General features: G+C 60.7%; 54 protein-coding genes (2 of these 54 only partly in view). 14 read left to right on the top strand and 40 right to left on the bottom strand.

Annotated features, from left to right (window positions below):
• From rbsK to MOV76_RS03290, 6 genes are all read right to left on the bottom strand, one after another.
• Positions 1–467, bottom strand: the 5' portion of a protein-coding gene (rbsK, locus tag MOV76_RS03265; protein ID WP_018245823.1) for a ribokinase. The gene continues 454 nt to the left of window position 1, outside the view; the window shows 467 of its 921 coding nt (coding positions 1–467); it begins with the start codon at positions 465–467; its stop codon lies off the left edge, out of view.
• Between the two features lie 10 nt (positions 468–477).
• On the bottom strand, positions 478–933 hold the full coding sequence (locus tag MOV76_RS03270) for an RbsD/FucU family protein (protein ID WP_247263811.1): 456 nt from the start codon (positions 931–933) through the stop codon (positions 478–480).
• A 22-nt stretch (positions 934–955) separates the two neighbouring features.
• Positions 956–1,879, bottom strand: a complete 924-nt coding sequence (locus tag MOV76_RS03275) for a carbohydrate ABC transporter permease (RefSeq protein WP_027686456.1) — start codon at positions 1,877–1,879, stop codon at positions 956–958.
• A gap of 10 nt (positions 1,880–1,889) precedes the next feature.
• On the bottom strand, positions 1,890–2,999 hold the full coding sequence (locus MOV76_RS03280; RefSeq protein WP_247263812.1) for a carbohydrate ABC transporter permease: 1,110 nt from the start codon (positions 2,997–2,999) through the stop codon (positions 1,890–1,892).
• Between the two features lie 111 nt (positions 3,000–3,110).
• Positions 3,111–4,772 (bottom strand): sugar ABC transporter substrate-binding protein, encoded by a 1,662-nt coding sequence (locus tag MOV76_RS03285; RefSeq protein ID WP_247263813.1) that lies wholly within the window; start codon positions 4,770–4,772, stop codon positions 3,111–3,113.
• 76 nt (positions 4,773–4,848) lie between these two features.
• Complete coding sequence (locus tag MOV76_RS03290; protein ID WP_283186710.1) at positions 4,849–5,910, bottom strand: ABC transporter ATP-binding protein; 1,062 nt, start codon at positions 5,908–5,910, stop codon at positions 4,849–4,851.
• A 354-nt stretch (positions 5,911–6,264) separates the two neighbouring features.
• Here MOV76_RS03290 and MOV76_RS03295 point away from each other — a divergent pair, with 354 nt between their 5' ends.
• Entirely contained in the window at positions 6,265–6,705 is a 441-nt protein-coding gene (locus MOV76_RS03295; protein ID WP_018245829.1) for an RbsD/FucU family protein, read from the top strand.
• Positions 6,706–6,996: 291 nt separating this feature from the next.
• Here the strand turns inward: MOV76_RS03295 and MOV76_RS03300 are convergent, their stop codons facing one another.
• The 13 genes from MOV76_RS03300 to MOV76_RS03360 all read right to left on the bottom strand — a co-directional run bounded on the left by MOV76_RS03300 (position 6,997) and on the right by MOV76_RS03360 (position 20,162).
• Entirely contained in the window at positions 6,997–8,112 is a 1,116-nt protein-coding gene (locus tag MOV76_RS03300) for a hypothetical protein (protein ID WP_193442843.1), read from the bottom strand.
• A 240-nt stretch (positions 8,113–8,352) separates the two neighbouring features.
• Positions 8,353–9,294, bottom strand: a complete 942-nt coding sequence (locus MOV76_RS03305; protein WP_112907084.1) for an ABC transporter ATP-binding protein — start codon at positions 9,292–9,294, stop codon at positions 8,353–8,355.
• 22 nt (positions 9,295–9,316) lie between these two features.
• Complete coding sequence (locus tag MOV76_RS03310; RefSeq protein ID WP_047620633.1) at positions 9,317–9,952, bottom strand: ABC transporter permease; 636 nt, start codon at positions 9,950–9,952, stop codon at positions 9,317–9,319.
• Positions 9,949–10,581, bottom strand: a complete 633-nt coding sequence (locus MOV76_RS03315; RefSeq protein ID WP_112907086.1) for an ABC transporter permease — start codon at positions 10,579–10,581, stop codon at positions 9,949–9,951. The genes MOV76_RS03310 and MOV76_RS03315 overlap by 4 nt, the downstream gene beginning before the upstream one ends.
• A 37-nt stretch (positions 10,582–10,618) precedes the next feature.
• Positions 10,619–11,437 (bottom strand): phosphate/phosphite/phosphonate ABC transporter substrate-binding protein, encoded by an 819-nt coding sequence (locus MOV76_RS03320; protein ID WP_247263814.1) that lies wholly within the window; start codon positions 11,435–11,437, stop codon positions 10,619–10,621.
• 5 nt (positions 11,438–11,442) lie between these two features.
• Positions 11,443–12,447: an ornithine cyclodeaminase family protein gene (locus tag MOV76_RS03325; RefSeq protein WP_247263815.1), complete on the bottom strand. Its 1,005-nt coding sequence runs from the start codon at positions 12,445–12,447 to the stop codon at positions 11,443–11,445.
• Positions 12,448–12,566: 119 nt separating this feature from the next.
• On the bottom strand, positions 12,567–13,460 hold the full coding sequence (locus MOV76_RS03330) for a glycine betaine ABC transporter substrate-binding protein (protein WP_408987979.1): 894 nt from the start codon (positions 13,458–13,460) through the stop codon (positions 12,567–12,569).
• 109 nt (positions 13,461–13,569) lie between these two features.
• Entirely contained in the window at positions 13,570–15,075 is a 1,506-nt protein-coding gene (gene hutH, locus MOV76_RS03335) for a histidine ammonia-lyase (protein ID WP_247263817.1), read from the bottom strand.
• Positions 15,072–15,839 carry a histidine utilization repressor gene (hutC, locus tag MOV76_RS03340; protein WP_027686468.1) on the bottom strand — a complete coding sequence of 256 codons (768 nt, stop codon included), beginning with the start codon at positions 15,837–15,839 and terminating at the stop codon, positions 15,072–15,074. Before hutC ends, hutH begins: the two co-directional genes overlap by 4 nt.
• The gene (locus MOV76_RS03345; RefSeq protein ID WP_247263818.1) at positions 15,836–16,687 is read right to left on the bottom strand and encodes a MaoC family dehydratase; all 852 of its coding nucleotides are present in this window, start codon (positions 16,685–16,687) and stop codon (positions 15,836–15,838) included. Before MOV76_RS03345 ends, hutC begins: the two co-directional genes overlap by 4 nt.
• Positions 16,684–17,490 (bottom strand): SDR family NAD(P)-dependent oxidoreductase, encoded by an 807-nt coding sequence (locus tag MOV76_RS03350; protein WP_130718988.1) that lies wholly within the window; start codon positions 17,488–17,490, stop codon positions 16,684–16,686. The genes MOV76_RS03345 and MOV76_RS03350 overlap by 4 nt, the downstream gene beginning before the upstream one ends.
• Positions 17,487–19,037: an acyl CoA:acetate/3-ketoacid CoA transferase gene (locus MOV76_RS03355; protein WP_247263819.1), complete on the bottom strand. Its 1,551-nt coding sequence runs from the start codon at positions 19,035–19,037 to the stop codon at positions 17,487–17,489. The genes MOV76_RS03350 and MOV76_RS03355 overlap by 4 nt, the downstream gene beginning before the upstream one ends.
• Positions 19,038–19,136: 99 nt before the next feature.
• A complete protein-coding gene (locus tag MOV76_RS03360) occupies positions 19,137–20,162 on the bottom strand; it encodes a YeiH family protein (protein WP_247263842.1) in 1,026 nt (341 codons plus the stop codon).
• Between the two features lie 100 nt (positions 20,163–20,262).
• Between MOV76_RS03360 and MOV76_RS03365 the strand changes: the two genes are divergently transcribed.
• The 3 genes from MOV76_RS03365 (at position 20,263) to MOV76_RS03380 (ending at position 22,534) form a co-directional block, all read left to right on the top strand.
• On the top strand, positions 20,263–21,186 hold the full coding sequence (locus MOV76_RS03365) for a LysR family transcriptional regulator (RefSeq protein WP_247263820.1): 924 nt from the start codon (positions 20,263–20,265) through the stop codon (positions 21,184–21,186).
• Between the two features lie 519 nt (positions 21,187–21,705).
• Positions 21,706–22,218 carry a hypothetical protein gene (locus MOV76_RS03375; protein WP_247263822.1) on the top strand — a complete coding sequence of 171 codons (513 nt, stop codon included), beginning with the start codon at positions 21,706–21,708 and terminating at the stop codon, positions 22,216–22,218.
• A 112-nt stretch (positions 22,219–22,330) separates the two neighbouring features.
• Entirely contained in the window at positions 22,331–22,534 is a 204-nt protein-coding gene (locus MOV76_RS03380; protein WP_003550088.1) for a cold-shock protein, read from the top strand.
• A 95-nt stretch (positions 22,535–22,629) separates the two neighbouring features.
• On the opposite strand, the gene MOV76_RS03385 is transcribed toward MOV76_RS03380, so the two are convergent.
• The 9 genes from MOV76_RS03385 to MOV76_RS03425 form a co-directional block, all read right to left on the bottom strand.
• Complete coding sequence (locus MOV76_RS03385; protein WP_247263823.1) at positions 22,630–24,255, bottom strand: GMC family oxidoreductase; 1,626 nt, start codon at positions 24,253–24,255, stop codon at positions 22,630–22,632.
• A complete protein-coding gene (locus MOV76_RS03390; protein ID WP_247263824.1) occupies positions 24,252–25,781 on the bottom strand; it encodes an FGGY-family carbohydrate kinase in 1,530 nt (509 codons plus the stop codon). Before MOV76_RS03390 ends, MOV76_RS03385 begins: the two co-directional genes overlap by 4 nt.
• A 31-nt stretch (positions 25,782–25,812) precedes the next feature.
• Positions 25,813–26,655, bottom strand: a complete 843-nt coding sequence (locus MOV76_RS03395; protein WP_047620649.1) for a class I fructose-bisphosphate aldolase — start codon at positions 26,653–26,655, stop codon at positions 25,813–25,815.
• Positions 26,628–28,376, bottom strand: a complete 1,749-nt coding sequence (locus tag MOV76_RS03400) for a glycerol-3-phosphate dehydrogenase/oxidase (RefSeq protein WP_130729618.1) — start codon at positions 28,374–28,376, stop codon at positions 26,628–26,630. The genes MOV76_RS03395 and MOV76_RS03400 overlap by 28 nt, the downstream gene beginning before the upstream one ends.
• Before the next feature lie 12 nt (positions 28,377–28,388).
• Positions 28,389–29,384: an aldo/keto reductase gene (locus tag MOV76_RS03405; protein ID WP_247263825.1), complete on the bottom strand. Its 996-nt coding sequence runs from the start codon at positions 29,382–29,384 to the stop codon at positions 28,389–28,391.
• Positions 29,381–30,385 carry a sugar-binding transcriptional regulator gene (locus tag MOV76_RS03410; RefSeq protein ID WP_247263826.1) on the bottom strand — a complete coding sequence of 335 codons (1,005 nt, stop codon included), beginning with the start codon at positions 30,383–30,385 and terminating at the stop codon, positions 29,381–29,383. The genes MOV76_RS03405 and MOV76_RS03410 overlap by 4 nt, the downstream gene beginning before the upstream one ends.
• 1 nt (position 30,386) lies before the next feature.
• The gene (locus MOV76_RS03415) at positions 30,387–31,379 is read right to left on the bottom strand and encodes an ABC transporter permease (RefSeq protein ID WP_247263827.1); all 993 of its coding nucleotides are present in this window, start codon (positions 31,377–31,379) and stop codon (positions 30,387–30,389) included.
• Between the two features lie 28 nt (positions 31,380–31,407).
• Positions 31,408–32,946 (bottom strand): sugar ABC transporter ATP-binding protein, encoded by a 1,539-nt coding sequence (locus MOV76_RS03420; protein WP_247263843.1) that lies wholly within the window; start codon positions 32,944–32,946, stop codon positions 31,408–31,410.
• Positions 32,947–33,015: 69 nt separating this feature from the next.
• A complete protein-coding gene (locus MOV76_RS03425; protein ID WP_247263828.1) occupies positions 33,016–34,044 on the bottom strand; it encodes a substrate-binding domain-containing protein in 1,029 nt (342 codons plus the stop codon).
• A gap of 178 nt (positions 34,045–34,222) precedes the next feature.
• Here MOV76_RS03425 and MOV76_RS03430 point away from each other — a divergent pair, with 178 nt between their 5' ends.
• Positions 34,223–34,396, top strand: a complete 174-nt coding sequence (locus MOV76_RS03430) for a hypothetical protein (RefSeq protein ID WP_155295843.1) — start codon at positions 34,223–34,225, stop codon at positions 34,394–34,396.
• A 63-nt stretch (positions 34,397–34,459) separates the two neighbouring features.
• Here MOV76_RS03430 and MOV76_RS03435 read toward each other — a convergent pair whose 3' ends face one another.
• Genes MOV76_RS03435 through MOV76_RS03460 form a run of 6 tightly spaced genes read right to left on the bottom strand, consistent with a single transcriptional unit; the run spans position 34,460 to position 39,492 of the window.
• Positions 34,460–34,756: a YciI family protein gene (locus MOV76_RS03435; protein WP_018444973.1), complete on the bottom strand. Its 297-nt coding sequence runs from the start codon at positions 34,754–34,756 to the stop codon at positions 34,460–34,462.
• On the bottom strand, positions 34,753–35,601 hold the full coding sequence (locus tag MOV76_RS03440) for a dioxygenase (RefSeq protein ID WP_247263829.1): 849 nt from the start codon (positions 35,599–35,601) through the stop codon (positions 34,753–34,755). Before MOV76_RS03440 ends, MOV76_RS03435 begins: the two co-directional genes overlap by 4 nt.
• Before the next feature lie 20 nt (positions 35,602–35,621).
• Complete coding sequence (locus tag MOV76_RS03445) at positions 35,622–36,680, bottom strand: maleylacetate reductase (RefSeq protein ID WP_210069398.1); 1,059 nt, start codon at positions 36,678–36,680, stop codon at positions 35,622–35,624.
• A 1-nt stretch (position 36,681) separates the two neighbouring features.
• Positions 36,682–37,662: a gamma-resorcylate decarboxylase gene (tsdA, locus tag MOV76_RS03450; RefSeq protein WP_210069408.1), complete on the bottom strand. Its 981-nt coding sequence runs from the start codon at positions 37,660–37,662 to the stop codon at positions 36,682–36,684.
• 47 nt (positions 37,663–37,709) lie between these two features.
• Complete coding sequence (locus MOV76_RS03455; protein ID WP_210069410.1) at positions 37,710–38,942, bottom strand: flavin-dependent monooxygenase; 1,233 nt, start codon at positions 38,940–38,942, stop codon at positions 37,710–37,712.
• Between the two features lie 10 nt (positions 38,943–38,952).
• On the bottom strand, positions 38,953–39,492 hold the full coding sequence (locus MOV76_RS03460) for a flavin reductase family protein (RefSeq protein WP_210069412.1): 540 nt from the start codon (positions 39,490–39,492) through the stop codon (positions 38,953–38,955).
• A gap of 201 nt (positions 39,493–39,693) precedes the next feature.
• Here MOV76_RS03460 and MOV76_RS03465 point away from each other — a divergent pair, with 201 nt between their 5' ends.
• The 4 genes from MOV76_RS03465 to MOV76_RS03480 all read left to right on the top strand — a co-directional run bounded on the left by MOV76_RS03465 (position 39,694) and on the right by MOV76_RS03480 (position 43,279).
• Complete coding sequence (locus MOV76_RS03465; protein WP_018245861.1) at positions 39,694–40,146, top strand: MarR family winged helix-turn-helix transcriptional regulator; 453 nt, start codon at positions 39,694–39,696, stop codon at positions 40,144–40,146.
• A gap of 182 nt (positions 40,147–40,328) precedes the next feature.
• Positions 40,329–41,630, top strand: a complete 1,302-nt coding sequence (locus MOV76_RS03470) for an aromatic acid/H+ symport family MFS transporter (RefSeq protein ID WP_247263830.1) — start codon at positions 40,329–40,331, stop codon at positions 41,628–41,630.
• A gap of 183 nt (positions 41,631–41,813) precedes the next feature.
• Positions 41,814–42,731, top strand: a complete 918-nt coding sequence (locus tag MOV76_RS03475; RefSeq protein ID WP_047620660.1) for a DMT family transporter — start codon at positions 41,814–41,816, stop codon at positions 42,729–42,731.
• A 98-nt stretch (positions 42,732–42,829) separates the two neighbouring features.
• Positions 42,830–43,279, top strand: a complete 450-nt coding sequence (locus MOV76_RS03480; protein ID WP_210069421.1) for a pyridoxamine 5'-phosphate oxidase family protein — start codon at positions 42,830–42,832, stop codon at positions 43,277–43,279.
• Positions 43,280–43,300: 21 nt separating this feature from the next.
• Here the strand turns inward: MOV76_RS03480 and MOV76_RS03485 are convergent, their stop codons facing one another.
• Positions 43,301–44,545 (bottom strand): DUF763 domain-containing protein, encoded by a 1,245-nt coding sequence (locus MOV76_RS03485; protein WP_247263831.1) that lies wholly within the window; start codon positions 44,543–44,545, stop codon positions 43,301–43,303.
• Between the two features lie 104 nt (positions 44,546–44,649).
• On the opposite strand from MOV76_RS03485, the gene MOV76_RS03490 reads away from it, so the two are divergent.
• A complete protein-coding gene (locus MOV76_RS03490; RefSeq protein WP_130729606.1) occupies positions 44,650–46,176 on the top strand; it encodes a phospholipase D-like domain-containing protein in 1,527 nt (508 codons plus the stop codon).
• On the opposite strand, the gene MOV76_RS03495 is transcribed toward MOV76_RS03490, so the two are convergent.
• Positions 46,123–47,085 carry a lysylphosphatidylglycerol synthase domain-containing protein gene (locus MOV76_RS03495; RefSeq protein WP_247263832.1) on the bottom strand — a complete coding sequence of 321 codons (963 nt, stop codon included), beginning with the start codon at positions 47,083–47,085 and terminating at the stop codon, positions 46,123–46,125. The two genes, MOV76_RS03490 and MOV76_RS03495, sit on opposite strands and share 54 nt — an antisense overlap.
• 122 nt (positions 47,086–47,207) lie before the next feature.
• On the opposite strand from MOV76_RS03495, the gene MOV76_RS03500 reads away from it, so the two are divergent.
• Entirely contained in the window at positions 47,208–47,936 is a 729-nt protein-coding gene (locus MOV76_RS03500; RefSeq protein ID WP_210069431.1) for an endonuclease/exonuclease/phosphatase family protein, read from the top strand.
• 23 nt (positions 47,937–47,959) lie between these two features.
• Here the strand turns inward: MOV76_RS03500 and MOV76_RS03505 are convergent, their stop codons facing one another.
• The gene (locus MOV76_RS03505; RefSeq protein WP_247263833.1) at positions 47,960–48,466 is read right to left on the bottom strand and encodes a hypothetical protein; all 507 of its coding nucleotides are present in this window, start codon (positions 48,464–48,466) and stop codon (positions 47,960–47,962) included.
• Between the two features lie 424 nt (positions 48,467–48,890).
• Between MOV76_RS03505 and MOV76_RS03510 the strand changes: the two genes are divergently transcribed.
• Entirely contained in the window at positions 48,891–51,398 is a 2,508-nt protein-coding gene (locus MOV76_RS03510; RefSeq protein WP_247263834.1) for a methyl-accepting chemotaxis protein, read from the top strand.
• A gap of 47 nt (positions 51,399–51,445) precedes the next feature.
• Here the strand turns inward: MOV76_RS03510 and MOV76_RS03515 are convergent, their stop codons facing one another.
• From MOV76_RS03515 to MOV76_RS03530, 3 genes are all read right to left on the bottom strand, one after another.
• Positions 51,446–52,582 carry an FAD-binding oxidoreductase gene (locus tag MOV76_RS03515; RefSeq protein WP_247263835.1) on the bottom strand — a complete coding sequence of 379 codons (1,137 nt, stop codon included), beginning with the start codon at positions 52,580–52,582 and terminating at the stop codon, positions 51,446–51,448.
• Positions 52,583–52,677: 95 nt separating this feature from the next.
• Positions 52,678–54,216 (bottom strand): amino acid ABC transporter permease/ATP-binding protein, encoded by a 1,539-nt coding sequence (locus MOV76_RS40005; protein WP_130729600.1) that lies wholly within the window; start codon positions 54,214–54,216, stop codon positions 52,678–52,680.
• A gap of 90 nt (positions 54,217–54,306) precedes the next feature.
• The gene (locus MOV76_RS03530) at positions 54,307–55,134 is read right to left on the bottom strand and encodes an ABC transporter substrate-binding protein (RefSeq protein WP_018245873.1); all 828 of its coding nucleotides are present in this window, start codon (positions 55,132–55,134) and stop codon (positions 54,307–54,309) included.
• 182 nt (positions 55,135–55,316) lie between these two features.
• Between MOV76_RS03530 and MOV76_RS03535 the strand changes: the two genes are divergently transcribed.
• Positions 55,317–56,387, top strand: coding sequence for a LacI family DNA-binding transcriptional regulator (locus MOV76_RS03535; RefSeq protein WP_247263836.1), 1,071 nt, complete (start codon positions 55,317–55,319; stop codon positions 56,385–56,387).
• A gap of 176 nt (positions 56,388–56,563) precedes the next feature.
• A protein-coding gene (locus MOV76_RS03540; RefSeq protein WP_047620678.1) for a LuxR C-terminal-related transcriptional regulator crosses the window boundary here: on the top strand, positions 56,564–57,223 show its 5' portion. Its footprint extends 444 nt past the window's final position; 660 of the gene's 1,104 nt are visible here — the first part of the coding sequence; its start codon is at positions 56,564–56,566; the stop codon falls past the right edge of the window.

Genomic DNA, 57,223 nt, shown 5'->3' on the forward strand with positions numbered 1-57,223 from the left:
TTCCTTGCAATATCAAGCGCCCGATGGGCCGCGGGTGCAGGCTGTTCCAGTTGGGTGATGAACACTGCGGATTGCTCGATCGTCTCGCGCGCTCCCTCGACATCCTCGATGCCGATCGTGCCGGCTGCCCCGGCGTAGACGATGATAGCGTTGTCGCCGGTGCGGTCGTTGACATAGATGAAAGCGGCCCCTGTCGGCTTGTCGTCCATGACGATCAGCTTCGCCGTCACGCCGGCCTGCTCATAGGTCTTGAGCGCCAGATCGCCGAATGTGTCGCGACCGATCTTCGAAATGAAGGACACGTCGGCTCCCGCACGCGCGGCAGCCACCGCCTGATTGGATCCCTTACCGCCTGGACCGACGGAGAAGCCGCTGCCGGCGATGGTTTCGCCCAGGGCCGGCATGCGCGGCGCGAGATAGGCGGTGTCGGCGACAAAAATGCCGAGAATGGAAATTCCGGTTCTCATGGCTGACACCTCACACGCCTGCAGGTGGGATGACGCCCTTGGTGAACAGGAAGCAGCCATAGAACCGCGTCTCGCCGGTCGAGATTACACAATAGGCCTTCTTGGCGAGATCGTAGAAGGCGAAGCGCTCGATGCCGTACATGGGCGAAGGTTTGCCTTCCGCCCGGTCGATCTCCGCCTGCACCTCGCTTTGTACAGCCGGCATCTCCCCCGGCGCGCCCATGACTTCCATGCGGCCGGCGGAATTCTGGAGCGGTGTGTCGAGTGGCAGCACAGAGAGGATCGCACGGATCGCCTGCGGTGCCGAGAGATTGGCCATGCTGAGCTGCCTGCCGATCACCGTCTGGCGGGCCACGCTGTCGCTCGGGAAATTGGTATCGGACACAACAAGCGTGTCCCCATGCCCCATGGAGCGCAAGGCGTGCAGCACGTCGGCATTGAGCGCCGGGTCAAGATTTATGAGCATTGAAAATATCCTCCTCGTGCCTTTATTTGACGGCGCCCGCCGTCAGGCCCTTCACAATGTAGCGCTCCAGGAAAATGCCGACGAGCACCAGCGGCATGATCGCAGCCGTAGCGATGGCGGCCATCGACCACCAGTTGATCCCCTGCGACCCCGTCTGGCTTGCCACCATCACCGGCAGCGTTTTTGCATTCGAACTCGTCAACAGCGCCGCAAAGAAATATTCGTTCCAGCAAAGAATGACCGAAAGGATGAAAGCTGCCACCATGCCGGGCAGTGCGATCGGCAGGACGATCCGTAGGAAAGCGCCCCAGATCGAGCAGCCGTCAACCAGTGCCGCCTGTTCCAACTCGACCGGGATGGTGTCGAACTGGTCGCGCATGATCCATATCACGATCGGCAGCACCATCAGCGTGTAGATAAGAATGAGGCCGATCAGCGTATCGAGCAGCATCAGGTGTTTGTAGAGAACCAGGAACGGCATAGCGAGCACGACCGGCGGCAGGATCAATTGCGACAGGAAGAAGAAGGAAATGTCCTTGTTCGCCATCCAAAGGAATTTATAGGAGAACCGGCTGAGCCCATAGGCCGCCAGCGAACCGATGAGCACCGCCAGGAACGACGCCCCTGCTGACGCCACGATACTGTTGAAAAAGCGACGGATGAACTCGTCGCGCACGGTCGATGGCGCCAAGATCGTATCCGGCGAGAGGCCGAGTGAGCGCCAGCCTTTCCAGTCCGGCGTAAAGTCCACGAACGGGATCAGATGCCCCTGCGTCACGTTGACCGCTGTCTTGAACGAGGTCGTGATCGTCCAGTAGATCGGAAAGAGCGAGATGAAGGCCCAGAAGACCAGAGCCGCATAGATCAGCAGGCTGTTGGTCAGGAATTGCGGGCGCCGCGACCAGAGGCTCCCCGGCCTATCGGACGTTTCAGCGATGATCGCCATGGGCTTCGCCTCAATTTTCACGTTGCATCCATCGGCTCGCCCCTTTCAGGATGAGCGCGACGAAGATGATGATGATGACGAGATAGAATTCCGCAAGCATGGTGCCGTAACCGACATTGGAACGGTCACGATATTCGCGGAAGATGAAGCTCGACACGGTATCCGTCGCCCCGCCCGGTCCGCCAGCGGTGACGTTGATGACGATATCGGCGAGCTTCAGCTGGAAGATGATGCGCAGGATGATGACCGTCATGCTGACCGGAAGCATCAGCGGAAAGGTAATCTCCTTGAAACTCTGCCAGCCGGACGCGCCATCCACTTTCGCCGCCTCCTTGATTTCGGAAGGAAGCGCCTGAAGGCCGGCGAGCAGCAGGATCATCATGAACGGGATCGACACCCAGGCATCCATGGCCATGATCGAGGTTCGCGCGAGCCACGGCGTCGAAAAGAAAGCCGGATTGTCCCAGCCAAGATGGCGCGCAAGGGTCGCCGCCGGGCCGAATCGGTATTCCATGAGTGATTTTCCAATCATCCAGCTGACAGCCACCGGGCTCAGCATCAGCGGCAGAAGAAAGGCGACGCGGAAGAATTTGCGCGCCTTGATCTCGGCGTTGAGCAGCAGCGCCAGCCCGAAGGCAATGACATATTGAACGAGGACCGAGAGAACATAATAGACCATGTTCAGCAGCGCGTTCCAGAAATACCGGTCCGCGAACAACGTGCGTAGATTGTCCAGCCCGTTGAAGCGTCGGCCGGCCGCCGCGCTCAGGTTCCAATCCGTGAAAGCGATATAAAGCCCGAAGACGGTTGGGAAAACCACCATGGCGACGGTGAAGAGCACGGCAGGAAGCACGAAAACCGCGCGCTGCCCCGCCTCACCGCGGATCATCACCTGGCTCGCACACAGTGCCACCGCCCAGATGATATAGGCAAACAGCAGCGGTCGCCAATTGACGAGGCCGAGCGCCGTGACCCCGCTCGCATCGAGGACCTGGAGAATGAGGACGGCGAACAACAAGATGGTCGCAGCGAAGAGCAGCAGCCGACCGCGCCTGGCGGCGGCACGCTGGACCGTCGCGCCCTCCACAGGGCTGACGGCTGGGGTAATCGTATGCGACATAGGCAAGACCCTTGAGGCAGAAAGGCGTGCGGAACCGGGCAACGGTTCAGGCGGCACGACTTTGTGCCGCCTGAGATCATGGACGAGACATCCGAAGATGTCCGTCGTATATCAGGCCCCGAGCGAGGCCTTGTAGAGCGCAAGCTGCTTGTCGCGGCCGAGCTGATCGGTGATCTTCTCCCAGGCGGCAGCGATCGCATCGGCGCCGGCTTGTGCGGTTACCTGTCCGGCGAAAACCTTGGCCAGTTCATCTTCCGCGACGCTGTAATATTGGAAGATGCCCGGAATACGCGGCTCGATAGCGGCGTTCGGATGGTTGTAGGAATTCGACTGCGAAGCGAGATAGCCTGAGATAAAGGCCTCGTCATAACCTGCCGACACCCATTCCTTGATGTCGAACTGGCTCTTGCGATAGCACTGGAAGCCGGAGGGATAGGCCGCCGTCCAGAGTGCCAGATCCTTGCCGCCGAGATGGGCTGCAGCACTCCAGGCCGCTTTCTTCTTTTTCTCGTCGCTATCGACCCTGGCCATCACATAGACGCCCCAGCCCAGATAGGCCATGTTCGGCGCGTGGTTCGGGCCGCTGGCAAGCTTTTCCCACTGGCCGGTCTTCGAATTATAGACATCGTCCGATCCCGGAAGGATGTCGAAGCCGATGGTGTCGCCGACAACCGAGCTGTCGCTGGTGCGCGCGCTTGCACCCACGTCTCCCCACCAGGAGACCATGGACCCGGTGCCGGCCAGAAATTGCTGGAAGGCTGTCGTGCCCGGATCGGCGTTGAGCTGATCGCCCGCTTCGAATGGCAGGGCGTCGATGACGTCCTGAATCGCCCGGACCCATGCCGGGTTGTTGATGCGCGGCTTCATCGTGTCGGTGTCGAACAACCAGGCCTTGTCATCGGGGTGCTTGGCATAGGCCGTGGCGCGGCTGCCGAGGAAGTAGAAGCCGAAACCGCCCCAAGCCTTGGGTGCGTCGAGATAGCCGACCGCTTCCATGCCGCCGATGGTCTTGCCCTTGAGGAATTTGGTGACCTCCTGAACCTTCTGCCAGGTCTTCGGAACGCCCCACTCGCCCTCGTGGCCTTCGTCCTTCCAGGCCTTCGCCAGGTCGGCATCGGCGAAGTAGTCGGTGCGGTAGTTGAAGTTGTGGCAATCGCCATCGACCGAGACGCGGTAGGTCTTGCCGTCCCAGGTGCCAACCGGCGCCTTGAGGTAGTCGACATAGTCGTCCATATCGATCTGGGTCTTGACCCAGTCCGGCATCTCCGACGCCAGCCCCTTGCCGCAGACATCCCCCTCGAACGGCGCACCCATCTCGAGCAGGTCGAAGTCGACCGTACCCGTTGCGATCGCCTGCTGCAGGCGTGGATTGTAGTCGGCCTGCGCGAGGTCGATCCAGGTGATCTTGGCGCCGGTATAATCTTCCCAAGGCTTGAGGAAGCCGCGGAACAGAACGTTATGCAGGTTCTGGTTATTCAGGCCCATGAAGGACAGCTCGACGCCGGCGAACTCGCCCTGCTTGACGCTCTTCTTCGTCGCTTCCAGGCACATCTCGCCAACCTTCTGCCAGTCGGCATCCGTCGGCGAGCCTTTGCCGACACCCGGCACCTGCAAGATCTGGCTGCGCAAGGATCCATCCTGCGCAAAGGCCGTTCCGAATGAACCGAGCATGGCGCTTCCTGCTGCGACCGCACCGAGGCTTGCACTGGTCTTCAGGATGGCGCGCCGGCTCACGCCGATCGCCATCATTCTCTCGAAATCACTGACTTTCATATGGGTCTCCTCCCGTTGATAAACCGCCACGGTTGTGGCTGCCGGCGCTCCCTCCTCGAAGCGGCAGCAAGAACTCTCAGATAAGCCTCAGTCCGCTCTCTCCGTCAAACAGATGGACGAGGGCTGCGTTCGGCGTCATCGCGATCACGTGGTCCGAGGGCTCCTCGACGCGGTCGCGAAAGACGCCGATGATCTTCTGTTGCCCAAGCTTTGCAAAGACCTGCGTTTCCGATCCGGTCGATTCAACGACCGTCACATGCGCGCTGACCGAGCCGCCAAGCGTGAAGTGCTCGGGCCGAATGCCGTAAAAGGCTGGCCGCCCGTCCGAGCCTTCAGGCGCGCGGTGGAGCGGCAGCCGAATACCCTCATCCGTCTCGAAGAACGGCTCGGCGGAAGCGCGGATGTGGCCCTTGATCAGGTTCATCGACGGCGAACCGATGAAACTGGCGACGAAGGTGTTGGCAGGCGTATCGTAAAGCGTCAGCGGCGAACCGATTTGCTCGACACGTCCGTCGCGCAGCACCACGATCCGGTCGGCCATGGTCATGGCCTCCACCTGATCATGCGTCACGTAGATCATCGTCGTTGCCAGCCGGCGCTGCAACTCCTTGATCTCGGCGCGCATCTGCACGCGCAGCTTGGCATCAAGGTTAGAGAGTGGCTCGTCAAACAGGAATACCTTGGGATCGCGCACGATCGCCCTTCCCATCGCTACGCGCTGACGCTGGCCTCCAGAAAGCTGGCGGGGATAGCGGGCAAGATACGGCACCAGATCAAGGATCTCGGCCGCCTTGCGCACCCGCCCGTCGATATCGGCCTTCGTCTCACCGCGCATCTTCAGCGCGAAGCCCATATTCTGCGCCACCGTCTTGTGCGGATAGAGCGCATAGCTCTGAAATACCATGGCGATATCGCGGTCCTTCGGCGGCAGGTCGTTGACCACCTTGCCGTCGATCCGGATGTCACCGAAGGTTATCGGTTCGAGGCCGGCGACCATGCGCAGCAGCGTCGATTTTCCGCAACCCGACGGCCCCACCAGAACGACGAACTCGCCGTCGGGGATTTCGACGGAAACGCCATGGATCACCGTCAGGCTTCCATAGGCCTTACCGACATTGACGATATTCATCGATGCCAAATATGATCCTCCTCCAACGGCGTCGCGCACTCCTCGCGACGTTTGATCGACCTTCCTGCAAAGCGGCGGCAGGTAGAGCGCTTAGCTGCACCCGCCGCCCCTATACTGGGAGGACGTCATCCGCACCGATAACTTCACACATGGAATTACCGTTGTAAAGTAATCCATTGCAGAATTCTCAGATATTTCTCGTTTTCGTTCTCGCGACGACTTGACTAACCATAAGCATCATCGGATATGAGCGGTGCTTTTGTCCAAAAATATAAACGAAGCATTTGAGGCTGAGCCCATTTCCAAACATTACGGAATTTGCATTATCTGTAAAGATTAGACCTTTGGACAGGGAGGCACAACATGCTGAGGGGAATCGATCCAGTCTTAAACGCCGAGCTGATGCATGCTTTGATGCTGATGGGGCACGGGGACCAACTGGTCTTGTGCGACGTCAACCACCCTGCCCAGACCATAGCCCGGCATACAACCTATGGCCATCTCATCGACGTTTCCGGCTGCGGCTTGGAGCGTGTCGCTGAAGCTATTCTGACGCTCTTCCCACTGGACACGTTCATCGATGCGCCGGTGAAAAGGATGCAAGTTGTTGGCGACGCCAGCGGGCAAATGCCGATTTTCGCGACGATACAAAAAGTCATCGATCGCGCTGAAGATCGGCCTGTTCGGATGGAGGCATTGGAGCGTTTCGCATTTTACGAAGCAGCGAAAAAATCCTTCGCGATCGTCAGAACCTCCGACCCAGGGCCCTATGGGTGCTTCATTTTCAGCAAAGGTGTTATCTAATCTTTGACTGCGAAATTGGTCCGAGACGCTTGCGTTTTCGGCGACCGGTACGGCTTCGGCTGCCTGCCTACGTCGTCGCAGACCAGGACTGAAGGAATTTAGCGCCGCGAAGCGCTTCGTGGAGACGACGCCAGAGCGACCGGCCGTTGAGCGAGCGGTCGCTTTAACGGCCTCACATGTGTTCAGGACTGATTTGGACGCAGAAACGCCAAAAGCATTTTCACCCCAAAACGGCCCGCCCTGGTCTACCGCCGATCGTGAAGGCTCGGTCAAACAGCGCGGACCGTCTTGCTATTTCCAGCTCGTGTAATCGTCGGCGACGCAACCAAGCGGCGCGCGATCCTGACCAAACCGCTTCTTGAGCTGCTCGCATCCCCACTCGTTTAACGGCGCCGGCATGAGATTGTTGATGTCCATGCCAGGCGATTGGAATGGTGTCGTAGAGGTCGTGACGTACCAAAGCCAGAAGCCGACCACACCGACGACGATCAGAAGCAACATACCGAAGAAAACCTGCAACCGCCTCCAAATCGATACCCCCGACTGCTTGGGGTCTTCGATCAAAACCGGCACACTCCGATCGCTTTCTTGCTGGTGCGCGAAAGGTGCAAGAGCCGCGTTGCGCTCATCATCCGTAAGCTTTACGCGCTGCAGACGATCGTCCAGAAGCACTGGCAGGGCAGTATTGCCGTGCCTGACAGCCAGTCCGATCGCTTTGCCATTGGCTTCCCCGACGATCAGAGGCTCTTCTCCATTCTTCATGCGCGTGTAAGCCGATCGCCCCGTTTTGTCGTTGGCAATCTTGTCATTGTAGGTGATGGAAAGGACGCCGCGTCTGCGGTCGAATGCGGTGACCTCGACCGGAACGGGGGTCAGCATGGCAGGCCGAAGCAATTGGCCCTTGACCCACCAGATGCGGATAGCGAGAAAAATCATCCCCAGGCCCATGCCGCCAAACAGTAGCGCGAACACGGTGAGCGTGATGATCCGGTTCCAGAGCATGTCCAGACCCAAGCTCATCGTCGCAAGTTCCGGATGATCGGCTGATATCACAAGACCGGTTTCGTAGTCGCCAGTATGGAAATCGACGAACATGACCTCGACTTCGGTGTCGTAGTCTCGTCCGCCGTAGCTGTAGACAAGGCGTGCCTCGCAATCGGTAAAGACTGCCTTGCGTGTCGTGCATCGCCCGTTTTGCACGTCGCCATTTTCCAGCGTCAAAGGGTTCTGGCTGATCTGGAAATCGCGGATTACGCCTGGTGCTTCCGAGACGAATAGAAAGACAGCCAGTGCCAGGATGATCGGCGTTGACCAGAAGTAAGCATTCGGGGTGGAGATGACGTTGCGCGCCAACGAGAGCGGGCGACTAGGAAGAACAAGCGAAGACAATGGCGTAGGTCCCCTCATGTGGCAGCGCAGTGCGCTGGGAAAGCTTCAGACAGTGACCGATAACGAACGAGCGGAGTTGACGTCATTCCGGCCGCTTGCACAATCCCATTGTGCGAAACTCATCTACAGCCTGAGACAGGCGATCGGCAATCCTTTTCAGCACGCGTGGGTAGCATTGGCATGGTGATCTCTTCGGCAAGGGCCGGTGGTCTTGTTCCGCGTCGAGCAAAACCGCTGCGCACTTTTACCGGAATTGCCCTACAGCCGATTGGCGCGCAACAAAGTGTCCCGCGACAGATATCCCGCAAGCGTGCCATCGGCGGCTCGGACATGCAGGCCCGGCATCTCACCGGAGAGGATGAGCGCCAAGGCGTCGTGAACCGTGGCGTCAGCGGCGATCTCGGCATCGCCGTTGGACGGTTCCGGCGTGGTCATGATCGTCGATACGGCAATCAAGCTCAGCCTTTTTATGGCTCGGTCAGGGCCGAGGAAACTCTCGACGAACTCATTGACGGGACGCGCAAGGATCTCCTGCGGGCTATCATATTGAAGGAGGCGGCCATCCCGCATGATCGCGATGCGATCGCCCATCTTGATTGCCTCATCGAGGTCATGCGTGACGATGACGACGGTCTTCTTCACCTTCCTGAGAATATCGCGGAATTCGTCCTGAAGCCGGACGCGGGTGATCGGATCAATCGCGCCGAATGGTTCGTCCATCAGCATGATCGCCGGATCGGCGGCGAGAGCGCGCGCGAAACCGACGCGCTGACGCTGCCCGCCAGACAATTCGTGCGGAAGACGCTGCCGCATGATGGCCGGATCAAGACCGACGAGATCCAGGAGTTCGTCGACGCGGCGATCGCTGCGCACCTTTTCCCAGCCGAGAAGCCGCGGTACGGTTGCGACGTTGCGTGCGATCGACATATGCGGAAACAGACCAACCTGCTGGATGACATAGCCGATGCTGCGGCGTAGCTCTTTCTGATCGACCCGGGCGATATCCCTGCCGTCGACCAGCACACGTCCCGTCGTGGGGGTCTCCAACTGATTGATCATGCGCATGGTCGTGGTCTTGCCGCAGCCCGAAGGACCGATCAGGGCAACCGTCGTACCGGTCTCAATCAGGAGATCGAGATTGTCGACCGCATGCTGGCCGCTTCCGTCGTAATTCTTCGTAACATGATCGAGATGAATCATCCTGATATCCGCTTTCGGCCGCTTAGCGCCGTTGAGTGAAGACGCGCTCCAGGGCGCCGAACGCCAATTCCGCAAAGATTGCGAGCAGGGCAATCGGGACCGCTCCGACGAGAAGGCGCGGCATGTTCATGATCGCAATGCCGGCATTGATGAAATCGCCAAGTCCGCCGCCGCCGATGAAGGAGGCGAGTGCCGCCCCGCCGATGACCTGGATGGCGCTCGTCCTGACGCCTGACAGAATCGCGGGAACGGCCAGAGGAAGTTCGATCTCCCACAGCATCTGCCCGGCGCTCATCCCCATTCCATCTGCCGCATCGATCACCGAGGCGTCGATCTCGCGGATGCCGATGATCGTGTTCAACAGCAGTGGGGGCACGGCAAGGACGATGAGGGCGATCACCGACGGCAACAATCCGATGCCGAGGAAAGGCATCGTCGCCGACAAGATCGCAAGGCTCGGTATGGAGCGCATGGCGCCGGCGATATTGACCACTGCAAAGGCGGCGCGGGGTGCCCGTGCGACGGCAAATCCGAGCGGCACGGCAATGACAAAAGCGATGCCGAGCGACAGGATGCACATCAGAAGATGGCGATTGAAAGCGTTGAAGAAGGTGCCGGAGTTGTTGAATATCCAGCTGAATGCATCGATCACGATCATGCCGCTTTACCTCCACTGCGCCGGCGCAGCAGCTTTTCGAACGATGCAAAACAGTAGTCGGCAAAGAGCGCCAGAAATGACGTCAACAGCCCGCCTGCGATGATCTTTTCAGGAAACCGCTGGTCGATACCTTCGAAAATGATGACGCCGAGCCCGCCGGCATTGATATAGGCGGCAACGGTCGCGATGCCGATCACTGTTACCATGGCAATGCGGATGCCGCCGACAATATAGGGCATCGCCAGCGGCAGCTCGACTTCCCAGATCCGCCGCGCCGTGCCGTAACCCATGCCATCGGCTGCTTCGAGTATGTCACGCGGAATAGCCTGGAACCCCATGCCGATATTGCGGATCAGGATCATCAGCGAATAGGCGGCAAGACCTGTTATAGCGGGTGCCGCCCCGATACCCATGATGGGAATGAGGAGCGCAAACAGCGCCAGGCTCGGCACGGCGAACAGGATTCCGGTGAAGATGACGATGGCCGCAAAACTCCGCGGCCGCCTTGCCGCCCATATCCCGACGATCAGCGAGATCACCAGGGCAATGCCGACCGATGAAAAAACGAGATACAGGTGCTCCAACAGCGCTTCGAATAGCCGGTCGAGATGTTTAGGGACCCATTTCATCTTCGAGACCTCCGCATCGGGGCGCTCGTTCGCCTGTCTACCATGGGATCCCCAATCTGCGATCGGCGTCGTCGGCTCTCTGCGAAAGAATATCGTAGGCCGACGGAGTGACCGCCGAAAATCGCCTGAGGCCAAGCCGTTCCAAAACTGCCGTTCCCTCAGGCGTTTCATGCAACGTCACCAGGCTTTGCTGTAACGCTGTGGTGATGTCCACAGGCAATGTCTGCGCGGCAACCAACAGCGGCGCGGGAAGCGGAGCGGTCGTCGCCAGAATACGAAGACCATCGATCGCATCGGGTTCGTGCATCGACAACAATTGGAAGGCGTAAGCGTCGATTGCGCCCGCATCGATCCTGCCATCCTTGAGGGCGGCGACGATGCCTGAAGGATTGAGCAGCGGTCCGACCGTCATGCTCTGCTTCATTTTCCCGGCAAACTGGCCGGCAAGGAAGGAGCGCGCCGCGTGGTAGCCCGATTGAGAATCGCGCACGGTCCAGCCCCAGCGTGCCGCAGCGAGATCGGCCACCGCGTTGACTGGCCCGGTGGAGGCGATGAGAATGTGGCTGGCATAGAGCGGCTGGTCCAAAGACCATGCCTCGCTCGAGACGGGTGCGGCAAGCATCGTCGGTCGCGCAGCCTCGCGCATGCGCGAAAACGGATAGCCGCACATGAAGACCGCACCCATGTCCGGCCTCGCCCACAATTCCGACAGCGGCGCCGGTGCTGCATGAGCGATGATCTCGAGTTCTATGCCGGACTGCGAGCTGACCAGCGCAAACAGCGCGTCCCACAGGCCGCGAATGCGCGGGCTGAGATTATACATTCTCGAACAGGCGATCGGCTTGGACATCACCATGGCGACTATGCGAACCGCAGCCGCTGGCCGATGTTCATCTCTCTTGCCTTGTCGACCATGGCGGCCCCGAGCGCCACGTCGGTCGTGCTGAGGCCGCGATGCCAAAACAGGATCGTCTCCTCGTCACTTTCGCGGCCGGGCTTCATGCCGCAGACGATCTGGCCGATTTCGGCATGCAAGTTCTCGGCCGTCACCTTGCCCTCGTCGACGTGACGGCGAAGCGCCCCGAAAGGTTTGCCGGGGCCGCATTGTCCCCAATCGTCGACGACGACCTTGTCCATGATATCGGTGAGATCGAATTCAAGCGCGCTCATCGTGCCATAGGGCACGACGAAGGCCCCCTTCTTCACCCATTCGGTCTTGAACAGCGGCGCTGGTTCCGGCAGGCGGCTGGCCTCGACCATGATGTCGGCGCCCTTGAGGCAATCCTGCCAATTGTCGGTGACAACGATCTTCTTGCCGAGATCCGCCTCAAGACGCTTTGCGAAGGCATCGCGACTTTCCGGCCGGCGCGAATGCACGCGGATTTCCTCGAAGTCGAAGAGATGGTCGAGAAGCCGGACATTCCAGTAAGAGGTTCCGCGCGCACCGATATGACCGAGAATCTTGCTGTCCTTGCGGGCGAGATATTTGGCGCCAAGAGCGGTGACGGCACCGGTGCGCATGTCGGTGATAGCAGTTGCGTCGATGATGGCCTTCGGCACGCCGCTGTTCGGGTCGAACAGGTTGAGGACCGCAAGCTCCGAGGGCAGATCGACCTTATAGTTGTCGACGAAGTCACCGACAACTTTGACGCCGGCATAGTTCAGCGCTTTGACATAGCCGCGAAGCACGTTGAAATGGCCTTTGTCGGAGCTCTCTGGCACAAGATGGACGCGCGGCTCGATGACGGTTTCGCCCCTGCCCTGCGCATCCAGCGCCTTCGACACTGCATCGAGAATCTCGTCATTCGTCAACGCCAGCGCCTTGGCATCAAGGGCGTTGAGATAATCGATCCAGATTTCCTGCATTTCCCGCTTCTCCACATTCCTGTCCGGCTGCTGAGCGGACGGATTTTCGAACAGACACCGTGAAAAGATCGCCACGCCAGGTCGCGGCCGGATCGATATCCGGCCGCGGGGCATGACAATCATTTCGGCAGCAGGCCGTTTTCCTTGAGGAAATCGACCGCCACGTCCTTGGCTTCCTCGTGGTCGGTCTCGACCTTGGCATTGAGGACCCGCATTTTCTCGTTATCGAGATGGGTGCCGACCGCTTCCAGCAGTTCGGCAACTTTCGGATTGGCCTTCAGCACGTCCTGGCGGACAACTGGGGCCACGTAGTAGGGCGGAAACAGACCCTTGTCGTCTGCCAGCGGCACGAGGTTCTTCGAGCCGATCTGCCAGTCGGTCGCTGCACCGTTGGCGACGTCGATGTCCTTTTGGTCCAGTGCATCATAACGAAGACCAAGCTTGGCAAACTGCTTGAACTCCTTGAACTCGGCATCGTAGACGCGCTTCAGGCCGGGCAGGCCATCGGCGCGATCGGGAAATTCAGCACCGCCGCCGAAGACCAGGGTCTTGGAAACCTTGGCGAGATCCGACAGGCTCTTCAGATTGTTGGCCTGCGCCGTTTCCTGCCGGACAACGATGACGTAGCCGTTGTTGATGCCGCTCGGCTTCAGCCATGTGAGGTTGAACTGCTTGGCGTAGAAATCCTTGACCTCACTGTAGACCTTGTCGGCATCGGTCGACATCTCACCCTTGACGACAGAAGCGAGCGCTGTGCCAGTATATTCCGGATAGAGATCGATCTCGCCGGCCACTAATGCCTGGTGAGCAATCAGCGTGCCGCCGAGATTGATCTTGCGCTCGACGGTGATGCCGGCATTTTCCAAAACGGCGGCGTACATTTCGGCGAGGATAAACTGCTCGGTGAAATTCTTGCTGCCGACCTTGATGGTCTCTGCGGATGCAGGCTGGAACATGGCGGCTGCCATGATGCCCGCTGCAAAGATGCCTTTTGTCCAATTTTTCATAACCATTCCCTATTGTTGACTTTTCAATGAACGAACCGACGGCATTCCCCAGAATGACCGCCGGCATGACCGGTCAGTGCCCTGCCCTTCTTGCCGGGGCAGTGGCGAACCGGGCTTATTGCGGGCCGAGCCCGATCAATGCGGCAATCGTCGCAAAATCCGGCCCTTGTGCGCGATCCTCTTCGAGCGCCGGGACGTGGGTGCGGACGAAAGCATAGGCTTCCGCCGATCCCTTGCCCAATTCGCCAGAGACGCCGCGCAGCTCGACGGCCTGTACCGACGCGATCAGTTCGATGGCAGTGAGATAACGCAGGCGCTCGACGATCGCCTGCGTCTTTGCCAAAACGCTCGGGGCCATCGATGCCTGGTCTTCGACGCCATCGGCCACAGGAATGGGTGAAAGAGATACCGGCATGGCCAGATGGCGGATTTCGGCCTCCATGGCCGAGACGGTCTTTTGCACGGTCGCAAAACCGGTACGGCTCTGGCCCATCGGGGTCAAGAAGCGCGGCAGGTCGGACATGCCAGGCGACATGATCTTCATGATCCGATAGGCGGTGCCTGCCGCGCAATGCGCCATGGCCTGCCCCAGCCTTTCCCAGGCGAGCACAAACGCGGTCATGTCAAAATTGCCGTGTGAAAGAATGACGCCCTCGGATGCGATCACGACAGGATTGTCGCCGGAACTGACGAGCTCAATCTCGGTCGCCTGCCTTGCCTCGTCGATCGCATGCCTCAACGCACCCCAGACCTGCGGCGTGCAACGGTAGCTCAAAGGATCCTGGAGACGTCTTGCTGCATCGGCGGCAAGCAAGGAGCTGCCCGAAAGTAGCTCCATCAGCTCAGCGGCGACACGGCGTTGCCCGAAGGCGGGTCTTGCAGCCAGAGCGCGATCGTCGAAGACGCTGACATTGGCTCGGAACGCTTCGAAATTAACGGCAATCGCCTTCAGGGACCAATCGAAGAGCCGCTCGATCTCCTCAAGCGCCAGACAGGCGAGGCCGATGGAGAGGCTGTTGGCCACAACAAGCACATGCCCGTCCTTCGGCGCCAATTCGAGGGGCTTCAGGCCGGCCCTTTCAAGAGCGATGGCGGCCGGCAGCACTTCGCCGCCAAGCTCGATCTCGCCGAAGCCGAGAAGCCCGCGGCTCATATGGGCAAGCGGAGCCAAATCCGCCGCACCAATCGAGCCCAATGACGGGACGACGGGATGGACACCTGCATTGATGGCGGCGATCAGACCGTGGAACACTTTCAGCGAAACGCCGGAACCGCCAGCCGCCATGCCGGCAGCCCTGACGGCCATCATCGCCCGCACGGATTCCTGTGCGAGCGGTTGTCCGACGCCGACGGCGCGGGCTTGCGGCACACGCATCTGGAACGCCACGAGGTCTTCCGTTGCAAGTCGTGTATCGACTCCCGCTCCCAGTCCCGTCGTCAGGCCATAGACCGGCAGATCGTTTGCTGTATAGCGATCGACGACGGCACGCGCCGCGACAATCCGGGCTTCGACCTCGGCGGATATCTCAATCCGCGCATGACGACGGGCAACCGCTGCGATGTCCTCGATCGTCGGCGGAGCCGCGCTGAAGATGATCGATGGAGAATGGGTGGCGCTCACTGTTTCTCTCCGAGAATGGCGACGGGCTTAGAGGGACCCTTGCTGGACCGTGCTTCCAGCCGATATTGCGCGCCGGGATAGTATAAAAGCGCGCAGGTCACGACGGCCTCGCCCGACCAGGTTCTTCGAAAGACGCGCAGGCAAGGGTGATCATTCTTCAGGCCGAGATATTTGCGTATGGCCCTATCCGGTTTGACAGCCTGGACGATATGTTCAAACGCCGTTATCGGTGCGACCTGCGTCAGATATTCGTGCGGCGTCATGCTGTGGAAGTCGGCAGACAGATAATCGGGCGCCACCAGCGGATTGACATAGCGCTCCTCGACCTGAATGGGCTGGTCGTTTTCCATGTGCACGATCAGCGAATGCATCACCTCAGCGCCGAGGATCAGTTGGAGCGCGTCGGCAACGTTAGCATCCGCCTTCATCAGCCCGGCCTTGACGACCACCGCCTTATGCGTGTGACCCCGTTCCAGTATTTCATCGGCTATGTTGCGGATTTGAAGCAGATCGACGTCGAGGTGTTTTGGCGACACGAACGTTCCGATCCCGGCGGATCGCTTGAGAACGCCCTCGAACATCAGCTCCCGCAGGGCCCGGTTCGCCGTCATGCGGCTGACGCCGAATGCCGCCACCAGTTCGCTTTCGGAGGATACCCGGTCTCCCGGCTGCAGCTTGCCCTCGGCGATGTCGGCCAGGATCTGCTCCTTGATCCTGATATAATGGCGCGCTTCGCCGGCGGCCGGTTTGACTGCTTTCGTCATGACAGCCTCGCTACGCCATTGTCGAGGATGATAGCGCTCCGCGAAGCAACGAGCCCCCTGAAGTGAATCTCGGCGCCGTTGCGCCATATCTGCAGGGTGATCGTTTCTCCGGGAAAGATCGGTGCGCTGAAACGCGCCGCGATTGCGCTCAAGCCAGTCGCCATGCCTGGATCGATGGCAGCGACGATGGCGTAGCCCGCATGGCCGAAGCTGCACAGCCCATGCAGGATCGGCCGGTCAAAGCCGCTTTTGCCGGCTGCCTGCGGATCGACATGCAGCGGATTGAGATCGCCGTTCAGGCGATAGATGAGAGCGGCGTTACCAGGGATGTCGACATTGAATTCGAAGTCCGGCTCTCCGTCCGGGACTTTGGGCAAGGGTTCAGGCGCAGATCCCGCCGAACCGCATCCACCGTCGCCGCGGCACGCGTTCGTCTGGACGATCGTCGCGATCGGCTCGTCACCGTCCGCGGTTGCGATCAGGCGCTCGAAGCTGACGAACATTCCCTTTTCAATGCCGCGATCGACTACCGAGAGGACGCGTGAGCGAGAGATCAGCGGCACATCGAGAGGAACCGGCCGGTGGATCGTCAGGCGATGTTCGGAATGCACGAGACGCGCCCAGTCGACGCCTGTCTGCTGCATCCATGGGCCTGGATGCGCTACGATATTGGCAAGGGTCGGCGCGGTCACGAGATCGCGTTCATAGACATAGCTCAGCGCCTTTTCGGCGAGCGCATTGGTGCCATAGCCAACCGACAGGGCGTAAAGGATGGCATCCCTTGCGGTAACCACATGCGTCGCCTGCGGCACCGGGAAGTCGAGGATGGATTGGGCCGACAGCGTCACGATGCGGCGCCCCCGGATGTCGAGGGTTTGCGAACGCCTCCGGACAGGCGGATGCCGCCGTCAACGGACAGCAATTCACCGGTGACGAAGTCGGCACCCTGAACAAGCCAGACAATGGCGCCGGCAACGTCTTCCGGTGTCGCGACACGGCCGAGCGGCGCGGCTTCCGAAAATCGCTTGGCAATGGTTCCATAGGCGTCCGGCCCGAGCGTGTCGCGCATCCAGCGCGTATCGATGATGCCGGGGCAAACGGCATTCACGCGGATATCGGGACCGCAGGTGCGCGCCAGGGCCAAGGTCAGCGCATTCAGCGCGCCCTTGGAAGCCGTATAGGCAAGCGAACTGCCGCCGCCGGTAAAGGCAACATTGGATGAGACATTGACGATCGCACCGCCGCCGCTGTCACGCATCGCAGGCACCGCCGCCCGACACATCTGATAGGCGCCGATCACGTTGACACCGAAAACGTTCTGAAAATCTTCGGCCGACAGCGTCTCCAGATCGAAAGGATCGGATTTGACTGTCATTGCGGCATTGTTCACCAAGGCGTCGAGCCGCCCCCATCGGTTGACGGCGGTCGCGACCATTCGGCGGCAAGCCGCGTCATCGGCAACGTCGGCCTGGACGATCTCCACCTCCGCGCCCAGGCTGCGGCAGATATCGCCGGTCTCATCGGCCTCCTTCTTGCTGCGGCTGTAGTTGACGACCACCCTGGCACCGCCCTCGGCGAATTGTTTGACGCATGCGGCCCCGACGCCCGTTGCCGAGCCTGTGACGATGATGGCGGCTCCATCGATTTTCATGGGGCAAAGTCCTTCATGGCGTGGGGCGAAAACAGACGCGCATCCATCTGCTTCAGCCGATCTGACACCGCGACGCTCTTCGGCAGGCGACCGAGAACATGGGCGGCAAGATCGATGCCGGGGGCAAACTCCGTCAGCATCAGGCATCCGTCGATTACCCGAAAGACAGCCCGCTCGGTGACGACGAGCTGTGATTGCCCTTCCGGCGCAAAGGCTGGGCTCGAACTGATCTGGTCGACATCATCGACGATCTTGCAAACTCTGCCGTCTTTGACGATGTCGAGCCTGCCGTCGGCAACCGCAATTTCAGCGCCACCGGCCGAAAACGCGCCGAGATAGACAACGTGCTTGGCCGTCTGCGAAATATTGGTGAAGCCGCCGACCCCGACGATGGAATTGTTGAAGCGACTGACATTGACCGCACCGTGCCGATCCACCTCGGCCATGCCGAGGAAAGCGATATCGAGGCCGCCGCCGTCGTAAAAATCAAACTGCGATGCCTGTGGGATGATGGCGGTCGGATTGACGGCGGCGCCAAAGGACAGCTCCTCGGCCGGCACGCCGCCGATGACGCCGGATTCGATCGTCACCGTATAATCGTCAAATCCCTCTTCGCTGGCGATGCGGCCGATCCCGGCGGCAATGCCGATGCCGAGGTTGATGGTTGGGCGATTGAGCGGCGCCAGCTCCAGGAAGGCACGTCGCTGAATAATTTTATCGACCGACAGTGGCGCCGGCTGCAGGCGGCTCATCGCCATCCGGACGCGCCCGGTATAGGCGATATTGTCCGTCTCGGCGAAACTGACGCCGTGCTGGGCCGGATCATCGCAGACGACGACATAATCGACCAGCACCGCCGGGATGCGAACATCGCCCGGCGGCAGCGAGCCGCGTTCGGCAATCCGCTTGACCTGCACGACGACGATACCGCCGGAGTTTCGGCCCGCCTGCGCCATGGCGAGCACGTCGAGTGGGAACGCCTCGTCCTCGAGGGTGATGTTGCCGTCTTCGTCGGCCGTCGTTCCGCGCAACAGCACGCAATCGAGCGGCATCGACGGATAAAGCAGCCATTCCTTGCCGCGCAACGACACACGCTCGACAAGCGCGCGCGGTGTCGTCGCATTCATGCGGCCGCCGCCATGAAGCGGATCCATGAAAGAGCCGAGCCCGATATGGGTGACCACTCCAGGCTGACCGGCGGCAATCGCCCGATAGAGCTGCGCGATGACGCCCTGCGGCCAGCAATGCGCTTCAATCTTCTCCTCGATCGCCAGCCTGCCAAGGCGCGGCGTTCCGCGCCATCCCCCGGCAATCACGCAGGCGACGAGGCCTTCATAACCGAAGTGCCCCATGCCGCGCGTCTGACGATCGCCCGTGCTGGCAGCAAACAGAAGTGTCAGGTTGCGGGGTCTTCCAGAGGCGAGGAAACGCTCCTCGACGGCCGCCGTGATGGCTTCGGGATGGCAGCATCCTCCAAAACCCGAAGCAGCGACATTCATCCCGTCTTCGAGAAGATCCGCAGCTTGCTGTGAAGAGATGACCCGCATGACGATCTTTGCTTCCCCGGCCTGTATATACAGGCTAGCCGCCGATCGTTTGTAAGGCAACTGGAATCTTTGCCAGTATTTTAGGCATACCACCTTCAATCAGACGATATTCAGCAGTCCAATCAGGCAAAGCCCGAGAGCCGCCAGTGCCAACAGCGACAGCGCCGCCGCCGCGAGGACACGACCGCCGGTATGGGCGACGGATCTGACGTCGACGGAGAGACCCAAAGCGGCCATGGCGGTGACGGTGAAGGTGGCGGAGACAGCCGACATCCCGGGCAGCAGCGGCGCCGGGATCGCGTCGAGAGAACGAAGTGTCGCCATGGCTGCAAAACCGAGGATGAACCAGGGGAGAACATGGCGGAGATTGACTGAAGAGCCGCCAGCGCGGCGGCCATGAACTGCACCGAGCAGAAGGATGACCGGTCCGAGCATCATCACGCGGATCAGTTTGACGAGCGTGCCCACCTGGGTGCTGACGGCTCCGGCAGAGGCCGTGGCCGCCAATACCTGCGGGACGGCATAGGCTGTCAGGCCTGCGAAAACGCCATATTGTACGGCGCTCAGACCCAAGAGGAGATGAAGAAGCGGCAGCGTCAGCACTGCCCCGATGCCGAGCAGCGCGGTAAAGGCTATCGAGGCCGCGATATCATCCGGTTTGGCGCCGATCAGGGGCGCTGCTGCGGCAATCGCAGAATTGCCGCAGATCGAGTTGCCGCAAGCAACCAAGGTCGCCAGGCTGGCCGACAGTCCGAAGAGCCGTCCGATCAGAAAGCTGCCGGCCAAAGACAGAGCAACCAGAACGGCAATTCCGCCGACAAGCGGGAGCCCAGCCTGCCGAATGGCAGCCGTGCTGAGCGAGGCGCCAAGCAACACGACGGCAATTTCGAGAAGCGTCTTGGCGGCGAACTGGATGCCGGGAATGAAAGTCTGCGGCAGACAGACCGAAGAGCGCACGGCAATGCCGATCAGAATGGCAAGCACGAGGCTCTCGATCCAATGCGAGCCGAAAATCATCAACTGCAGCCGCTCAACAAGATGCACAGCGAGCGTGACCACCGCACAAAGAACGAGTCCCGGCAGGACGGCAGGAAACGACGGGGAACGGGAGGCGGAAACGAGCATCGGCAAGACCTTGCGGAAGGACTGCACTGTCCCACACCCAATTGTCGACTTCCATTAAATAGTTTAGTATGATTCATTCGGTAAAATCGAACGATTGATCATGACATTTGAACAGCTTTCCATTTTCGTCGCGGTTGCGGAACGCGAGCATCTGACCAATGCTGCCTCCGCGATCGGGCTGACGCCATCGGCCGTCAGTTCGGCGATCCGCAATCTCGAGGCCTCCTATGGCGTCGAGCTTTTCCACCGCGTCGGACGCCGCATAGAGCTGACATATGAGGGACGGGTGTTTCTGGGGGAGGCAAGAGCGACGCTGGCGCGCGCCAAGGCGGCAGCACTCGTCTTGTCCGATCTCGGCGGCTTGCAAAAGGGGGAACTGGTCGTTTTTGCAAGCCAGACGATCGCAAGCTACTGGCTGCCGGCGATGCTGATGCGTTTCAAGATCCGCTACCCGGGCATCGACCTGAAGCTGATGATTGGCAACACGACCACGGCGGCAAAAGCGGTTCTTGATGGATTGGCCGAAGTCGGCTTCGTCGAAGGCAGCGTTGACGAGCCGGCGCTGAATATTCAGCCGCTTGCCGAGGACGAACTCCTTGTCGTTGTCGGTCCGCGTCATCCCTGGGCGCGTGGCAAGGCAATTGCACCGACTGACCTGGTTTCAGGCACGAAATGGGTCATGCGGGAAAAAGGGTCCGGAACCCGGTCGGCTTTCGAGGCGGCGATTTCCAATCTCGGCATAGCCCCCGGAAATCTGGCTGTCGCGCTTGAACTGCCGTCGAACGAGGCGGTCATATCGGCAGCAAGAGAGGGCCTGTGCGCGACGGTCGTCTCAGGTGCCGTGGCGGCGCCGCTCTTGACGCAAGGTCTTCTGGTGAAGGTGCGCTTTCCTCTGCCGTCCCGGCAATTTGCAATCCTGCGGCATAAGCAAAGGCACTCCAGCCGTGCCTCATTGGCGCTGGAAACGATTTGCCGCGAGGATAAAGCTGCCGAAGTCAAAAATGGGGAGGACTGGGCGCTCTAGAGCCTTTCCGGGTTAGATTGAAGCATTCTGCCGGAGCAGGTTTTCGTCAGGGCAAAGGCGATTGGCGACGGGCATACCTCTTGGTACGTCCGAGCCGATCGCCTTTGCCCTGGCGGAAAGATGCCAGCCCTTCGGGTTGGCTGAAACGGGCCGGCTGATCGACCGGCCGGCTTGGCCGTAGAGCTGGGCTACGACGCGCGCCGGCCGGTCGACCATCCGACTCCGTTTGAGCCAACAGAATGCTTCAATCTAACCCGGAAAGGCTCTAGGTGCGGATCCTCAAGAGGTTGTCTCGGTTGAGGCCGAGGCGACTGATGGGTGTTTTTGATTTCAGGCTGCCGTGCGGACGAGCCCGCGAAGGCCCCGGCGAAGGTTCCTTTTCGCGAGATGGTGGTTGCTGCGAGCCCAATCGATGCTTCCCGTATGGAACGAAAACCACGTGCGGCGGTTATATGACCGCCTTCCTCCTCAACAACCGAGCGTGGCGGTCCTGATGTAGCGCGATCGAAAGTGATTCATATGATCAAAGTCCTTGCATGCTCCATCGCCGTTGCGACGGCCGCAATGGCAACGGCAGGCGCCGCCCACGCCGACGAATCCGCCTTCTTGAAAACACTGGCTGGAAGTTGGAGCGGTAACGGGACGGTGAAAGTGCGGACAAATGCACCCACCATTAAAGTCACTTGCCGTTTCAAATCGGATGCGAATGCAAGCTCCCTCGCACTCAATGGGCGTTGTACCAGCCTTGTCGTTTTTTCCCGCGTCATCAGCGCGAACCTCAAGGCCACTGGTGACACCTACACTGGCTCCTACGTGGGCGCGGGCACCGGCACCGCGGGTCTTGGCGGAAAGCGCGCTGGTAATGCCATAAGCCTCGCGATCAGATGGGCGAAAGAAGTCAACGGCGATCGGCGTGCGCAGATGACGATCGAAAAAACCGGAGCATCGGGCATGCGCCTCACAACCATCGATACCGACCCTGCTACCGGTCGATCGGTTGTTACGAGCCGCATTGAGCTTCGTCGGATCTGACGTCTTTTTGCGTTCAAAAAGCCGCGAGTGTGCTAAAGGGTTGATAGAGAAGCGTCGAAGCTATAGTTTCGCCTTCGCAAATCGTCGAACGATACAAGGAAATATTTATCTCATGCCGACAGGTACCGTTAAATTCTTCAATGACGACAAGGGCTTCGGCTTCATCACCCCTGAGGGTGGCGGACAGGACGTTTTTGTTCACGTGTCTGCGCTGCAAAGCGGTGGGTCGCTCCGCGAAGGCGACAAGGTCAGCTTCGAAGTTGGCCAGGATCGCAAGACCGGAAAATCGAAGGCTGAGAACGTCTCGACTCTCTGATCGAAAATCGATGGCCCAACCTGCATTGAGCGGGTTGGGCTCATCGTCACGAGCCGCAATTCCACGCATTCACTTTAGAGAATGCGAGGGGCTAATTACGCCCCTGATAGGACGCTCTCCGCGGCCTTCTCGGCAATCATGATCACCGGCGAGTTGGTGTTTCCCGACACGATCGTCGGCATGATCGATGCATCGACCACCCGCAGTTTCGCCAGCCCATGCACCCGCAATTGCGGATCGACAACCGCCATCACGTCGTTGCCCATCTTGCAGGTGCCGACCGGATGGAAGATTGTTGTGGCGATATCCCCGACGCGACGGATCAGCTCCTCGTCACTCTGGTATTCCAGGCCCGGCAGCATTTCCTGCGGCCGGTACTTGCGAATGGCGCCGGCCTCCATGAGCCGGCGGGCGTGCCGAACCGATTTCGTCGCAACCAACCGGTCGCCGACGGTCGAAAGATAATTCGGTCGGATTTCCGGCGCCACGGAAGGGTCCGGGCCGCCAACATGCACAGTCCCGCGGCTTTCCGGCCGCAGATTGCAGACGGAGACGGTGACGGCGGGATATTTGTGCAGCGGCTCGCCGAGCCGGTCGGTGCTCAAGGGCTGTACGTGATATTCGAGATCGGCGGTCGCAACAGCGGGGTCGCTCTTGGCAAAGATACCGAGCTGGCTCGGTGCCATCGACAGTGGCCCTGACCGGCGCAGCATATATTCAAGCCCCATGCCCGCCCGGGTGAACAGGTTGTGATAGAGTTGGTTCAGCGTCTTTGCGCCCTCGATGCGGAAGACCGTACGGATTTGCAGATGGTCCTGCAGGTTTTCGCCGACACCCGGAAGTTCATGGACGACGTCGAGTCCGGCAGCCGACAGCACATCCGGGCGACCGACCCCGGAAAGCTCCAGGATTTTCGGTGAATTGATCGCACCGGCAGACAGAATGACCTCGCGACCGGCGCGAGCCAGATGATTCTGCCCGTTCAGCCGGAATCGCACGCCGGTCACCATTCTGCCGTCGAATTCCAGCCGCTCGGTTTCGGCGCTGGTCAGCACACATAGATTGGGCCGCTTCATTGCCGGGCGCAAAAAGGCCTTGGTCGTATTCCAGCGCAGGCCGCCGCGTTGGTTGACCTCGAAATAGCCGGAGCCCTCATTGTCGCCATCGTTGAAATCGTCGGTCTTCGGGATACCGAGTTCTTCGGCGGCATCACGAAAGGCATCGAGGATCGGCCAGGAAAGCCGCTGCTTTTCCACCCGCCATTCGCCGCCTGCCCCGTGCATCGGCGACTTGCCGCGATAATTGTCCTCGGATTTCAGGAAATAGGGCAGCACGTCGTCCCAGCCCCAGCCGGAATTGCCCGCCTGCCGCCAACCGTCGTAATCGGCTGCCTGGCCGCGCATGTAGATCATACCGTTGATCGAAGAGCAGCCGCCCAGCAGTTTTCCGCGCGGATAGGGCAATGACCGGCCGTTCAGTCCGGCCTCCGCCGCCGTCTTCATCATCCAATCGGTGCGTGGATTGCCCATGCAGTAGAGATAGCCGATCGGCACATGCACCCAATGATACCGGTCGCTGCCGCCGGCTTCGAGCAACAGGACGCGGGTTTTCGGATCGGCCGACAGCCGGTTGGCCAGAACGCATCCCGCCGATCCTGCGCCGACGATGATGAAATCGTAGCTTCCCGCATCAATGGCCGCATCATTCACACGCATGTTCATGCCGCCGCCCCCGCTGCGGCCAGCGGGACCGCTGTCAGACGCCGCCAGAGCGGTGCCATCGCTTCGGCGATATCCTGATAAAGAGCGTAGCGCCGCGCATAGTGTGCCTCAAGCAAGACATCCGGACGATAATACCGCTCTGCCCGAACCATGGCCGCAGCACCAGCGCCGAAGTCCGCGAAAATGCCGACGCCGGTTCCGGCCGCAATAGCCGCTCCCAGCGCACCGGTTTCACGCGAGCGGGCAACGCTGACCGGAACGCCGAGCACATCGGCGAAGATCTGCGGCCAGATCAGGCTGCGCGAGCCGCCACCGGACAGCGCGGCTTCGTTGAAGACCGCGCCCGCCTTTCGGATCGTCTCGATGTGCTGGCGATGACCGAAGGCGACACCTTCGAGAAGCGCGCGAACGAGATGCCCCTTGGTGTGCCAACCGGCAAGACCGTAGAAGCCGGCGCGCGCGTGGCCGTCCTGCTGGGCGCCATAGAGATATGGATGGTAGATCGGATCGTCTGCCGTGGGCTCGATCGCCCCGGCCAGCGCGCAGCAGGCATCAAAGGGCGAAACGCCTTCAGCATGCTCGCCTTCGAAGAACTCCCGCACCAGCCATTCGAGATTGGCAGCCGAGGTGGCGCTGTTCTCCATCGCCATGTAGCGGCTGCGATCGAAGGTCGAGGACATAAAGACTGGCTCGTCGAGGTCGGGGCTGTCGATGATGACCTGGTTGATGCTCCAGGTGCCGGCAATGATCGAGGCGCTGCCGGTGCGCGCAACGCCGGAGCCGAGCGCCGAGGCGACGACGTCGAACAGTCCGCCGACCACAGGTGTACCAGCGGCGAGCCCGGTTTGCGTCGCTACCTCTTCCGTCACGGTCCCGGCAATGTCGGCGCTTTCGATGAGCGGCGGCAAGAGGTCCATGCAATCGTCCAGTCCATAGGCCTCCATCAGCGCCTTGTCGTAGCGGCGCGCGGCAAGATCCAGCAGACCGGCCCCCGACATGTCGGACACTTCGCTGACACGCTGGCCGGTCAGGCGGTTGACGACGAAATCCTTGGAGAAGAACACCGTACCGATGCGGTTGAACAGATCAGGCCGGTGACGCTTCAGCCAGGCAAGCAATGTCGGCGTCTGGGATGGCCACGGACGCTGGCGGGCAATCGGATAGGTCCGGTCACCAACGCCGGCTTCTCGCCATTCATCGACCAACCCGGCCGCCCGCGTGTCGAGCGACTGGATGCCGAGCAGCGGAGCGCCGTCGCGATCAAGCGCATAAAGACCGTTGCCATGCCCGGCGCAACCGATCGCGGCGATTTCCTCCGGCTGGATCTCTGCCTTTTCGATGCAGGCGCGGATGACCTGCCGTGCATTTGTCCAGAGTTCGTCCAACCCTCGCTCGACATGCCCCGGGCTCGGCATGCGGCTGTGTCCTTCTTCGGACGCAGCCGCGATCTCGTTGCCGTGCCGGTCGAAAATCACCGCCTTGATAACGGTGTTTCCGGCGTCGAGCCCCAAAAGATACTCTCCCATGCAGAACCCTCCCGAGATTCGAAATCGCTGCTCAGCCCTGCTGATAGAGCGCAAAGGCCTGTTCGCCGCTCGCGTCCTCGTGCACGATCGCCATCAGCCCGCGCACCACGGCACTCGGATTGGCGTGCTGATAGATGTTGCGGCCATAGACCATGCCCATTGCACCCTGCCGCATCAAGGCCGCGGATTTGTCGAAGACGGCACGAAGATCCTCCTTGCCGCCGCCGCGCACGAGAACCGGGCAACGCGCTGCTTCCACCACTCTGTGGAAATCCTCGGCATTGGTGGTTGGGTCCGCCTTGACGATATCCGCACCCATCTCGCGGGCGAGCCGCGTCAACGTAACGATCTTGTCGGCATCGCCGTCGACCATGTAGCCGCCCTTTTCCGTCACCGGCTGCATCACCAGCGGCTCGATCATCAGCGGCATGCCATACTTGTCGCAATCGGCCCGCACGCGAGAAATATTCTCAACGCACTGGCGGAACAGGTCCGGCTCGTCCGGCAGCATGAACAGGTTGACGACGACGCAGGCGGCATCCATCTCGATCGCGCCGATCAATGGCTCGGCCTCGTTCTGCAGCACCGCCCACATGTCGCGGTGGCGGATCCGGTTATAGGGATTGCCCATGTCGATGCGCAGGACCAGCGCCGGCTTGTCCTTGCCGGGCACATGCTGCAGCAGGTCGGCCTGGCCGTAATTCATCTGGATCGCGTCCGGCCCTGCAGAAACCAGCGCCTTGACGACGGCCTGAATGTCCTCCAGCCCGTTGAGGAAGGATGGTTCGTTGCAGACGCCGTGATCGATCGCCACGTCGAGGCAACGGCCGCCGCCGAACAGCCGGTTCATCCGGACTTTGCTGTTGTGTCGCATTCTGTGCTCCTTGGTTCGTTCCTTGCTGAAAGCATGTCTTCGTCGACGCCGTGGCGTTGGTTGAGAAGGGTGAGAAAACGGTCGCGCTCACCGGCGCGATGCGCGAGCGTCCAGCGCTTTTCCTGCGCCAGCAGGTCGAGTGCGGCATCCATCATGTCGAGCGTAAGCTCGCCCAAAACGGCAAGCGTCGTGCGCCGCAAAAGCAGATCGTCGAGATGTTCCACCGCTTCCTCGCGGATCAGGAACTGCAATTCGCGCATCGAGTAGCCGGCGTGCGGCAGCGCCGCATCGGGGCCTGCCGCGATGAAGCCGGCAATTGCCTCAGCATCCGTGCCGTATCGGGCAAACAGTTCAGCCATGCGCCCTCCGGAAAGGCCTTTGCCGGCCGCCATCTGCGTTAGCCAGGCGGGCGCGTTGGCGGGAAATGCTCGACCACCGCCGATCGGCCGATCGGTTGTCGCAACGCGGCGGCGCCTGCCGAGCCTTGCCAAAGCCATGTCGGCCGCCAGTTCCCCGAAGGACCGGAATGTCGTCCACTTGCCGCCGATCATGCACAGTACCGGCGGACCACCATCCTTCGGCTCTACGAGCGTGCAGAAGTGATCGCGCGGGATGCGGCCGGTAAAACTGTCGGTGCTGGCCGGCAGCGGCCGCACGCCGGAAAACTGGAAAACGATTTGTTCGGGCCGGATGGGAATGCCTGGCAGCACGAAGGCAAGCGATTGCAGGATATAATCCCGCTCGTCCGCCTCGCAGCGCACCGTTTCCGGATCATCGACGCGGATATCGGTGGAACCGACGAGAACCTTGCCGAGATAAGGAAACAGGATGCAGATCCGCCCGTCCTCGTTCTCGTAGTAGATCATGTGATCCGCGAGCGCGTCGCGCAGGTCCGCATTGTCGATGATGAGATGCGAGCCCTTGGTGCCGCCCATCAGCGGTGACGGCCGCGCTTCCGGCGAAAACAGGGTCTGATTGGCGATGTCGATCCAGCCGCCGGTGGCGTTGATGATCAGCGTCGGCTCGACGATAACGGACGCGCCGCCGATCTGGTCTTCGACACGATATTGGCCATCCTCTGTCCGCTGCAATTCGGCATAGTTCAGCGCCATCGCCCCGAACTTTGCTAAAAGACCATCCTGCAGAAGCTCGATACCTAGCCGCTCCGGATGGCTGACCCAGGCGTCGAAATAGGTGGCGGAACTCTTGATGTCGGGATTGAGCGCCGGCCATTTGGCAAGCGTCGTGCGCCGGCCGCGAAACTGGTGGCGCGGCATCAATGCCCGCTTGCGCGTCAGGAAATCATAGATGCTCAGGCCCGCCTTGATGGCGACGGCGCCACGGCGGCTCGGGCGACGGCTGAGGCCCAGGAAGCGGACGATGCCATTGCCGAGGCCGGAAAAGATATCGAACACCGGCACCGTCGTCGGCAGCGGCGCGACATAATGCGGCGCGTTGCGCAACAGCCGGTCCCGCTCGACCAGCGATTCCTGCACCAGCTTGAATTCGCCATTTTCAAGATAGCGAAGCCCGCCATGGACCATGCGCGACAGCGCCGAACTGGCCCCGGAGCAATAGTCGTGCTTCTCGACGAGTAGCACACTCAGTCCCTGCAGCGCCAGTTCTCGAAAGACGCTGATGCCGTTGATGCCGCCACCGATGACACACACGTCCACCTTCGGGCTCTGGCGGAGCCCGTCCAATATCTCTTGCCGTTTCATGATGGCGATCCGCTACCTGTCCATGTCAGTCAGTTTCGCCGCTATGGCCGAATCGATGGCCGCAAGATCGGCCGCATCCAGCCGGATGGTCCCGGCCCGCGCATTGTCGAGCGCTTGTGCCGGATTGCGCGCCCCGCAAAGTGCAAAAGTGATGCCCGGCTGCGCCAGCGTCCACGCAATCACGATCTGGGCGATGCTCGCGCCGTGTTTTTCTGCGACCGGCCGGATGGCGTTGGCCAACGCCGTCGCCTTCTGGCGGTTGTCGACTGAAAAGCGCGGATTGTCCTTGCGCTGGTCATCGCCGGAAAACACACGGTCGGGACCGATGGTGCCGGACAGCAACCCCAGCGCCAGAGACGAGTAGCTCAGCGTCGCAATGCTGTTGGCCTTGGTCAGTGGCAGGAGCTCCGCCTCGATCTCCCGGTCGATCATGCTGAACCGCTCCTGGATCGCATCGAGACCACCGATAGCGATATAGGCATTGAGGTCGTCGGGGCTGACATTGCTTGCGCCGATTGCCCGGATCTTGCCCGATGTGCGCAGGTCTTCCAGCGTCCGCATCGTTTCCTCGACCGAGGTCGTCGGATCCTGCCAATGGGTGATGTAGAGATCGATATAGTCGGTTCCGAGCCGCCTCAGGCTTTCCTCTACCTCGTGCAGGATCGCGTCGCGACCGAGATAACGGTGGACCGGCTTGCCGTCTTGATCGAAGAAATGACGGCCCTTCTGCGTATGCCAGACAAGGCCGCATTTGGTGGCAATGACAGCCTTGTCGCGGCGCCCAGCCAGTGCCTTGCCGACGATCTCTTCGGAACGTCCGAGCCCATAGGCTGGCGCCGTGTCGATCAGCGTCACGCCGGCATCGAGCGATGCCTGGATCGCGGCGATGGATTCGGCCTCATCGGTCCCGCCCCACATCCAGCCGCCGATCGCCCAGGTGCCCAGTCCCACCGCCGAGGCGGAAACGCCGGACTTGCCGATCTCACGTGTCAATTGCTGTCCGCTCATGCCCATTTTCCTTCGCCATTCGCCAGTGCCAGCACCCGCGCACCCGTCGCCTCATCGGTCACCAGCGTATCCAGGTGATTGCCCCTGAGAATGCTGAGGATCGGGCCTGCCTTGTTCGGCCCGCTCGCCACACCGATCTTGGTGGGGATCGAGGCGAATTCCGGCAGCGTCAGCGACACCAGCGAACGGTTGAGGCTGTAGTCGCAGACCTGGCCATGATCATCGAGTAGATGCGCCAGCAATTCGCAGGAGGCGCCGGACCGCTCGATCGCGGCGCGGTCGGTGCTTGAGGACGGATGCAGGTCGTAATAGCTCGAATCGTCCGACAGGATCGAGCCGATGCCGACTACCGCCACCTTCGCCTCGCGGGCCCGTTTGAAAACGTCTGCGACGGAACGCATGTTGATCAGCATCGCCCGCTGCTCGGCATCGTCGGCAAAGAGAGGCGCATGGATCTGGTAGGAACGTCCCCCAAGCCGGTCGGCCATCAAGGTCGAGACATGATTGACGTCGGTATAGTGTTTACCCTGCACGCATCCGGTTGCTGGAATGACCTCGACATTGAACCGACGCGGCGGCTGCAGACCGGCGACGACGGCGCTCACCCCTTTGCCGCCGGTGATGCAGATCGTATCGCCGTCGGTGATCTCTTCCAGCAGCAACCTTGCTGCCGCTTCGCCGACGGCCTGGAGCGCCGTCTGCGGATTGTCGGACACGGTCGGCACCACCACGGCGCGGCCGATGCCGCCAAGCGCTCGTAGCCGTTCTTCCATGTCGACCAGCGGCTCGACCGGCGACTTGATCTTGATCTCGACCAGGCCGAGCTGGCGGCCGCGCTTGATCAGGCGGTTGACGGTGGCGTGCGAGATGCCCAACTGATCGGCAATCTGCGCCTGTGTCAGTCCCTCGAGGAAATGCAGAACCAGAGCCTGGTGCATCTGTCGGGCGATGACGATTTCCTCGCGCGGCGCGTTTGCGGGTTTGAGTTTGGCTATCGGCATATCAGGCAGCCTTCCGCTTGTGCAGGAAATGGTCGATCGAGACGGCGGCAAGCAGAATGCAGCCTTTGATCATGTCTTGCCAATAGACGGACACGTCGAGCAAGATCAACGAGCTTGTTACGACCGACAGCAGGGCAATGCCGAGAATTGCCCCGAGGATCGTGCCGGAGCCGCCATTCAGCGACGCACCGCCGATCACCGCGGCTGCGATGATGTTGAGCTCCATGCCGACCCCAAAGGTCGGGGTCGCGGCACCGAAGCGGGACATATAGATCACACCGGCAACGCCGGACAGCGTGGCGCAGAGCACCGTCACCCAGAACTTCACCTGGTTGGTCTTGATCCCGGAATAGAGCGCCGCCTTCTCGTTGCTGCCGGTGTAGAACACCTTGCGGAAGGCGGTTGCCCGGCGCAGCAAGAAATCGAACAGCACGACGACCGCGACAAAAATCAGGATCACATAGGGAACGCCGTAGAATGTGCCCTGCCCGACCGCCTTGAACGAAGGTGGCAAGGTGAACAGTGACAGCGGCGTGCCCTTGGTGATGATCAGGCAGATGCCACGCACAATGACCATGGCCGCAAGCGAGGTGATGAAGTGGTTGAGCCCGACCACCGTGACGAAGAAGCCCATGACACAGCCGATCAGGCCGCTGGCAATGATCCCGATCAGGGATGCGCTCCACGGATCGAGCCCCATCAGGAACAGCGAGCCCGACAACACCATCGAGAAACAGACGACCGAGCCGACCGACAGGTCGATGCCGCCGACGATCAACAGGATGGTCATGCCGACGACGACGATCCCTTCCACCGAGAACGACATCAGCATCGCCCGGAAGTTGCCGAGCGTCAGAAAATGCGGCGAGGCAAAGCTCATGACGATGCAGAGCACCATGATGATCGCGATCAATCCCGCCTCGCGCATCGTTCCCAGCCGTTTCCAGCCGGGCGTGCGTGCCTGATGTACAGCTGCCAGCGTAGCGTCCGCCATGACCTTGTCTCCTGCCCCTGCGTTTTCTTTATGCGGCATGCTCTGATGCCTTTGAATTGTTGTGACCGCCGATACCCGAGGCGAGCCGCATGATCGCTTCTTCCGTCATCGTCTCGCCCTCGACCTCGCCTGCAACCGTGCCCTCGTGGATGACCAGCACCCGGTCGCACAGACCGAGAAGCTCCGGCAGTTCCGACGAGATGACGACGATACCGATGCCAGAGCGCGCGAGATCGCGCAGCAGCCGGTGAATTTCCGATTTGGCCCCGACGTCGATGCCGCGGGTCGGCTCGTCCATCAGGATGACCTTGGGATTGACGGCCAATTGCTTGGCAATCGCCACTTTCTGCTGGTTTCCGCCCGACAGCGACGAGACCGGCATGTCGATGCCACCCATCCGCACGCCGAGCCGCCGGACAAGGTCGCGGGCCCGAGCCGCCTCGGCGTTGGAATTCAACAGTCCCAGCGGCCCGGTCAGCGATTTCAAATCGAGCACAGCAATGTTCTGGGCGATGGAAAGATCGAGGAAAATGCCGGAGCCTTTCCGATCTTCCGACAGGTAGACGACGCCCGCCTGCGCGGCCTGCGCATAGGAGTGCGCCCACAGCCGCTGTCCATGCAATTGCACCTCGCCGTCGATTGCCGGCCGCAATCCGCAAATACCTTCGGCTATCTCGGTGCGGCCCGAGCCGATGAGCCCGCCGACGCCGAGAATTTCACCCTTGCGCAGTTCGAAACTCACATCGGTGAAGCGTCTGCCGTCACCGAGATCGCGGACGCTCAGAATGATCTCGTCGGTCCGCTCCGACGGCGCCTGCTTTTCCGGATAGAGCTGGGTGATCTCGCGTCCGACCATGCGGCGCACCACATCATCGGGCGTCAATTCCGCCACCATTTCCGTCGAGACATAGCGGCCATCGCGAAAGACGGTGACCCGGTCGCACAGGCTGAAGATTTCGGCCATGCGGTGACTGATATAGATGATCGAAATACCCTGCGCCTTGAGGTCGCGGATGATTTCGAACAGGATCTGGGTCTCCGATTCCGTCAAAGCCGCCGTCGGTTCGTCGAAGATCAGCACGCGACAATCGAGCGTCAGTGCCTTGGCGATCTCGACAAGCTGCTGGCTGGAAATCGACAAATCGCCGACTTTGCGGCGCACGTCGATTGGTGCCAGACGATTCATCACGACCTGCGCATCCCGCTCCAGCCGGCCATAATTCATGAAAGGCGAGCGGCGGCGGTTGGTCGCTGCCATGAACATGTTCTCGGCCACCGTCGCATCGGGGCAGAGCGCGATTTCCTGATGCACGAGGCCAAGCCCGAGCGATTGCGCCACGGCCGGCGACGTCACCTTTACCGGCGCGCCATCGACGAGAACGTCCCCCCCGGTCGGCTGCAGCACGCCGGCAATGATGTTCATCAGCGTCGACTTGCCCGCGCCGTTTTCGCCGCAAAGCGCATGAACCTCGCCCTTCTCCAGGCTGAAGCTCACATCCGTCAACGCCTTCACCGCCCCGAAGTGCTTGCTGACATTGCGGATTTCCAGAACCGGCACCGACGCCATCATCGTCTCCTCCTCACGCTCGCGGTGGCTGTCCGGAGTTTCCTGCCCCCGGACAGCCGGCACAAAGGCTTACTCCTCGATGCCTTTGGTGCCCCGCCGCTTCAGATACTTGTCCCAGTAGAAATCGTCGGCATTATCAGCCGTGACGATCGACAGGCCGTTGTCGACGAACGGAATGCTCATCGGGTTGAAGCCGGCGCGCTTGGCGTCGTTCATCGGGTCGATGAGTTCCGGATGCTTGGCAAGCCACAAAAGCATGAAGCCCATGTAACCCTGCATGCCCTGGTTCGGGTTGATCGAACCGAACACTTCGCCCGCCTTGATCATGTCGAGGATGTTGGCGTTGACGTCGGCGCACATCACGAGGATCTTACCGCCGCTTTCCTTGTTGGCCTGCGAAGCGCCGATGGCCGAGTTCGCTTCCGGCATGAAGACGGCGCCAAGGTTCGGATGTGCCTGCACCAAGCTCATCAGGCCCTGATAGGCCTTGTTCGGGTCCTGGTTGGACGCAGCGCGGCCGACCAGCTTCATATCAGGATATTTTTCCTCCATACGGGCGATGAAGGCGGCGATACGCTTGTCGTGGTTGTCCTGGCCCGGATTTTCCAGAACGGCATATTCACCCTTGCCACCCATCTTTTCGGCAATCGCGTCGGCCGCATAGGTGCCTTCGCGGGTATTGTCCGAGGTGACGAACGAGATGCGCTTGGAAAGCGGCGCATCGGCCGCGAAGGTCACGACCGCCGTGCCCTGGTCGATCGCCCGGTTGATCGGCTCGATGAACGGATCGGAGTTCATCGGATGAACGAGGATACCGGCCGGGTTCTGGGCCAGCGCCTGGTCGAAGGTGGCGATCTGCTTGTTGACGTCATATTCCGGCGTGCCGGTATAGGCGGTCTCGCAGCCGAGCTGCTGACCGGCCTGCTTGAACATTTCATAGACCGGGAACCAATATTCGACGCCCGATACCATGACGTTCATGACGTATTTTTCACCCGGCTTGCAGCGGAACGGATTTTCCGTGCCCGCGCTGGCCACGCCGGCCAAAAGCGTCGATGCAAGGACCGCCAATGCGGTCGTGCTTAGAAATTTGCGCAAGTTTCCTCCTCGAGGCCGAAGCCCCTCCCAAATATCCGGCGGCGCCTCAGCGGCTGCCGATGATCCATTGAAGACCGGAGTTCCTCCTCGAAGTCCGGTATGGGCAGATAATCGCAACGGCAGAGCTCTGTCAATATAATTCATACTGTGAAATATATTTCAGGTATCGACGTTCTGAATGGCGATTGATGCCGCCTTCCGGCGCTCGAAGACATCGAGAAGCGGCATTGATGTCGCTGCATTCGATTTGCCTGAAGACGGTCGCTCGAAGGCCGAAGCGGACCTTCCTCGCACGCGCAGCCGTTTTGGCAAGAATCTGAAGGGTAAAGACCAAGACCGCCGGAGCCTTTGATGGACGGTTGTCTCGGCTCCGCAAGTTCTGCATTTCATCGCCTTCGGCAGGTCGAAACGCTGATCAGAAACTCTCTAGAAGAACCCCAAAAGTAGGCCGCCATTCGTGTATATCGACGCTGCCGTAAACACCGGAGCGGACGAAGGGATCTCCTGCGCTGAACGCCTCGAACTCGGCGAGCGTTTCGACTTCCGCGATCACCAAGGCGGTAGAACCCTTGCCCTCCGCCGACGGTGCAGAGGGTCCGGAAAGCAGGATGCGGATCGCCGCGCCCCGCAGATAGGCCTTGTGTTCGTCGATCAATCGGGAACGTTCGGCAGCCTTGCCGGGGTCGGATACTGCATAGCGGGCAACGATCATTCTCTATTCTCCACTGGCGTCAGCACGAAATCGAAATCGGAACGCCAGACCGTCGCACGATCGACACGCTCGAAAGGCGCAACCAGGCTGTTTTTCACCCCAAACACCGTATCGGATCCCAGATAGGGATCGTCGCCGACAAAGGTGTGGGTTACGAGCTTCTGATAACCTGAAGCCGTGATCAGGTAATGGGTATGGGCAGGACGGTAGGGATGGCGGCCGAGGGAGGTCAGCATCTGGCCGACCGGGCCGTCATCCGGAATCGGATAGGAAACCGGCTTTATGCCGACGAAACTATAGGTGCCATCTGCGCCGGTGACGAAGATACCCCGGTTGTTCCACTTCGGCTGGATGTCCGGCTGCTGGACATCGTAGAAGCCATCGGAATTATCCGACCATACATCGATCTGGGCTCCCTCGATCGGATTGCCGTTAAGATCCAGCACTCGCCCGATGAAGAGACAGCTCTCGCCCTTGCCGTCGAGAGAGATGTTTTCACCCATCTGCCGTATGGGCGCGCCTTCGACATGGAACGGCCCGAACACGGTATTTTCCGTGGCGCCCGGCGGACGCCGGTTGTTGATTGCATCCACCAGCATCGACAAACCCAGCGTATCGCTGAGCAGGATGAACTCCTGTCGCTCGTCATGACAGAGATGGCCGGTTCGGGTCAGGAAGCCGATGGCCAGCGCCCATTCCTCCTGGGTCAGGCTGATATCCTTGGCAAAGGCATGCAGGTGCCTGACAAGCGACGCCATGATTTCGGCCAGACGCGGATTAATGTCCCGCCCCATCCTCGAGTTGACGACTTCCGCGGATCTCTCTTCGCTGAAATATTCAGGCACGTGGCCATCCTCCTAAGGCGTTAACGCGGCCGCGCGCCCTCCCAGGCGCTCTGCAACAAAACCCGGATCGCTTCCCGTTCGATCGGGCGCGGGTTCCAGTAGGGGTTCTGGGCGGCGAGTTCCGCCGCAGGGTCCAGATCGGCTTCCTTCATACCCAGATCGCGCAGCGCCAAGGGGGCGCCGATCGAAGCGGCGAAATCATAGAGACCGCCGCCCAGCGAGCCGCCAAAAAGATCGGCAGCCGGTTTTAACGCATCCGCTGCGGCGGCCGCGTTATAGGCGGAAGAATGGGGAAGAATGACCGCATGGGTTTCCGCATGCGGCAGATCGAAGCTACCGCCCAGCGTATGGCAGAGCTTGTGATGCAGGGCCATGCCAACCGCTCCGAGCACCGTGCCGCACAGCCAGGAACCGTAAAGCGCTTCGCTTCGCGGCTGGATGTCCCCAGGGGCATTGACGATTTGAGGTAAAGCCTGCTTCAGCGCGCGCAGGCCCTCGACCGCCATCATTGACGAAATTGGATTGCGATCCTGTGCATAGAGACCTTCGACCGCATGCGCCATTGCATTTAGCCCGCTGCTGACGCTGATGTTGACCGGTAATCCCAATGTCAATTCTGGGTCGTAGATCACCACTTCGGGCAGGATGCCAGGCCCGCGGACCGTCGTCTTCTGCCCGTTTTCTGTCTGGCCGAGGATCGGTGTAACCTCCGATCCTGCATAGGTCGTCGCCACCACGATTTGTGGCGCGTCGTTGCGATAGGCGATCGCCTTGCCGAGACCGATCGTAGATCCGCCGCCGATTGCGACCACGCAATCGGCGGCGGCCAAGTTGTATGCCGCGATCGCGCGCTCGGTCACATCGACCGGCGTATGCATCGTCGCATCGTGGAACAGTCCCGCCGCAAGCGGACCGAGGGAAGCAGCGATCCGTTCGGCCTCCGCTTTCTGGTGCGGGGTCGAAAGGATCAGGGCGCGCTTGCCGCCCTGCCCTGCAATCGCCTCGGCGAGACGGTTCAACGAGCCGCTCCCGAAGAAGACCTGGGCCGCGCTGGCCGCGTATCTGAAAGGTGCAACCATGCTATCGATCGAGTTTGAAGAGTGAAATCGCATTGGTGCGACCGATCTTCAGACGGTCGGCTTCGGAGATGGTCGTGCTGTCGAACCAGTTTGCAGCATGGTCGACGTTCTCGAATGGCCAGTCCGTCGAGAACAGAATTCGGTCCGCGCCGATTTCCAGCATAGCATCGATAAGCGATTGCGTGCGGAAGTTCCCCGACGTCGTGATGTAGAAATTCTCGTTGAAATAATCGGCAATCGGGCGTTTGGCGGGATAGTTCTTTTCCACCTTGACCCACGCATTCCGGTTGTCGATGCGCCACATCATGTACGGCAGCCCCTCGCCCATGTGACCAACGATGATGCGCAAAGCCGGATGTTCGTCAAACAGGCCGGATCCCATCAAGCGTAGCGCATGAACAGCGGTCTCCTGCGCGAACGCCCATGTCGGACCCATCAGCCAGGAATGGCCGGCATAGATCCGGCTATCCTGCGGCAGCGGGTTGCGCGGATGCAGATAGAAGGGAACGTTGAGTTTTTCGACTTCGGCCCAGAACGGACGATATTGCGGCAGGTCGTAGTAGAGCGGCGTCGTTCCGTCGCCTTCCTGCGAGAAGCCATTGACCAGTGCGCCGACGAAACCCATCGTTGTCACGCAGCGCTGCAATTCCTGCGCGGCCGCATCCGGATCCTGCAGGGGCAAAGCTGCAAATCCCAGGAAACGGTTCGGGTTCTTGACGCATTGCTCCGCCAGAAAGTCGTTGGCGCGCCGGGAAATCTCCAGGGCCTTTGCCTTGTCTGGGATCGCCTGCACGGCTGGAGCGTTCAGCGACAGGATCATTTTCTCAATGCCGTGGGCATCCATTAGCCGCAAACGCTTGTCCTGGATATCCAGAAGACGGGCGGACAGTTCCGTCCAGTAATCGCCCGGCACGAATCCAGCCGAATCCTTTAGCGTCTCGGGAATGGCGAAATGTTCTTCAAGCGCGATCTTGCCTTGCACGATATGCTCTCTTTCCTGTCTTAAACCGAAATAATGGGGATGGCGGATCAGAATTGTCCCTTGGGCGGAAGACCGAGCAGCTGCTGGCCGACCATGGTGCCCACGGCATCCCAGTTCATGGAAATATGGCGCCCGACGGCATTTGCATCGCGCCATGCCCGCTGGACGGGGTTGGACATCTGGAGGCCGAGGCCGCCTGTCGATGCATTGAGAGCTTCCACGGCCCGAAGGGCCAGGCTGACCGCAAAGGACTGGCTACGACGGGCGAGAATCCGATCTTCTTCGGTGATCTCGCCGGCGCCATCCTCGCGGGCCTGGGCCAGTTGCTGCGCCCGGGCAATATCGCGCAGAATGATTTCGCGGGCGGCGTCCACGGATGCGGAGGCTTCCGCCACACGAAGCTGGATCGTCGGAAATTCCGCGATCTTGTTGTTGCCACCGGCCACTGCACCACGTGTCACACGGGCCCCCATGTGGTCGATATAGCTCTCCAATGCGCCCTTCGCCGCACCGACGGCTGCGCTGCCGAGGCAGAACGGAACCCCCATGAGCAGCGGAATGTTGAAAAGGCCGATACCCTTGTAGCCACGTCCGCCCGGCGTTCTGCCGGAGGTCGCATCCGGAAAGCTCAGCATACGGTATTCCGGAACGAAGACATCCTTGAGGATCAGGCTTTTTGAGCCGGTGCCCGCGAGGCCGACAACGTCCCAGGTCTCGGCAATGGCATAATCGCTGGCGGGAACCAGAAGGAACGCCGGCACAGGACGCTCCCCCTCGCCGTTTGGCGGAATGATCGCCGCACAGAGCGCCCACTGGGCATTTTCGCATCCGCTTGCAAAGGCCCAATCGCCGGTTAACCGGAAGCCACCGTCGACGCGTTCCGCCATGCGGACCGGCGCATAGGAACCGCAGAGCAGCGCATCCGGATTGCTGCCCCACACGTCCTGCTGAACCCTTTCATCGAACATGGCGAGGAGCCATTGATGCGCCGAAAGGAGGCCAGCAACCCAGCCGGTGGAGGCACAGGCCGACGACAGTTGGATATTTGCATCGACAAGCTCGGCAAACGATCCTTCGTCGCCACCGAAACGGGCAGGCTTGACGATATCGAAATAGCCGGCGGAGCGCAGCAGATCGATATTGCGTGCCGGCACGCGGCCGGATTTTTCCGTGTCGCGCGCGCCGGCACGGATCTCGTCCAACACCGGGGCGATACGATCTGCAAGACATGCGTTCTCAACCCGCGCCGAGGCGGGAAACAGGGCGGCTGTATTGTTCATGGAACTACCTTCAGTTCTGGGATGCAGGAAGCGCGTGCTGTGGCGCGCAATATTTCGAGTTCTCGTACATCAGCGCGGTCGTGTCGTCGGAATGGCGTGTATCCACCACCTGCCCGATGAAGATCGTGTGCGTTCCATAGGGAACCGCGCCCATACGGCGGCAGACGACCGAGGCATGAGCGGAGCCCAGCACCATCATGCCGCGCTCATGGCGAACCCAATCGGCAGCATCGAAGCGACGCTCAGGCGCAATCTTGCCGCTGAACCCTTCCGATACGGCTGCCTGCCTGTCGGTCAGAACGCTGACGGCGAATTCCGGCACCTCGAGCAGCATGTCGTGCAGGTAGGTGCGATTGTTCAGGCAGATGATGAGAGATGGCGGATCCATCGAAAGTGATGTGACGGCAGTAGCCGTCATTCCATGATCGGCACCGTTGCGACAGGCGGAAATGACCGTCACCGTTGCCGGGAAACGGCGCATGGCCGATCGAAACGCATCGCTGATCGGTGCGGGGGCCGGCGCTATGCCGAGGGCAGCAGTGGCAGACATGATTTCCTCCCGTGTCTCCTTAGTGTCCAAATTATTGCATTTGCAACTATTGTCAATGCAAATTTAGAAATTAGACGGGAAAATGCTTGATCTACCCAGCCGTTCTCGGCAGCAGAAAGCCAATCGTGTTGTCATCCCGGTAATTTAGGTGCATGTCGGAGGGAGCCCTCAGCAAGCCGAATCCCGCCAGCAGACAGAGACATGTACAAACTTACCGATTCCGTTCCCTATCTTCTTAATCGCGCCGGCGTGCGGATAGCCGAGGTATTCGCGCAGAGAATTGCCGAAGACAATCTCAGCGTGGCGATGTACCGGGTCCTGGCCATGCTCAAGGAACGCCGGGAGAGCACCCTGGGGGATCTCGCCGACGTCGTCTCTGTCGAGATTTCGACGCTTTCGCGCCTCGTCGGTACATTGGCCAAGCGCAAGCTGGTGTCGCGAACACGTCCGGAAGATAACGGCCGTATCGTCATCGTAAGGCTGACCCCGCAGGGCGAGGCGATGACGGAAAGGCTTATGCCGCTTGCCGTGGAACTTGAACGCACCGCGGTGCAGGACATGTCGGACGAAGAGGTCGCAGCCCTGAAGAAGGCGCTGCGCCGCATGCACAGCAACCTACCGGCAATATCCGGAAAGGGAAAAGTTGCGAGCTGAAAAGTTTGCAGTTGCAAATATTTTATTCGCAAGTATTTAATAGCGTGTCATCGTTGTCTTGACATCGCCCTCTCACGGGCGAGTCTGGCGCTGGGAGGAACCACGCCGGCAACGATCCAGGAGGATTTGTACATGGATCGACGCGGACCTGCCGCTGGCAGGAGCGTACTTCCTGTACTCAAATGTATGGGGAGGGAAAATTGGCCATACAAGATCTCGCTATTATCAAGGAACACGTTCGCAGCCCGAATATCATCATCGCCCTTTGCGGTCTGCTGATCCTGTTCGACGGCTATGACCTGATCGTCTATGGCGCAGTCGCGCCGGCATTGCTCGCCGAAGCGAGCTGGGGCCTGACGCCCGGCCTGGTCGGACGCGCTGCCTCCATCACCCTGTTCGGCATGCTGCTGGGCGCTCTCGTCGCCGGAACACTTGCTGACAGGATAGGTCGCCGCAAGGTCATCATAGGCAGCCTGCTGAGCTTCTCCGTTATGATGATCGGCAGCGGTCTTGCGCCGAGCTTTCTCATTTTCGAGGGAACACGCTTTCTCGCCGGTCTGGGCCTTGGGGCTCTTTTTCCCACGGTAACTGCTTTGATCATCGAGTTTTCTCCGCCGAAGCGGAAGGCAATAGCCTACTCGATTGCTCTTCTCGGTTATCTGGCTGGCGGCATCATCTCGGGTATCCTCGGACTGCTGCTGGTGCAGAAATACGGATGGCGTCCACTGATGATCATCGGCGGCGCACCGATCCTGCTTCTGCCCTTCTTCATCCGCCTCATCCCCGAATCCCCTGAGTGGCTGGCAACGAAGAACCGCCAGACCGAAGCCAATCAGATTGCAAACCAGTACGGGCTGCCCGATCCCGTAGCCAGGCCTGTTGCGTCACGCCAGGTCGGCATCCGGTCGCTGTTTTCCGAAGGTCGCCTGCTGCCGACATTGAACGCATGGGGCATCCACTTCTGCTCGCTTCTGCTCACATTCGGCATGGTCAACTGGCTTCCGACCATCATGAACAAGATGGGCTATGACCTCGGTTCCGCCCTGCTCTTCTCCGTAACGCTCAATCTCGGAGCCGCAGTCGGCCTCCTGATTGGCGCAAGGATTGCCGACCGCGGAAACGTCAAGATAGTCGTGGCAGGTATGTTTCTCCTCGGAGCCTGCTCGATCTGGTTGCTGACGCAGGTGGATCAGGGCCTCCAGGTCTATGGTCTCGTCGCACTTGCAGGTACGGGAACGATCGGCACGCAGATCCTCGCCAACGTTCTCGTTGGAAACCTCTATCCGGTCGAAATCCGTGGAACCGGCCTCGGCTTCTCGCTCGGCATCGGCCGTATCGGAGGCATGATAGGACCGGCCATCGGCGGTGCGGTTCTGGGTGCAGGCCTGGCTCCGCAGTGGAACTTCTACATCTTCGCATCGGTAGCAGCCTTGGGATGCATGCTCGCACTCATGACGTTGCTGTATCGAAAAACGGCTGATTGACGGCCAGATTGTCGGCAGGCCTGCATCCAGAACCTGCCGACAAGTGGGCACAAGTGCCTAAAGAGACATCTCGCTGCCCAATTCGAGTGCAATCGCTTCAAACTGACCATTGACATCGGCAGTGTTAAGGCAGAAGCCGCAGTCGGCCGCGCATGCGCGGCCGTTTTTGCGAGGATGCCACAGATGAAGACCCAGACGGGTGTCGCCGACGCCGGAAACCTGATCATAACAGGCGTCGTGCTGATGCTGCTCGGCGATCTGCTCTTTGCACTGAACGATGCAATGGGCAAATGGCTGGTCGCGAGCTTTGCCGTCGGCCAGGTGCTGGTGATCCGCTCGGTCGGCGCTTTCATCGTGCTCGGACCAATGATCCTCCGGCAAGGGCCGATGGCCCTGTTTCGCGTCGAGCAGAAAGGCCTCCAGTTCATACGTGTTTTGATGGCGACTTGCGATGTCGCGCTGTTTTATGCTGCCGTCGCCTATCTGCCGCTCGCAGATGTGATGACCTTCTATATGGCGGGACCGATCTATATCGCGGCGCTCTCGCATTTCTTTCTCGGAGAAAAGATCGGTTGGCGCCGTTGGCTGGCTGTTCTGATCGGCTTTGCAGGCGTCGTCATCGCGCTGCGTCCATCCACGGCGATGCTGTCGCTTCCATCGCTCTTCGGTCTTGTGGGCAGCTTTGCCTTTGCGCTGTCTCTGGTGATGAGCCGCTATCTGCGCTCGACCAGCGATACCACTCTGGTGACATGGCAGACGATTGCGGCCCTCGCGATCGGTATCGTCTTGAGCATTGGCCACTGGCAGCCGGCAACGCTCGTCGATTGGTCCGGCATGCTGCTGCTCGGGATCGTCGCCTCCTGCGCGCATCTGCTCATCACGCGCTCGCTGAAGCTCGCACCGGCATCGCTGCTCGCGCCGCTTCAATATACGCTGCTGCTCTGGGCAATCGTCCTCGGCTACCTCTTCTTCAACGATGTTCCCGATATGCAGATCATCATCGGTGCCGCGATCATCGTCGTTGCAGGACTGTTCATCTTCCACCGAAAGAATCTGAAAGAGACGGTTCCGGCTGAAGCCGTCCCGCCCGACGGCCATTGAAGCTATAGCGCTGCGTATCCTTAGCTTCCGTGGACTTTCCACGGAACAATCTGGACGCTTGCACGCTACTCCCGAGCATTCAAACATGGGAGATTTCAATGGCATCCATGACCCTCGAAGACCTATCCTCGCAACTGAAGAAGATCGATTTCTGCATGCTGTCGACGAACGCCGGGTCGGGCCGCATCTCGGCCCGACCGATGAGCAACAACGGCGACGTCGAATATGATGGGGATTCCTGGTTCTTTTCCTATGAAGACAGCAGAAAAATCACGGAGATCGAAGGCGTCGACACCGTCTCGCTGACGTTCACGGCGCCTCCCAGCCTCCTCGGCAAGCCGGGGATTTTCATTGCTGTCGAGGGCGTCGCGTCGCTGGTACGGGATAAGGCGGCACTCGAAGAACATTGGATCCCCGATCTCGAGCGGTGGTTTCCTGACGGAGTGGACACTCGCGGGATCGTTCTCATCAAGGTTTCAGCGTCCTCCATCCGGTACTGGGATGGTGAGGAAAACGGCGAAGTCGTCCTGCCTGGCTCAGCAAGTTAAGGTAATGGCATAAAGGCTGCCCTACTCCGCTGGCGGCTCCTCCCAGCCAAAGACGCTCCGGCCGCCGAAATCGGCGGATTGGCGAAATTCGCCGGCGATGATTTCCTTGAGGTCGGGACCCGTCACATAGCGTTCCAGCTGCCTGGATTGGTCGTCCAGGCGCTTGAGCGCCTGCAACTCCTCCTCGCGTCCCAGCCTGCCCTTCTGCACCGCCGATTTCATCACGGCGATCGTCTCGTCATAAACTTTGAGCGGGACCGGAAAAGGATGGCGATCCTTGCCGCCATGGGCGATCGAGAAGCGCGCCGGATCGGAAAATCGGCAGGGCGCACCGTGCACGACTTCCGCCACCATTGCCAGAGCGTTCACCGTGCGGGCACCGACGCCGGGGACGAGCAGCAACTCTTGGAAATCCGCTGGCCCGCGGTCTGCCGCGGCGGCCAGATTTCCGTGCAGGCGCCGCATGTTGACGTCACTCTCGCGGACATCGTGATGGGCAGGCATGATCAGGTGCGGCAGCATCGGCTGTTCGGCGGGTTCGTGCGCCGGCGCTTCGACACGCAGCAGTGCGGCGGCTTCACGGATGATTCTGTCGGGACCGAGGGTCGCCAGCAGATCGAGCTGACCGCGCCGCGAGCGTTCGGCGCGCCTGTCGGCAAGATTGACGATCTCGCCCTGGCTCCGTCCCTCAATTGCCGCATGCGGCGAGTCGACGAAGCTCTCCAGCCCTTCGGACAGCCAGTGATACCGCCGGGCCTGACGCTTGTCGCCGTTCATGCCTTGCTGAACAACCACCCAATGGCCGTCATCGGCGACGATGAACCCGTGCAGATAGAGGTCGAACCCGTCCTGAAGGGCGGCGCTGTCGACCTTGGCGATGAGACGGCTCGTGGTCGCGAGCCCCTCCCCGTCGAGGCCGACACGCTCGCCGATCGAGACGAGCTCCTGCGGCGTCTTGCGAGAATGCGCGCCACGACCACCGCAGACATGCAGGCCGAGCTCGCCGGCGCGCGGCTTCAGCCCGCGCTTCAGCGCGCCGAGAACGCTGGTCGTGATGCCGGAAGAATGCCAGTCCATGCCCATGACCGCGCCGAAGGACTGGAACCAGAAGGGATGCGCGAGCCTGCGCAGGAATTCGTCGCGGCCATAGTGATGGACGATCGCCTCAGTGATCAGTGTTCCCAACCGCGTCATCCGGTCGCCCAGCCAATGCGGCACGCGTCCCCCGTGAAGGGGAAGATCGGCGCTGCCTGCTCGTTGTGACATCTCGTTTCCTTGCATTCTGCATCGCAGGCGGCCGTCGTCTGACGCCATCGGGGAACCCAGGCAAATTCCGGGCGTTTGTGCTCCAGTTAGAGGCCGAGGCAATCATGACGACATTCGAAACCATCTTCAATAACCCGAGCTTGCCCCAGACAAAATCACAACGGCCGGGCGACCGCCAAGAACAGGAGGGCAGCGCCTTGCGCCTGAAAGGGAGTGCTGCCAAGGCGGCCTTCCTGATCAACGGCAACAGCTATTTCGCCGAGCTGGCGCGCACGTTGCGGCAGGCGCGGCGCACCATCTGGATCGTCGGGTGGGATTTCAATCCGAACATCCGGTTGGAACCCGAGAAGTCCGACGAAACGCTGGCCGACCTGTTGCATGCCCTGGCAGCGGTAAATCCGGAGCTCGAAATACGCATCCTCATCTGGGCGCTCGGCCCCGTCTATTCTGACAAGTCCCTGCGGGTGCTGCGGAAGAAAAACTTTCCCAGAAATGCGCGGATCGATTTACGCTTCGAGCCTCAGCCAACATTGCGCGGTTGTCACCATCAGAAACTCGTCTGTATCGACGATGCCGTCGCCTTCATCGGCGGCATAGACCTGACGTCGCGCCGGTGGGACACCTGGCTCCACCGCGCCAAGGATAAATTGCGACGTGACCCCAAGGGCGTTTCCTACGATCCGCTGCATGACGTTCAGGCAATGGTCACCGGCGACGCCGCAAGACTGATCGGCGATATCGTCAGGCAGCGCTGGGAAAACGCTACCGGCGAAAACCACCTGTCGTTGGCCGAAGACGTCCCTTTCGCCTGGCCGGAGGATCTCGCCGTTTCGATGAGGGAGATCGCGGTCAGCTTCGCGCTGACGGAGCCGTCGACCGCACTTCACCCCGGCATCAGCGACGGCATCGCCATGACATTGGACGTCATCGCCCGGGTTCGGCGGCAGCTTTACATCGAGGCGCAATATCTCGCCTCCTTCCGCGTCGCCGACGCCATTGCCGCGCGACTGCAGGAGGAAGACGGGCCTGAAGTCGTCATCATCTGCACGCGCAGCTCTCACGGGCTGATCGAAAAGCTTGTCATGGGCGGCAATCGCGACCGGGTCATTCGCCGCCTGAAACGCGCCGATCGTGCGGACCGCCTGCGCGTCTATTATGCCGTCGTGCCCGGGCCAATCGTACCCGAGCCAGTCACGCCCGGAGAGAATGGCGAGGTCGAGGTGCTCGTCCATTCCAAACTGATGATCGCAGATGACGAGCTGGTCCGCATCGGCTCCTCCAACCTCAACAATCGCTCGGAAGGACTGGATTGCGAATGCGACATGCTGTTCGAGGCCGGTAACAACGAGCATCGCCGCGCGATCGCGGATCTGCGCAATCGCCTGCTTTCGGAATATCTCGGAACCACCCCGGAAAGCTTTGCCGCAGCCTTTATGCAAAGCGGCTCGTTGATCGAGGCGGTCGACGCGCTCAATGACGGACCTCGGGGCTTGCGGGAATTCACCGTCGAGCTGCCGGGCAGCACTTCGCCGATTTCAGGCACCGCGCTCTTCGACCCGGTTCGACCCTTCGCCCCTCTAGACCGACTGGGCCTCGGCGCGCTCGTCCGCCTCCTCATCCGCCCCGCGTGATCTCCAGCGGAAGATCACCTCGCTGATGACGAGAAGCGTTGTGCCGAGCACCAGCGGAATGAAGAAATAGGCACAGCGGAAGGCAATCAGCGCGCCGATCGAGGCCTCCTTCGGCACGGCATAGGAGACGGTTGCCTCGAGGACGCCCAGACCGCCCGGAACATGCGTTGCGAGAATAGCCGAATTGGCGAGGACGTAAGCCGTCACCGACCTGAAGAAGGCGACGTCGCCTAAGGCAGAGAGCATCTGGTGCAGACAGGCGGACACGAGCATGAAGTTGACCGTCCCGACCCCGACCTGCGCGACCGCGATCGAAAATCGCGGCAGCTGAAACGACCAGCGCCACAGCCGCAATGTGCCGCGGATGAAGAACGCCAGGCCCGCATAGACGACCGGCACAACCAGCGCCAGCGCACCGAAGATGCGGACGCTTGCCGGATCGATGCGCAGCAGGCGTCCGGCATCGCCGGGATTGACGATCATCGCAAGACCACCCAGCGTGATCAGCCCGAGCCCCACCGTGACACCGCAAAACAGGATGATCTTCGTCACGTCCTCCGCCGTCAGTCCCCAGCGCGAATAGAAACGATAACGGAAGGCGCCGCTGCTCAGCCCGGCAAAGCCGATATTGTGGCCGAGCGAGAGGCTGATGAATGAAGCCAGCGCAATCCTGGAATAAGGCAAGGATTTGCCGAGCGAGCGGATCGCCAGGAGATCGAAACAGCCGAGGCACAGATAGGATGCCGCCGCGAAAAGCAGTGCTGTGCAAAAGGTCGAAAGAGGTATGCTGCGGACCGATTGGACGATCTCTCCCAGACTATACTGCTCGAAGATCCGATAGAGGAGAAAGACCGCGAGACAAAGGGCGGCAACGAGCAGTCCATTCCATATTATGCTTTTCAAGCTCATCGATTGTCCATTTCCGAGATGCGAGCGCCACGGCTCGATCATCTGGAACGATCAAACGAGTTCCGTGTTCCCACGGGGAACAAGTTCTATGTTCCCCGGGGGAACGAGCTTTCAGCGGGCCTATGCCGGATAGATCAATCAGACTCCTGACCTATAACGTCCACAGTTGCATCGGCAGTGACCGGAAGCTCGATCCCGGCCGCATCGCTTCCGTCATCGCTGAAGCTGAGGCCGATATCGTCGCGCTTCAGGAGGTCGATGTCCTCAGGCGCAGGACCGGCGGCGTCGACCAGGCCCACGCGATCGCCTCGCTTCTGAAGATGCAGGCGCATTTCCATCCGGCCCTGTCGATTGCAGAGGAGCAGTATGGCGATGCGATCATCACCTCGCTGCCGACAGGCGCGGTCAAGGCCGGCCCGCTGCCGTCCATCGGCGAACAGCGGGGCGCCTTATCCGTCGAAATACTGGTCGGCGACAGAAAACTGCTGGTCATCAACACCCATCTCGGCCTTCGCGGCCGCGAGCGCATCCGGCAGATGACGACGCTGCTGAACTCGGGCTGGCTGCGCGGCACGGCGGACGAGCCTCTTCCCACCATTCTCTGCGGCGATTTCAACGCCATTCCGTCATCAGCGACTTACCGACTTGCCACGCGGTCATTGAAGGACGCCCAGCTCGCAGGCAACGCCGCGCCGAGAGCGACCTTTCCCTCCCGTTACCCGCTGATGCGCCTCGACCACATCTTCGTCAGCGACGATCTCATCGTCAAGCAAGCGGCGGTCCTGCAAAACCGCCTGACAAGGGTTGCCTCTGACCACCTCCCTCTGTTTGCCGAAATCGGTTTCGCCTGATCAGTCATCGCTGCTGACGATTTTCACCTGGCGAACTTCCGGTTCATCGCCGCCGCCACCAACGGCAACGCCGTCGTCGCCACCGCACCCAGAGGCAGTCGCCTGATGCCCCTCGTGACGACGAAGGTCGCCGCCATTGCGGCTGCCAGCTTGAGCCAGGGCTGATTGCCGAGCTGCGCATGAGCGCTTGCATCGGCCCATCGGACGTTCTCTGTAACGACGGTCGCGGCCTGTTGTTGGATCACGTGAAGGCGAGCGCGAAGGTTTTCTATCTCTTCTCTCAGTTCTCGCAGCCGGCCTTCGAGGGCATGACCATCGGAGACCAGGAGAGGTTCCTCGACGGTGCCTTCAACCGGGGCATGACCACCGAGCGTGGCAATATACGCCCGATACTCGGCCTCGCTGGCAAAACCCTCGCGTCTGATGAGATCAGGGTTGATGTTCGCCTCTTCGAAGGAGGCCGGTGTGGTTTCCACACCGTCGCGCACACCCTTGTCTGTGCCGATGTCCCCGCGTTCGTCCTTGAACATGATGCGTCTCCAGTTGTTCCTGGCGATAGAACGCCCGACGGCTCAGAAGGATGCATCGGCTGCCCGCCCTCGGGCTGGACAAAATGCTGGTTTCGGCGAATATTGAAACGAATATTTCACGAGTCGTGCAGTATGAAATAATTATTCCACTGATGCGTCATGCGTCCGGCAGGGATTATGTGCAGAGCCGGTTCGAGGGGACTGGTATCTTCACCCGAGATTGATTGTTCTGCTTCAAGCCATTTCCTTCCGACGGATATAGGAATTTCGGAAGGTCAAGAGGAAGGGGCGAGCAGCCGTTGGTTGCGAGCAAACCCGTGGCTGCCGCCTCAGGCGGAAGGAGGATTTCACTCGAAGGGAGGCGATCTGCAACAGCCCTGCGCCAAGGCGCCGCAACGAGACGCTGTGAGCCGAGGAGGGACTCATGTTGGGAAGGCTGTTGTCACGTGTTCGCATCCAGACGCAGGTGATGGTGTTCATCGTTCCCTTCGTCTTCAGCATCATGGCCGTGGGCGCGACCGGTTTTTATGCGTCGAGCTTGCTTCAGGGGCGGATGGATATTTCCAATTCCGTTCTGCAGTCGCTGAGCGGATTTCGCGATTTGTCGGCCGCGATGGGCGAATTCCTCGCCAATGCCACGCAAGAAAACCGCGATGTTGTCACCCGCAAACTTGCCGATCAGCGCGTTCTTCTGAAATCCGGCATCGATAGGCTCACCGCGGATCGCAGCGGTCAGCAGGAGTTGGAGCAAGCGCTGTCTTCCATCGACGGAATTTCGGCCCGCATGGATACACTGTGGCAACTTCAGGAAACTCGGTCGGCGCTCTTTACCGATCTCCAGAAGGCGCAGAGCATCGTCGTGTCGTCCCAGACGGATATCGTTGAAGGCTCCAAGGTCCTCCAGCGCGCCGCCGACATGGAGGAAGATGAAGCCCGCAATACACTGGGCGATGCACAGCGCATTTCGGACTTCGCCTCCTTCGCCCAATCGCTAAACGACAAGGCTCAAGCCGCCGCCCCTATCGGCGGCCCCGATATGGAGGAACTCGCCCGGCAGCAGCGCATCGTGGGAATGGCGCTTGGCGGCGAGGCACCGGAAGCCAAAAAGGCGATTGACGATGCCATTGCTTCGTTGAAGCCGCTTGTCGAAGCCTCCAGCCAGACCGAGGAGCGTACAGCCGGTCTCAGGAATGCGACGAGCCATATCGTCGGCAGGCTGCCCGAATTGCAGGAGGTCGCCTCACGGCGCGTGAAGGCGGTAACGGATAAGGCGGCCGAGACCGCCAAAACGGTCGAGCGCGCCAAAACCAGCCAGAGAGACGGCCAGAAACTCACCACCTCGGCTTACGTGATTCAGATCGTTATGGCGAAACTGACCTTGGCGCCGACGGACGCCAATCTCCAGCGGCTTTCGCAGGAAATCGCGGCTGTCAGAAAGGGCCTGGACACGCTGATTTCCAATGCCGGCGGTGTCGCGCAGTTCGATAATCTCAAAGCCAAGCTTCTGCCGGCGCTGGACAAAATGCAGAAGGCTGCCACCGACCTCGTTCGCATCAGCGCGCAGCGCCAGGACGAATTCCATTTGGCCGCGGCCGACGTGGACCGGATGTGGTCTCAGTTGACGGCATTCGCCGAAATGCAGCGGCAGAATGCTGCTGAGGAACGCGCGGATGCTAATTCGATGTCCCTGGGAACGACGATCCTCGGCGTGGTGATCGCAATCCTCGCAGGCGTCGGGCTGACCGTTACGCTCAAGGGGCCGATCAATCAGATCACCTCGGCTATGAGGCGGCTGGCGGACGGCAAACTCGAAACATCCATCGTCGGTGACAGCCGAGCCGATGAAATCGGCGATATGGCCCGCGCCCTGGGCGTATTCAAGAATAATGCCATCGCCAAAGTCGAGATCGAGGAGCGTAGCGAGGTCGAGCGATCGAGGGCCGAGGAGGAGCGGCATCGCAATGATGAAGAAAAACGCACGGTCGAAGAGCAGATAGACTTCGCGGTTACGGCGCTGGCGGAAGGTCTCGGACGTCTGGCACGGGGCGACATTTCTCAGACGATCGCAACCCCCTTCTTCGGCCGATTGGAGCAGCTTCGTAACGATTTCAACTCGTCGCTCCTCCGGCTGCAAGAAACGATCGACCAGATCCGCACCAACACCCGGATGATCGAAGGGAACGCCGGTCAGATGGATCTTGCCGCAAACGATCTTGCGCGGCGCACCGAACAACAGGCCGTCGCACTCGAAGAGATAGCCGCAGCTATCGAAGAGATCACTACTACGGTTCGTTCGTCGGCGGCCTGCGCCGATGATGCCCACCAGATCATCACGGACACCAAACAGGTGGCCGATTCGTCATCCCAGGTCGTTGCAAGCGCCATCGACGCGATGGGCAAGATCGAAGCGGCATCCGACGAGATCGTCCAAATCATCGGCGTCATCGATGAAATCGCGTTCCAAACGAACCTACTTGCCCTGAACGCCGGCATCGAAGCGGCCCGCGCCGGCGAGGCCGGAAAAGGCTTTGCGGTCGTGGCCCAGGAAGTGCGCGATCTGGCTCAACGCTCCGCGGAGGCCGGCCAAAGGATCAAACAGCTCATCGGACGTTCGCAGACGGAGATTACCAACGGAGCGCGTGTCGTCCGCGAGACGAGCGAAGTCCTCGAAAGTATTTCGGCGAAAGTGGTCACCGCCTCCGAGCAGATGGACGTGATCGCTCGCTCGAGCAGAGAGCAGTACAACGCCCTCCATGAAGTGAATTCTTCCGTCAACAGGATGGACCAGATGACGCAGCAGAATGCTGCCATGGTCGAGGAAACCAGCGCGGCGACGAAGGAACTTGCCGACGAGACGAGGATACTCCTCCAGTTGATCGATCAGTTCCAATTGGAGCAAACGGGGGCGCTTCGTCGAACCGCCGCGGCATAGAACGGTCATCCGCTTGGCGAGCGGCTCAAGTTTCCGCATCGCGACCTTCACCGTCGCGACGCGCTGAAACGCTCCGGCCGAAAGTCCGCCAGCAGTGGATGGCGGCGTCCAGTAATGATCTCATCCGCCAGCAGTTCGCCGGCAATCAGGCCGAGGGTGGCACCGCTATGGCTGAAGGCAACGAAATAACCAGGGATTGACGGCAACTCGCCGAAGACCGGCTCACCATCGCCCGGAATGGGCTTCGGGCCGACCCCATAATCTTCGATCTCCAGTTGCGGATTGCCTTCGAGAACCCTTGAGGCCTCGCGCAGCAGCCCCTCCAGCGTCGATTGCCTGACTTCGTAGCTGCCATCGGGTTTCACGCTCACTTCTTCCTCGGACCAGGCGGAATCGAGCGCGAAGCCGCCGCTGGGCGTCGGACGGATGGCAATGCGAGGTGTGTTGAGCACAGCCTTCAGCGGATGGCGGATTGCCTTGGTCCGGACGAGAAGGGCGACAGGCGTTGCATCGCCGATATGCTGGCCGACCTCAGCCACGATCGCGGGAACGTCACCGCCCGCAGCAAGCAGAACGGCATCCGCATCGCGGCGCATGCCGTCGGCCGTGATCACGCCACGGGCACGCCCGCCTTCGATATCGACCGTCGCGCGACCGGCGTCCGTGACGATCTCGCCGCCCAGCGTGCGGAATTCTTCCGTAAGCGTGCCGATCAAGGACGGAAGATCGACCCAGCCCTCCCCGGGATTGAAGATCGCGCCTTGCTGCGTCACGGCGCTTGCGTCGACACCCGGCGTCGTCGCGGCAATCCTTGCCGGGGCGAGCCATAGCGCGTGATAGCCGAGATCGCGCTCATAGTCGAAGATCTCGGCGATCTCGTTGCTACCATCGTCCGCATCCCAGGTCAGGCCGCCGTCGAAGCGCAGCCACGGCGCATTGGGATATCGGGCGGCCAGCGTGCGATACCGATCTATGCCGGCCAGACGCAGCCGGTGATAGGCATCGGCGCGTTTACGCGCCGAGTTGAGCCAGGCAAGCGAACGGCCGGAGGCGCCGTTGGCAAGCGGACCGTCGTTAATGAGCACGGTGCGGACCCCGAGCCGCGCCAGATGGACTGATGTCGAGACGCCAAAGATCCCGCCACCGATGACGACGACCTTCAAGGGTTTGGTGGAAGCATTCATGTCGATAACCTTGTGTTCTGCTCTTGCTACATCGGGTGAAATCCGGCGCAGCCGGTGTGAGGACGACCGGGGCACCATGCGTTGCCTCGGGCGCTTCAGAGAACTTCCGCAAGGAAGCGCTTCAGCCGCTCGCTTCGGGGATTGTCGAAGATCTGCTTCGGGCAGCCGGCCTCGACGATGCGGCCCTCATCCATGAAGACGACCTGGTCGGCCACCCTGCGCGCAAATCCCATCTCATGCGTCACCACGGCCATCGTCATGCCCTGGCGGCCGAGGGCGGCCATCAGGTCGAGCACTCCCTTCACCAGTTCGGGATCGAGCGCACTCGTCACTTCGTCAAACAGCATGACCTCCGGATCCATGGCCAGCGCGCGTGCGATGGCGACGCGCTGTTGTTGCCCACCCGACAGACCTGCGGGCCGATGATCCTTACGCCCTGCAAGACCGACATCGGCCAGACGTGCCTCGGCGATGCGCCGCGCCTCCTGCCTCGGCATCTTCTTGATCTTGGTCAGCGAAAGCATGACGTTCTCGAGTGCCGTGTGGTCGGGAAACAGGTTGAAGTGCTGGAACACCATCCCCACCCGCCGGCGCAGCCTCTCCGGCTTCATCGCCAGGATGCTCTCGCCATCGAGCAGGATGTCACCACCCTTCGGTTCGACAAGCCTGTTCATGCAGCGCAGCAGCGTCGATTTGCCCGAGCCGGAAGGGCCGATGATGCAGGTGACGGTACCGGCGGCGACGTCGAGATCGACCCCCTTCAGCACGTCGAGATCGCCATAGGCCATGGTGAGGTCCCGGATGTTCAGGGCGCCGCCTTTGAAGCGCGGCGTACTCTCCTCCGCCGCCTTGACTGTGGGACCTGGGCCGGCGGCGGCCTGCAACTCGCTCACCTCGATCAATCCGCTCGCAGCACCCGAGCCGCGACCTTGTTTTCCGAGCCGCAGTCTCGCATCGATATAATTGACGAAGTGGGTCAGCGGCACCGTGATGACGAGGTAAAAGACGCCCGCCAGCAACAAGGGCGAAAGATTGCCCGTGACGACAGCCTGATCCTGCCCGACACGGAATATCTCCCGCTCGGAGGCGAGCAATCCCAGGAAGTAGACAAGGCTGGAATCCTTGACGTTTCCGATGAATTGATTGACCAGCGCCGGCAGAACGCGCCTGATGCCTTGCGGGATGACGATCAGGCGCATGCCCTGCCCGTGGCTCATGCTGAGCGCCCGGCAGGCTTCCATCTGGCCGCGCTCGACGCTTTGAATGCCCGATCGGAAGATTTCGCCGATATAGGCTCCGGCAATCAGGCTGAGCGCCAGGATGCCGAGCGGAAATGGCGATGGACCGAAGATCTCACGCCCGATCCGGGCAAAACCCTGGCCGATGATCAGGATCGTGACGATCGCCGGCAGCCCGCGGAAAACATCGGTGTAGATGCGTGCTGGCAGCCGCAGCCAGCGTGACTGCGAGATGCCCATCACGGCGAGAGTCATGCCGATGACGACACCGAGTACGGTCGAGGCGGCGGCCAGGATCAGCGTATTCTTCAGGCCGACGCTGATCATGCTCGGCAGAACTTCCGCCATGGCATCCCAGTCCAGGAAGCTGCGGCGCAGATTTTCAAGCCAGTTCATTCAGATCCCCATGAATTCGTGCCCGGCGCAGACGCCGCCGTCCGGCAGAGCCTTGGTAAGCCGCCCGCCATGAGCGGGCGGCTTGCGGCGTCACTTCTTGGGAAGATACTGTTCCGGCATCGGTGAGCCGGGGAACCATTTTTCATAAAGGGTCTTCCAGGTACCGTCCTGCATCGCATCGTGAAGCGCGCCGTCCAGCGCCGTGCGAAAGGCATCATTTCCCTTTCGGACCACGAAGCCAGCAGGCGCATCGAAGGACGGGATATTCACGGCAACCTTCAGAGCGGGATAGCGCTCGCCATATTGCTTGGCGGCCTCGTAGTCGAGAAAATGCGCATCGACCGTTCCGTTGTTGAGCGCGGCCACGGCAGAATTGTTGTCGGGGAATTTCACCAGATCAGTCCCCCCGAAATTCTTGGCTGCATAGACTTCCTGCAAGGTCCCCTGCACGACGCCGAGACGCTTGCCCTTGAGGCCATCGGCATCCTTGATACCGGCATCCGGGGTCAGGACGGAGAGATAACCGGCAAGATAGCCGTCGGAAAAATCGACAGTCTTCTTGCGGGCTTCGGTTGTCCCGATCGCCGCAACGGCAACGTCGAACCTTTCGTTTGCGACCGACGGCAGGAGTGCTGAAAATTCCTGGCCCGTGAACGTCACCTTGTCTTTTTGAAAGCCGAGGCGGGAGACGACGTTGAGAAACAGCTCGATATCGAAACCGGTGAACTGGCCGTCCGCCGTCGCAAACGTATAGGGCTTGGAATCGCCCATCGTGCCGACGCTGATCACCCCGGGCTCGATCAGGTTATAGGGATTGTCGGCGGCGGCCGCAGAGCCTGCGCCCATCGCAAGAAGGCATGTCAAAAGGCCGGCCCGCAATGGGGCGAGGGTGGCCACGAATGATTCAAAAGGCTTCATGTTCGTTCTCCGCTCTGAAAGGAATGCTCTTGTCGGCATCGTCGGGTCGCCCTGCCCCACCGCGCATTGCGATAGAGCTTTATGGACAAGATACCGGTCTCCTGTATAAAGAGACCGGTCTCACAACATATTTGATATCCGTCAATTGACCGGTCGTCAACAACTCTTGTAGTCCTCGGCTCATGGAAGATTCCGCTCATTCGAAACGTGCAGTTACGGTCGCCGACGTCGCGAAGGCCGCAAAGGTCTCGAAGGCGACGGCCGCCCGTGTGCTCGGCGGCTACGGCGTGGTCAGCGCCAAGATCACAGATCAGGTCATGGCGGCGGCCGCCACCCTCGAATACCGCCCGAACGAGCTCGCCCGGAGCATGAGCACCGGAAGGTCCGGCATCATCGGGGTCGTGGTCGGCGATATCGAGAACGCTTTCTTCAGTCTGGCGGTACGCGGCATCAGCGACGCGGCCCGTCTTGCTGGATTCAACGTCATCATCGCGAATTCGGGCGAAGAGCTCGATGCGGAAAAATCGGCCGTCGACCTCCTGATCGGCAAACGTGTCGATGGCCTGATCGTCACGCCAGCCCGCTGCGACAGCATCGAACATCTGCAGCACGTCCGCCGCGCCGGCGTGCCGCTGGTCCTGTTCGACCGGGCTATCCCGGAACTCGATGTCGACGCCGTGACCGGCGACGACCGGGATGCGGCCATCACCGCGACCCGCTATCTGATCGCGCAAGGACATCGCCGCCTCGCCTACGTCTCTGCCATGGATGCCGAGGATGGTGGGCTCGCCGATATCGGGCGCATCTCGAATTCCGCCGTCCGCGAACGCGTGGAGGGTTTTGTCAGCGTCCTGACCGAGGCGGGTTTGCCGAACCCTCTTCATTATATCAGGCTCGGCGCCACGAACCAGCAACAGACGGACAGCGTGATCAAACGCCTGCTCTCGGAGGGATCGCCGCCAACGGCACTGCTGGCTTCAGACAGCCTCGTCGGCTTGCGCATCTTCAAGTCGGTGCAGTCGCTTGGCCTGTCGATCCCCAAGGACGTCTCGATGATTTCGTTTCTCGACGCCGACTGGACCAGCGTTACCGTTCCGCCGATCACCATCGTCGACCAACGCGTCTATGAGATGGGCAAGCTCGCCGGCGAGCGGCTCATCGCCCGTATCGAACGCGCCCCGCTTGCCGTCGAACGCCTGCGCGTCAGCACGAGCCTCGTCGTGCGCGGCTCCGTCGCAACTATCGACCGGTGAGAACTATGGAGTTGGCCATACCTGCATCGCTTGCGAAGGAGCGAGTAGTACGGCATTGCGATTGGTCACGAATGCCCATGGCCGCCGATTTGATATTACATGGGGTTGCTGTTGTCTTTGCCTGAGCAACGTTATTTAATACCGGAAATACTCGCTGTGGGATTTTCAGAAAGATCATGCTCCAGTCAAAAGACGCTTCATCTGAGCTGATAGATTTGATCTATGGAAGTCTATTCGGTGAGTGCGATTGGCAGGATTTTCTGGATCGCGTGGCGCAAACTTCGCCGAATGGAAAGGCTGCCCTCCATTACCACGATCTGGCCTCGCCTGTGGCCCATGTTCCTTACGTGTCGGGGTTCTCGAGGACCGAGGTCGACCAGTTCAGCAGCCACTTTGCCGCAGTGAACCCCTGGATTCCGAGATTGAGCTTTGTGCCCGTCGGTCAGGGTGTCTGCGGAGACGAAATCTTTCCACGCGAGGACTTGCTCAAATCGGAATTCTACAATGATTGGCTGAAGGGGCAGGCCCAATGCGAGACGAGCATCGGTGTCTCCATCATTCGGGAGGAAACCCGCACCTTCGTCCTATCGACCTGCACGTCGTCAGCAGACCCCGATTTCAACAAAGAAGCAGCCGGGCGCTACACGCTACTCGCTCCGCATTTGAAAAGGGCTTTCGACTTCATCCGGAAGCGCGATCTTCTCGCCCCGGAAAGACAGACAACGCAAACCCTGTTTGATAGCATCGGCGTCGGACTGATCTACGTTTCGGAGCATGGGCGAGCACGCCAATGGAATAAGAGCGCAGAAGCCTTAATGGCGGCTGGCTTTCCTATG

This window comes from Rhizobium sp. PRIMUS64, assembly GCF_023006465.1.
GTDB classification, from domain to species: domain Bacteria; phylum Pseudomonadota; class Alphaproteobacteria; order Rhizobiales; family Rhizobiaceae; genus Rhizobium; species Rhizobium leguminosarum.

Excerpts from the sequence above, each read along its gene's own strand:
- MOV76_RS03270 (WP_247263811.1), bottom strand. The coding sequence starts at position 933 with ATGCTCATAAATCTTGACCCGGCGCTCAATGCCGACGTGCTGCACGCC.
- MOV76_RS03275 (WP_027686456.1), bottom strand. The coding sequence starts at position 1,879 with ATGGCGATCATCGCTGAAACGTCCGATAGGCCGGGGAGCCTCTGGTCG.
- MOV76_RS03280 (WP_247263812.1), bottom strand. The coding sequence starts at position 2,999 with ATGTCGCATACGATTACCCCAGCCGTCAGCCCTGTGGAGGGCGCGACG.
- MOV76_RS03285 (WP_247263813.1), bottom strand. The coding sequence starts at position 4,772 with ATGAAAGTCAGTGATTTCGAGAGAATGATGGCGATCGGCGTGAGCCGG.
- MOV76_RS03295 (WP_018245829.1), top strand. The coding sequence starts at position 6,265 with ATGCTGAGGGGAATCGATCCAGTCTTAAACGCCGAGCTGATGCATGCT.
- MOV76_RS03300 (WP_193442843.1), bottom strand. The coding sequence starts at position 8,112 with ATGAGGGGACCTACGCCATTGTCTTCGCTTGTTCTTCCTAGTCGCCCG.
- MOV76_RS03305 (WP_112907084.1), bottom strand. The coding sequence starts at position 9,294 with ATGATTCATCTCGATCATGTTACGAAGAATTACGACGGAAGCGGCCAG.
- MOV76_RS03310 (WP_047620633.1), bottom strand. The coding sequence starts at position 9,952 with ATGATCGTGATCGATGCATTCAGCTGGATATTCAACAACTCCGGCACC.
- MOV76_RS03315 (WP_112907086.1), bottom strand. The coding sequence starts at position 10,581 with ATGAAATGGGTCCCTAAACATCTCGACCGGCTATTCGAAGCGCTGTTG.
- MOV76_RS03320 (WP_247263814.1), bottom strand. The coding sequence starts at position 11,437 with ATGGTGATGTCCAAGCCGATCGCCTGTTCGAGAATGTATAATCTCAGC.
- MOV76_RS03325 (WP_247263815.1), bottom strand. The coding sequence starts at position 12,447 with ATGCAGGAAATCTGGATCGATTATCTCAACGCCCTTGATGCCAAGGCG.
- MOV76_RS03330 (WP_408987979.1), bottom strand. The coding sequence starts at position 13,460 with ATGGTTATGAAAAATTGGACAAAAGGCATCTTTGCAGCGGGCATCATG.
- hutC (WP_027686468.1), bottom strand. The coding sequence starts at position 15,839 with ATGACGAAAGCAGTCAAACCGGCCGCCGGCGAAGCGCGCCATTATATC.
- MOV76_RS03350 (WP_130718988.1), bottom strand. The coding sequence starts at position 17,490 with ATGAAAATCGATGGAGCCGCCATCATCGTCACAGGCTCGGCAACGGGC.
- MOV76_RS03355 (WP_247263819.1), bottom strand. The coding sequence starts at position 19,037 with ATGCGGGTCATCTCTTCACAGCAAGCTGCGGATCTTCTCGAAGACGGG.
- MOV76_RS03360 (WP_247263842.1), bottom strand. The coding sequence starts at position 20,162 with ATGCTCGTTTCCGCCTCCCGTTCCCCGTCGTTTCCTGCCGTCCTGCCG.
- MOV76_RS03365 (WP_247263820.1), top strand. The coding sequence starts at position 20,263 with ATGACATTTGAACAGCTTTCCATTTTCGTCGCGGTTGCGGAACGCGAG.
- MOV76_RS03375 (WP_247263822.1), top strand. The coding sequence starts at position 21,706 with ATGATCAAAGTCCTTGCATGCTCCATCGCCGTTGCGACGGCCGCAATG.
- MOV76_RS03380 (WP_003550088.1), top strand. The coding sequence starts at position 22,331 with ATGCCGACAGGTACCGTTAAATTCTTCAATGACGACAAGGGCTTCGGC.
- MOV76_RS03385 (WP_247263823.1), bottom strand. The coding sequence starts at position 24,255 with ATGAACATGCGTGTGAATGATGCGGCCATTGATGCGGGAAGCTACGAT.
- MOV76_RS03390 (WP_247263824.1), bottom strand. The coding sequence starts at position 25,781 with ATGGGAGAGTATCTTTTGGGGCTCGACGCCGGAAACACCGTTATCAAG.
- MOV76_RS03395 (WP_047620649.1), bottom strand. The coding sequence starts at position 26,655 with ATGCGACACAACAGCAAAGTCCGGATGAACCGGCTGTTCGGCGGCGGC.
- MOV76_RS03400 (WP_130729618.1), bottom strand. The coding sequence starts at position 28,376 with ATGAAACGGCAAGAGATATTGGACGGGCTCCGCCAGAGCCCGAAGGTG.
- MOV76_RS03405 (WP_247263825.1), bottom strand. The coding sequence starts at position 29,384 with ATGAGCGGACAGCAATTGACACGTGAGATCGGCAAGTCCGGCGTTTCC.
- MOV76_RS03410 (WP_247263826.1), bottom strand. The coding sequence starts at position 30,385 with ATGCCGATAGCCAAACTCAAACCCGCAAACGCGCCGCGCGAGGAAATC.
- MOV76_RS03415 (WP_247263827.1), bottom strand. The coding sequence starts at position 31,379 with ATGGCGGACGCTACGCTGGCAGCTGTACATCAGGCACGCACGCCCGGC.
- MOV76_RS03420 (WP_247263843.1), bottom strand. The coding sequence starts at position 32,946 with ATGGCGTCGGTGCCGGTTCTGGAAATCCGCAATGTCAGCAAGCACTTC.
- MOV76_RS03430 (WP_155295843.1), top strand. The coding sequence starts at position 34,223 with ATGGCGATTGATGCCGCCTTCCGGCGCTCGAAGACATCGAGAAGCGGC.
- MOV76_RS03435 (WP_018444973.1), bottom strand. The coding sequence starts at position 34,756 with ATGATCGTTGCCCGCTATGCAGTATCCGACCCCGGCAAGGCTGCCGAA.
- MOV76_RS03445 (WP_210069398.1), bottom strand. The coding sequence starts at position 36,680 with ATGGTTGCACCTTTCAGATACGCGGCCAGCGCGGCCCAGGTCTTCTTC.
- MOV76_RS03455 (WP_210069410.1), bottom strand. The coding sequence starts at position 38,942 with ATGAACAATACAGCCGCCCTGTTTCCCGCCTCGGCGCGGGTTGAGAAC.
- MOV76_RS03460 (WP_210069412.1), bottom strand. The coding sequence starts at position 39,492 with ATGTCTGCCACTGCTGCCCTCGGCATAGCGCCGGCCCCCGCACCGATC.
- MOV76_RS03465 (WP_018245861.1), top strand. The coding sequence starts at position 39,694 with ATGTACAAACTTACCGATTCCGTTCCCTATCTTCTTAATCGCGCCGGC.
- MOV76_RS03470 (WP_247263830.1), top strand. The coding sequence starts at position 40,329 with ATGTATGGGGAGGGAAAATTGGCCATACAAGATCTCGCTATTATCAAG.
- MOV76_RS03475 (WP_047620660.1), top strand. The coding sequence starts at position 41,814 with ATGAAGACCCAGACGGGTGTCGCCGACGCCGGAAACCTGATCATAACA.
- MOV76_RS03480 (WP_210069421.1), top strand. The coding sequence starts at position 42,830 with ATGGCATCCATGACCCTCGAAGACCTATCCTCGCAACTGAAGAAGATC.
- MOV76_RS03485 (WP_247263831.1), bottom strand. The coding sequence starts at position 44,545 with ATGTCACAACGAGCAGGCAGCGCCGATCTTCCCCTTCACGGGGGACGC.
- MOV76_RS03490 (WP_130729606.1), top strand. The coding sequence starts at position 44,650 with ATGACGACATTCGAAACCATCTTCAATAACCCGAGCTTGCCCCAGACA.
- MOV76_RS03495 (WP_247263832.1), bottom strand. The coding sequence starts at position 47,085 with ATGAGCTTGAAAAGCATAATATGGAATGGACTGCTCGTTGCCGCCCTT.
- MOV76_RS03500 (WP_210069431.1), top strand. The coding sequence starts at position 47,208 with ATGCCGGATAGATCAATCAGACTCCTGACCTATAACGTCCACAGTTGC.
- MOV76_RS03505 (WP_247263833.1), bottom strand. The coding sequence starts at position 48,466 with ATGTTCAAGGACGAACGCGGGGACATCGGCACAGACAAGGGTGTGCGC.
- MOV76_RS03510 (WP_247263834.1), top strand. The coding sequence starts at position 48,891 with ATGTTGGGAAGGCTGTTGTCACGTGTTCGCATCCAGACGCAGGTGATG.
- MOV76_RS03515 (WP_247263835.1), bottom strand. The coding sequence starts at position 52,582 with ATGAATGCTTCCACCAAACCCTTGAAGGTCGTCGTCATCGGTGGCGGG.
- MOV76_RS40005 (WP_130729600.1), bottom strand. The coding sequence starts at position 54,216 with ATGAACTGGCTTGAAAATCTGCGCCGCAGCTTCCTGGACTGGGATGCC.
- MOV76_RS03530 (WP_018245873.1), bottom strand. The coding sequence starts at position 55,134 with ATGAAGCCTTTTGAATCATTCGTGGCCACCCTCGCCCCATTGCGGGCC.
- MOV76_RS03535 (WP_247263836.1), top strand. The coding sequence starts at position 55,317 with ATGGAAGATTCCGCTCATTCGAAACGTGCAGTTACGGTCGCCGACGTC.